At 71.9% G+C, this 48,047-nt stretch carries 34 protein-coding genes and 1 pseudogene; 20 read left to right on the forward strand and 15 right to left on the reverse strand.

From position 1 onward, the window contains the following. The 6 genes from STRAU_RS25145 to STRAU_RS25170 form a co-directional block, all read left to right on the forward strand. Positions 1–1,439: PucR family transcriptional regulator (locus STRAU_RS25145; RefSeq protein WP_052029238.1), on the forward strand; the 1,439-nt coding region annotated here is incomplete at its 5' end. Between the two features lie 297 nt (positions 1,440–1,736). Next, positions 1,737–3,974, forward strand: a complete 2,238-nt coding sequence (locus tag STRAU_RS25150) for an MMPL family transporter (protein ID WP_016643205.1) — start codon at positions 1,737–1,739, stop codon at positions 3,972–3,974. A 223-nt stretch (positions 3,975–4,197) separates the two neighbouring features. Continuing rightward, entirely contained in the window at positions 4,198–5,322 is a 1,125-nt protein-coding gene (locus tag STRAU_RS25155) for a CBS domain-containing protein (protein WP_016643208.1), read from the forward strand. A 147-nt stretch (positions 5,323–5,469) separates the two neighbouring features. After that, the gene (locus STRAU_RS25160) at positions 5,470–6,144 is read left to right on the forward strand and encodes a DNA polymerase ligase N-terminal domain-containing protein (protein ID WP_016643209.1); all 675 of its coding nucleotides are present in this window, start codon (positions 5,470–5,472) and stop codon (positions 6,142–6,144) included. After that, positions 6,141–7,151, forward strand: coding sequence for a non-homologous end-joining DNA ligase (ligD, locus tag STRAU_RS25165; RefSeq protein WP_016643210.1), 1,011 nt, complete (start codon positions 6,141–6,143; stop codon positions 7,149–7,151). The genes STRAU_RS25160 and ligD overlap by 4 nt, the downstream gene beginning before the upstream one ends. Before the next feature lie 313 nt (positions 7,152–7,464). Beyond that, on the forward strand, positions 7,465–8,586 hold the full coding sequence (locus tag STRAU_RS25170; protein WP_037661777.1) for an amidinotransferase: 1,122 nt from the start codon (positions 7,465–7,467) through the stop codon (positions 8,584–8,586). 97 nt (positions 8,587–8,683) lie between these two features. Here the strand turns inward: STRAU_RS25170 and STRAU_RS25175 are convergent, their stop codons facing one another. Together STRAU_RS25175 and STRAU_RS25180 are read right to left on the reverse strand one after the other, a co-directional pair. Continuing rightward, the gene (locus STRAU_RS25175; protein WP_016643212.1) at positions 8,684–9,244 is read right to left on the reverse strand and encodes a hemerythrin domain-containing protein; all 561 of its coding nucleotides are present in this window, start codon (positions 9,242–9,244) and stop codon (positions 8,684–8,686) included. Between the two features lie 121 nt (positions 9,245–9,365). Continuing rightward, positions 9,366–9,692, reverse strand: coding sequence for a hypothetical protein (locus STRAU_RS25180; protein ID WP_016643213.1), 327 nt, complete (start codon positions 9,690–9,692; stop codon positions 9,366–9,368). A 314-nt stretch (positions 9,693–10,006) separates the two neighbouring features. Here STRAU_RS25180 and STRAU_RS25185 point away from each other — a divergent pair, with 314 nt between their 5' ends. The 4 genes from STRAU_RS25185 to STRAU_RS25200 all read left to right on the forward strand — a co-directional run bounded on the left by STRAU_RS25185 (position 10,007) and on the right by STRAU_RS25200 (position 17,114). Next, positions 10,007–10,897, forward strand: coding sequence for an SDR family oxidoreductase (locus STRAU_RS25185; RefSeq protein WP_037661779.1), 891 nt, complete (start codon positions 10,007–10,009; stop codon positions 10,895–10,897). A gap of 129 nt (positions 10,898–11,026) precedes the next feature. Then, complete coding sequence (locus STRAU_RS25190) at positions 11,027–14,083, forward strand: FAD-binding and (Fe-S)-binding domain-containing protein (protein WP_037661782.1); 3,057 nt, start codon at positions 11,027–11,029, stop codon at positions 14,081–14,083. 81 nt (positions 14,084–14,164) lie between these two features. Further along, a complete protein-coding gene (locus STRAU_RS25195; protein ID WP_016643218.1) occupies positions 14,165–16,015 on the forward strand; it encodes a thiamine pyrophosphate-requiring protein in 1,851 nt (616 codons plus the stop codon). A gap of 67 nt (positions 16,016–16,082) precedes the next feature. Further along, a complete protein-coding gene (locus STRAU_RS25200; RefSeq protein ID WP_016643219.1) occupies positions 16,083–17,114 on the forward strand; it encodes an SDR family oxidoreductase in 1,032 nt (343 codons plus the stop codon). Between the two features lie 79 nt (positions 17,115–17,193). On the opposite strand, the gene STRAU_RS25205 is transcribed toward STRAU_RS25200, so the two are convergent. Next, a complete protein-coding gene (locus STRAU_RS25205) occupies positions 17,194–18,057 on the reverse strand; it encodes an alpha/beta hydrolase (protein WP_016643220.1) in 864 nt (287 codons plus the stop codon). 219 nt (positions 18,058–18,276) lie between these two features. Then, positions 18,277–18,672, reverse strand: a complete 396-nt coding sequence (locus STRAU_RS25210) for a winged helix-turn-helix transcriptional regulator (protein ID WP_016643221.1) — start codon at positions 18,670–18,672, stop codon at positions 18,277–18,279. 148 nt (positions 18,673–18,820) lie between these two features. Here STRAU_RS25210 and STRAU_RS25215 point away from each other — a divergent pair, with 148 nt between their 5' ends. Next, positions 18,821–19,666, forward strand: a complete 846-nt coding sequence (locus STRAU_RS25215; RefSeq protein WP_037661785.1) for an NAD(P)H-binding protein — start codon at positions 18,821–18,823, stop codon at positions 19,664–19,666. A gap of 72 nt (positions 19,667–19,738) precedes the next feature. Here STRAU_RS25215 and STRAU_RS25220 read toward each other — a convergent pair whose 3' ends face one another. Beyond that, positions 19,739–20,776: a threonine/serine dehydratase gene (locus STRAU_RS25220; RefSeq protein ID WP_016643223.1), complete on the reverse strand. Its 1,038-nt coding sequence runs from the start codon at positions 20,774–20,776 to the stop codon at positions 19,739–19,741. Positions 20,777–20,842: 66 nt separating this feature from the next. On the opposite strand from STRAU_RS25220, the gene STRAU_RS25225 reads away from it, so the two are divergent. Then, on the forward strand, positions 20,843–21,502 hold the full coding sequence (locus tag STRAU_RS25225) for a TetR/AcrR family transcriptional regulator (protein WP_016643224.1): 660 nt from the start codon (positions 20,843–20,845) through the stop codon (positions 21,500–21,502). Between the two features lie 52 nt (positions 21,503–21,554). Here the strand turns inward: STRAU_RS25225 and STRAU_RS25230 are convergent, their stop codons facing one another. From STRAU_RS25230 to STRAU_RS25245, 4 genes are all read right to left on the reverse strand, one after another. Further along, the gene (locus STRAU_RS25230) at positions 21,555–22,235 is read right to left on the reverse strand and encodes a DUF5825 family protein (RefSeq protein ID WP_016643225.1); all 681 of its coding nucleotides are present in this window, start codon (positions 22,233–22,235) and stop codon (positions 21,555–21,557) included. Between the two features lie 8 nt (positions 22,236–22,243). After that, positions 22,244–24,166 (reverse strand): RiPP maturation radical SAM C-methyltransferase, encoded by a 1,923-nt coding sequence (locus STRAU_RS25235; RefSeq protein WP_016643226.1) that lies wholly within the window; start codon positions 24,164–24,166, stop codon positions 22,244–22,246. 356 nt (positions 24,167–24,522) lie between these two features. Continuing rightward, on the reverse strand, positions 24,523–25,134 hold the full coding sequence (locus tag STRAU_RS25240) for an HAD-IA family hydrolase (RefSeq protein WP_016643228.1): 612 nt from the start codon (positions 25,132–25,134) through the stop codon (positions 24,523–24,525). Positions 25,135–25,210: 76 nt separating this feature from the next. Next, positions 25,211–25,663, reverse strand: a complete 453-nt coding sequence (locus tag STRAU_RS25245; protein ID WP_016643229.1) for a winged helix-turn-helix transcriptional regulator — start codon at positions 25,661–25,663, stop codon at positions 25,211–25,213. A 101-nt stretch (positions 25,664–25,764) separates the two neighbouring features. Between STRAU_RS25245 and STRAU_RS25250 the strand changes: the two genes are divergently transcribed. From STRAU_RS25250 to STRAU_RS25280, 7 genes and pseudogenes are all read left to right on the forward strand, one after another. Continuing rightward, positions 25,765–27,018, forward strand: coding sequence for an MFS transporter (locus STRAU_RS25250; protein ID WP_203227463.1), 1,254 nt, complete (start codon positions 25,765–25,767; stop codon positions 27,016–27,018). Positions 27,019–27,110: 92 nt separating this feature from the next. Beyond that, on the forward strand, positions 27,111–27,653 hold the full coding sequence (locus STRAU_RS25255; RefSeq protein ID WP_016643231.1) for a DM13 domain-containing protein: 543 nt from the start codon (positions 27,111–27,113) through the stop codon (positions 27,651–27,653). A gap of 114 nt (positions 27,654–27,767) precedes the next feature. Further along, complete coding sequence (locus STRAU_RS25260) at positions 27,768–28,433, forward strand: TetR/AcrR family transcriptional regulator (protein WP_052029241.1); 666 nt, start codon at positions 27,768–27,770, stop codon at positions 28,431–28,433. A gap of 68 nt (positions 28,434–28,501) precedes the next feature. Beyond that, positions 28,502–29,104, forward strand: a complete 603-nt coding sequence (locus STRAU_RS25265; protein ID WP_016643233.1) for a DUF2867 domain-containing protein — start codon at positions 28,502–28,504, stop codon at positions 29,102–29,104. Positions 29,105–29,195: 91 nt separating this feature from the next. Continuing rightward, on the forward strand, positions 29,196–29,849 hold the full coding sequence (locus tag STRAU_RS25270) for a DUF5701 family protein (RefSeq protein WP_016643234.1): 654 nt from the start codon (positions 29,196–29,198) through the stop codon (positions 29,847–29,849). A gap of 185 nt (positions 29,850–30,034) precedes the next feature. Then, positions 30,035–30,524: pseudogene (locus STRAU_RS40540) on the forward strand (sigma-70 family RNA polymerase sigma factor family protein); the annotation flags it as partial. A 184-nt stretch (positions 30,525–30,708) separates the two neighbouring features. After that, a complete protein-coding gene (locus STRAU_RS25280; RefSeq protein ID WP_203227464.1) occupies positions 30,709–31,887 on the forward strand; it encodes a trypsin-like serine peptidase in 1,179 nt (392 codons plus the stop codon). On the opposite strand, the gene STRAU_RS25285 is transcribed toward STRAU_RS25280, so the two are convergent. After that, entirely contained in the window at positions 31,884–32,909 is a 1,026-nt protein-coding gene (locus STRAU_RS25285) for a proline racemase family protein (RefSeq protein ID WP_016643239.1), read from the reverse strand. The genes STRAU_RS25280 and STRAU_RS25285 overlap by 4 nt on opposite strands. 165 nt (positions 32,910–33,074) lie before the next feature. Here STRAU_RS25285 and STRAU_RS25290 point away from each other — a divergent pair, with 165 nt between their 5' ends. After that, positions 33,075–33,506: a hypothetical protein gene (locus tag STRAU_RS25290; RefSeq protein ID WP_016643238.1), complete on the forward strand. Its 432-nt coding sequence runs from the start codon at positions 33,075–33,077 to the stop codon at positions 33,504–33,506. Positions 33,507–33,588: 82 nt separating this feature from the next. Here STRAU_RS25290 and STRAU_RS25295 read toward each other — a convergent pair whose 3' ends face one another. The 5 genes from STRAU_RS25295 to STRAU_RS25310 all read right to left on the reverse strand — a co-directional run. Next, complete coding sequence (locus STRAU_RS25295; RefSeq protein WP_158692120.1) at positions 33,589–44,940, reverse strand: non-ribosomal peptide synthetase; 11,352 nt, start codon at positions 44,938–44,940, stop codon at positions 33,589–33,591. Beyond that, positions 44,927–45,916 carry a 3-hydroxyacyl-CoA dehydrogenase family protein gene (locus STRAU_RS25300; RefSeq protein ID WP_052029247.1) on the reverse strand — a complete coding sequence of 330 codons (990 nt, stop codon included), beginning with the start codon at positions 45,914–45,916 and terminating at the stop codon, positions 44,927–44,929. Before STRAU_RS25300 ends, STRAU_RS25295 begins: the two co-directional genes overlap by 14 nt. Positions 45,917–45,972: 56 nt before the next feature. Then, positions 45,973–46,902 carry a hypothetical protein gene (locus tag STRAU_RS25305; RefSeq protein WP_016643244.1) on the reverse strand — a complete coding sequence of 310 codons (930 nt, stop codon included), beginning with the start codon at positions 46,900–46,902 and terminating at the stop codon, positions 45,973–45,975. Next, positions 46,899–47,075 (reverse strand): hypothetical protein, encoded by a 177-nt coding sequence (locus STRAU_RS43855; protein WP_016643242.1) that lies wholly within the window; start codon positions 47,073–47,075, stop codon positions 46,899–46,901. The genes STRAU_RS25305 and STRAU_RS43855 overlap by 4 nt, the downstream gene beginning before the upstream one ends. After that, positions 47,072–48,047 (reverse strand): acyl-CoA dehydrogenase family protein (locus tag STRAU_RS25310; RefSeq protein WP_078621468.1); only part of this gene is annotated, 976 nt, incomplete at its 5' end. The genes STRAU_RS43855 and STRAU_RS25310, both read right to left, overlap by 4 nt.

Raw genomic sequence — 48,047 nt, forward strand, 5'->3', positions numbered from 1 at the left:
CCGCCTCCGCCGCGCCGGATCTGTCCGGCGCGGCGCTGCGACGGCTCACGCGGGCGGCCGCGCACTCCGGCGCCGCGCTGATCGCCGAAGCGGCCGAACTCACCGACGGCTGGGCCGTCCTGGTCGACCCGGTGACCGGCGCCGTCCACAGCACCCCGCACGCGGCCGGACCCGAGGGCGAGCGGGCCGCCGCGCACCCGGGGGCCCACCCGCACCTGACCATCCATCAGGTGAACGACGCCGCCGGCAGCGTCCTCGTCCTCGGCCCGCGCCGAACGCCCGCCGCCCAGGCGGGCCTCGTCGCGCGGGCCACCGCCGACCTGCTGCGGGTGCGGTCCCGGCGGGCGGACGAGGTGCGCGACGCCGAGCAACGGCTGCACTCCGCCGTGCTGCGCCTGCTGCTGCACGGCCACCACCACTTGGCCGCCGATGTGCTGGGCGGCGGCGCGGCCACGCACGCCACGGTGCACCGGCTCCCCGGGCGCGCCGCGCACACCGCCTACCAGGCATTGTGGCGGGCGGCGCAGCCCGGCGTGTCCCTCGGCGGCACGCGGGTGCTGCTCTGCCTGGACGGGGCGGAGTTGGTGGTCGTGGCCCTCCACGGCGCCCATGACGACCAGCACTCGGTGCTCTCCCTCGTCGCGCGCGTCGCCGACCGGCATCAACTGGCGGGCGGGGCCGCGGATCCCGCGCCGCTGGACATGTTCGCCACCGCCTGGGCCGAGGCCGGCACGGCACGCAACGGCGCCGCCGTCGGCTGCCTGACCTCCGCGACCGGCCTGGGCGCGCACGGGCTGCCGCGCGTCGTACCGGCGGACCGGCTCGCCGCGTGGGCGGCGGCCGTCCTCCAGCCCCTGGACCGCGAGCAGCGCCGCACCCTGGAGGCATGGCTCCGCTCGGGCTCGGCGCTGGCCGCCGCGCACGCACTGGACGTGGCGGAGGGCACCGTACGCACACGGCTGCGCGCCATCAGAACGCTGCTCGACGCCGATCTCGACGACCCCACGGCGCAGGCCCAACTGCTCCTCGCCCTGCGGGCCCCGGCCGCCGCCGTGACGACGGGCCCTCCCCCGTCGGCCGCCCGGCCCGCTCGAGTAAGCCCCCACCAGCCGCTGCCCACCGCCCTGCTCACCCCCGAGCAGGCCCACCGCTGGGCGTCCGCGCTGCTCGGACCGCTCGACACCCGCTTGCGCATCACCCTGCGGTGCTGGCTCGCGCACCGGGGCCGCACCGCTCCCGCCGCCGCCGCGCTGGGCCTGCACCGGACGACCCTCACGACCTGGCTCGCCGAGTGCGGCCGCCTCCTGGCCCTGGACCTGTCGTCGGCGACGACCAGGACGGAGCTGCGCCTGGCCGTGGAAACCGTCGCGACCCCCGACGACGTACCGACGGCGCTGCCACGCCGCGGCGGCAGGACCTATCGAGGGCCACGCCCTTAGAGCCTGTCTTTGAACCCCCGCCTGCGCCCCTAGAGCCTGTCTTTGAACCCCCGCCTGCGCCCCGGCCGGTTCCGCATGGACGGCGGCCGGAGCGAGCCGGGCGTCAAGAAAATCTCACACTGCCAAATCACGCTGCGTCTCGCTAGCTTCGGCAACGGCGACGAGGAGCGCGACACCGCGTTCCGGGCCCGGCCCGCGTCGTCGTTCCGGCGTCGGTACCAGAGCGCACCTTTCCCGCCCTCCTGTCACTCCGGCCGCTGCATGTCCTTTCACCGCAAGACCCGAAGGAGAGAGTGCGTGTTCGAACGCATAGCCGAGCTGGCGATTCGCCGGTCCCGGCTGGTCCTCATCGTCGCCGCCGTGGTGGTGGTTCTCATGGGCGCCCTGGGCGCCGGGGCCTTCGGGAAGCTGCTGGGAGGCGGATTCGACGACCCGGCCTCCCAGTCCTCCCGGGCCAGGGACGTCATCGACGAGAAGTTCGGCGGAGAGACGAACCTGGTCCTGCTGGTCCGTGCTCCCGAGGGCCGCGTCGACGCCCCGGACGCCAAGCGGAACGGCAAGGCGCTGGTGTCCGACCTCAAGACGGAGTCCGACCTCGACAACGTGGTCTCGTACTGGGACACGAACAGCCCCGACCTCCGCTCCGAGGACGGCCGCGAGGCCATCGTGCTCGCCCGGGTGAAGGGCCGCGACGCGGAGCTGCAGGAGAACGCCAAGGCCGTCATCGACGACTTCGCCGGAACGTACAAGGACACGCTCACGGTCAAGGCCGGTGGCAGCACCGGCGTGAGCTACGAGATGGGGCCGCAGACCACGGAAGACCTCATCCTGGCCGAGACCATCGCCGTGCCGCTGATCCTCCTCCTGCTCCTGGTCGTCTTCGGCACGGTGGTATCCGCGCTGCTGCCGCTGGCCATCGCGCTCATCGCCATCGTGGGTGTGTTCGCGCAGCTCTTCGTCGTCGGCAGTGTCACCGACGTCTCCATCTTCGCGATCAACCTCACCACGGCGCTGGGCCTCGGACTCGGCGTCGACTACGCCCTGCTGATGATCAGCCGGTTCCGGGAGCAGCTCGCGTCGGGGGCGAGCGTGGAGGACGCCGTCCGCAAGACGATGAGCACCGCGGGCCGTACGGTCGCGTTCTCCGCCGCGACCGTGGCCGCCGCGCTCGCGGCGCTCATGGTGTTCCCGCAGTACTTCCTCCGCTCGTTCGGGTATTCCGGGGTCGGCGTCGTCCTCATCGCGGCCCTCGCCACCCTGTTCGTGATGCCGGCCCTGCTCAAGGTCCTGGGGCACCGGGTCAACAGCGGGCGGATGCCGTGGTCGAAGCCGGAGCGCTCCGGATCCCGGTCGTCCGGGTGGGGACGGCTCGCCCGTACCGTCATGCGGCGGCCCGCGCTGACCGCGCTGCCCGTGCTCGCGGTCCTGCTGCTCGCGGCGAGCCCGCTGCTCGGCATCACCTTCGGCACGGCGGACGAACGCGTGCTGCCCGAGGGCGCCGAGAGCCGCCAGGTCTCGGCGGCGCTGCGGGACAACTTCAACGGCAACGACGCCGCGGCCCTCCACGTCGTCATCGACAAGCCCGTGGCCAAGGCCCCGTTGGCGTCGTACGCGACCGAGCTCTCCGAGCTGGAGGGCGTCGCCCGCGTCGAGACCAGCGCGGGGGTCTTCGCCGACGGGCAGTCCAAGGCGACAGGACCCGGCAACACGGTGCTCGGCCGCCCCGACGGCCAGCAGCTCAACGTGGTGAGCAAGCTGACACCGAAGTCCGAGGAGGCCAAGGACCTGGTCGAGCAGGTCAGGTCGGCCGCGCCGCCCTCCGGGGCGGACCCGCTGGTGGGCGGGGCCGACGCCGAACTGGTCGACTCCAACGACTCCATCGGCGGCAGGCTCCCGCTCGCCATCGGCCTGATCGCCGTCACCACCTTCGTGCTGCTCTTCCTGTTCACGGGCAGCGTCGTGCAGCCGCTGCGTGCGCTGGTCCTCAACCTGATCAGCCTGGGAGCGACGCTCGGCGTCATGACCTGGATCTTCCAGGACGGCAACCTCTCCGGCCTGCTGGGCTTCACCGCGCAGCCGATGGAGACGTCGATGACCGTGCTGATGTTCTGCGTGGCCTTCGGACTCTCCATGGACTACGAGGTCTTCGTCACCAGCCGGATCAAGGAACTCCACGAGCTGGGCGAGGACAACGAGTCCGCGGTGGCCAACGGCCTCGGGCACACCGGACGCATCGTCAGCGCGGCGGCCGTCCTGCTCGCGGTCAGCTTCTTCGCCTTCGGCACGGCCAAGATCAGCTTCCTGCAGCTGTTCGGCCTGGGCAGCGGTCTCGCCATCCTCATCGACGCCATCGCCGTACGCGGTGTCCTCGTCCCGGCCGCGATGCGTCTGCTCGGCCGCTCGGCCTGGTACGCGCCCGGGCCGCTGCGCAAGTTCCACAACCGGTTCGGCCTGAGCGAGAGCGGCCCGGCGCCCGCGTCCGCGCCGGAGCTCGTGACGGTGAACCCGCCCGAGAAGGACTCGGCGGGCGTCTGACCCCCGTGACCGCCCCCGGGCCCGTGCCCGCTTCCGCCGTGGCGGAGGCGGGCACGGGTGTGTGCCGGGCGGGCAGCCGGCCGCTCCCGACGGCGGGGCGGCCCGCGTTTGACGGGAACCACGTGGGTCACCCGTGTCGGGTCGTCGCACGCGAGCCGTCCCGAGGCGCAGAGGACACCGGCGGCGACACGGTCCTGAGGCCGACCGCGAGGAGGCACCACCCATGACGAAGACCTTCGCTCTCGGGCGTCCGGCCGGAATCCGGGTCGCCGTCCACTGGACCGTGCCGGTCGCCTTCGTGCTGGTCGCCTCGGCGCTGGCCGAGGCCCGCCTTCCCGCCGCGCAGCCCGGCCGGCCGACGTGGCACTACTGGGCGGCGGGCCTCGCGGCAGCGGTGGTGTGCTGCGCCTCGCTGGCGGCGCGGGACGGCGCCCGTGCGGTGGTGGCCCGACGCCATGGTGTGGCTGCCGACTCGATCGTGCTGTGGCCGTTCGGCGGGGCCGCCCGTCCCCCGGACACGGCCGCGAGTCCGGGCGCCGAACTGCGGATCGCGGGTGCGGGCCCCTTGGTCAGCCTGGGTCTCGCACTGGGGTCGGTGGTCCTCGCGAGTCTGCTCAGCGCGGTGGGCGCTTCGGGCCTTGCCGTGGAGACCGTGACGTGGTGGGCGGCGGTCAACGCGCTGCTGGCCGTGGGCCACGCCTTGCCGGGCGTGCCGCTCGACGGCGCTCGGCTGCTGCACGCCGTGGCGTGGTGGCGTACGAAGGACCGGTCCCGCGCCACGGCGGTGACCGCCGCGGTCGGGCGTCACGTGGGGTGGCCGCTGGTGCTGCTCGGCCTGGCCCGAGTGGTGTTCGCCGCCGACCTGGGTGGGCTGTGGCTGACGCTGCTGGGAACGTTTCTGGTGACGGCGGCGACGGTCGGCGGCACACCGGCGTGGTCCTCGGAGGCGCCGCACGACATTCCCGTACGGCAGGCGATGAGCGCGGATCCGGTGACCGCTCCCGCGGCCCTCAGTGTGTCCGAGTTCCTGAACGGTCCGCACTCCGCCTTCCGGCACTCGGCCCTGCCGGTCGTCGACGACGACGGGACGCCGCTCGGCCTGATCTCGATGCCCTCGCTCCAACGGGTGGCGGTCCCGGCGCGTACGTCGACGACCCTGGCCGAGGTGTCCCTGCCCCTGGACCGCGTTCCCACCGCGGCCCCGGACGACCCGCTCGGCGGCCTGCTGCCGCGGCTCGACACGTGCCCGGCCCACCGGGCGCTCGTCGTCGAAGGCGGCCGCGTCGTCGGCGTCGTCACGCCGTGGGACGTGGGCCGTGCGGTGGCCGGGCGTCTCGCCCGTCACTGACCGCGCCACCCCGGTCGGTCACGCACTCGGCCTCACCCTCACCCAGAGTGTTACCGCGGGTAATCCGTTGGACTGAGGTCGTGTGCCGGTGACGATCACGGGTACCCGGCTCGAACCGGCCAGTGAGCCCGACGGAAGGGAGCTGCCGTGAGTGACAAGGACGGGCTGCGGACCTATCGCGGGAAACGGCGTTTCGACCGGACGAGCGAGCCCAGCGGCGAGCGCCCGGTGCCGGACGAGGCCGGGTCGGCCGGGGACGACGAGCCCACGTTCGTGGTGCAGATCCACGACGCCAGCACGATGCACTTCGACTTCCGCCTCGAGGTCGACGGCGTGCTGAAGTCGTGGTCGGTCCCGAAGGGGCCCTCCACCGATCCCCACGACAAGCGACTCGCCCTTCCCACCGAGGACCATCCCCTGGAGTACAGGGACTTCGAGGGAGTGATCCCTCAGGGCGAGTACGGCGGCGGCACCGTCATCGTCTGGGACCGCGGCACCTACCGGCCCACCAGCCATGACAAGCGGAACCGGCCGGTGCCGTTCGGGCAGGCGCTGGAGAACGGTCACGCCACGTTCGTCCTGCGCGGCGAGAAGCTGCGCGGCCAGTACGCGCTCACCCGGTTCCACGGCCGTGAGGAGAAGAGCGGCGGATCCGCCGGTAAGCCGACGTGGCTGCTCGTACGGACCGGGCACGGCTCGGCGGGCGGCGGTACGCCCGATCCGCGGCGGGCCCGCTCCGCCCGCAGCGGCCGCACACTGCGCCAGGTCGCCCAGGCGCCGGACGCGCCGGTGTGGGAGCCGGACGACGGGGAACGGAGATGACCGGCCTGCTGGACACGCTGCCGCCCGCACTGGACGGCCGCACCCGCGAGGCGGCGCCGGGCGTCGAACTGGCGGCCTCCCCGATGCTGGCGACGCTCAGTGAGCGGCGCGACTTTCCCCAGGGCTGGCTCTTCGAGCGGAAGCTGGACGGCATCCGGGTGCTCGCGGTGCGCGAGAACGGCACGGTGACGCTCCGGTCCCGTTCCGGACGGCGGCTCGACGCCACGTACCCGGAGATCGTCGACGCGCTCGCCGCGCAGGACTGCGCGGACTTCACCGTCGACGGCGAGATCGTCGCCTACTCGCACGGCCGGACGGACTTCGCGCGACTCCAGCAGCGCATGGGGCTCACCCGGCGTGCCGATGTCGCGGCGAGCAACGTCGCGGTGACCTATTACGTCTTCGACCTGCTGCGCCTGGACGGCGTGGACGTGCGGCGGCTGCCGCTGCGCACCCGCAAGTCCCTGCTGCGACGCGCGATCACCTTCACCGCGCCCTTGAGATTCAGCTCCCACCGCAACGAGGGCGGGCCCGAACTGCTGGCCGACGCGTGCCGGCGCGGCTGGGAAGGGCTCATCGCCAAACGGGCCGACAGCACCTACCAGGCGCGCCGCTCGGGCGACTGGCTCAAGCTGAAGTGCGCCCAGGGCCAGGAGTTCGTGGTGGGCGGCTTCACGGAGCCCACGGGCTCCCGGGTGGGTGTCGGCGCGCTGCTCCTCGGCTACTACGAGGAGGGGCGGCTGCGCTACGCGGGCAAGGTCGGCACCGGCTTCGACCGGCGTGCCCTGCTCGTCCTGCGAGAGGAACTCGACGGACTCCAAGTCGCCGGCTCGCCGTTCGAGGGCCGGGTCGCGGAGCGGACCGCCCACTGGGTGCGGCCACGGCTCGTGGCACAGATCGCCTTCACGGAGTGGACTCGCGACGGCATGCTGCGCCATCCCCGCTATCAGGGGCTTCGGGAGGACAAGAAGCCGACCGACGTCGTCCGGGAGCGGGGAAAGCCATGACGGAGAGAACACCCGGCCCGGCCGTCCCGTCGCGCAGACGCGTTGTCGCGGAGAGGGCAGGATTCGAACCTGCGTGGGCTCGCGCCCGACTGAAGCGAACTCCGGTCCCCGATAAGCCACTCCGGGCACCTCTCCCTCGTCACGGGGGCGGCCTGTGCGCTCCGGGCCGTCCCTCCTTGACGCTCATCAGCTTGTCCCTGCTCCCTGATACGGCGCTGACGCGCGGGACGAGCGGCCCGGCCGTGGGCCGTGTCCCGGCGCGCACCGCCGAGCGCTCGGCCACGGTGAACCCAGACCTCTGCGAAGGAACGTGATGTCGCTGCCCTCGCCCACGACCGCGGCTGCCGCGGAACCCCTCGTGTCCCCGGTCAATTCCCACAACGAGTGGGACCCGCTGGAGGAGATCGTCGTCGGACGCCTCGAGGGCGCCACGATCCCCTCCAACCACCCCGTCGTGACCTGCAACATTCCGCGATGGGCGGCGCGGTTGCAGGGGCTTGCCGCCGGCATGGCGTATCCGCAGCGGATGATTGAACCGGCGCAGCACGAGCTCGAGCAGTTCATCGCCCTGCTGCAATCCCTGGGCGTCACGGTCAGACGCCCGGAGGCGGTCGACCACAGCCGGCGTTTCAAGACTCCCGACTGGTCGTCACGCGGATTCTGCAATACCTGCCCGCGCGACAGCATGCTCGTGATCGGCGACGAGATCATCGAGACGCCGATGGCGTGGCCCTGCCGGTATTTCGAGACCCACTCCTACCGCCCGCTCCTCAAGGACTACTTCCGGCGCGGAGCGCGCTGGACGGCGGCGCCGAAACCCCAGCTCACCGACGCGCTGTTCGAGAAGAATTTCAGCGTCCCCGACGCGGGCGAGCCCATGCGCTACATCCTCACCGAGTTCGAACCGGTCTTCGACGCCGCGGATTTCGTGCGCGCGGGGCGGGATCTGTTCGCCCTGCGCAGCAATGTCACCAATCTGATGGGCATCGACTGGCTGCGGCGCCATCTCGGGCCCGGTTATCGCATCCACGAGATCGAGAGCCGTTGCCGCACGCCCATGCACATCGACACGACGTTCCTCGTGCTCGCGCCCGGCAAGGTGATGGTCAATCCGGAGTACATCGACGTCGACCGCCTGCCGGACTGCCTGCGCTCGTGGGACGTCCTGATCGCTCCCCAGCCCAACCCGATCGACGAGCGCCTGCTCAAGCTCACGTCGCTGTGCGGCAAGTGGCTCAGCATGAATGTGCTCATGGTCGACGAAAAGCGGGTGATCGCGGAGCGGCACCACACCGACATGCTGCGTGCGCTGGAGGCATGGGGGTTCGAGCCCATTCCGTGCGACCTGCTGCACTACGCGCCGTTCGGCGGCTCGTTCCACTGCGCGACGCTCGACATCCGGCGTCGCGGCACGCTCGAATCGTATGTCGACTGAAGCGAGTCGTATGGCGAGTGGGTTCGCGTGAGCGTGAGGGGGACGGGGCGAGTCCCCGGCCTCGGGGACTCGCACGCCGGACCGCGCCGGGCCGGGCTCAGCTCCTGCCGCGGCCGCTCAGCAGGTCGCGGGCCCGGTCGACCAGACCCAGCCCCGGTCCCAGCAGCTTGTTGCCGGGCGGCGAGGAGGGCGCGGAAGGGTGCGGACGCGTGGGTGCCGTCTTCTTCGCGGTGCGGACCTTGTCGCCCAGTTCGTCCAGTGCCTCCGGCGTACACGCCACGGCGATCAGGGGGAACAGCCGGTTCTCCTCGTCCCGCACGTGCTCGTTCACGTCGAGCTTCAGCTTGGCCACCAGATGGTCGAAGTCCGGCTCCTTCGCGCCGAGCCCTTCCAGGTTCTTGAGGAGCTGCTCCACCCTCGCGTGGTCGGCGATCTCCTTGTCCGCGATCGCGTTCCCGTCCGGGACGTTCTCGCGCACCGCCGGGTACAGATGTACCTCTTCGGCGACGGAGTGGCGTACCAGCTCTATGGTCAGCTCGTCCGCCAGCTTCCGGCGCTGCTCGTCACCGACCGGCTGGGACTCTATCTTCGCGAACAGCTCTTCGACTTCGCGGTGGTCGGTGGTGAGCTCTGTGATCACGTTTCCGCCGTGTCCCATCAGAGGGCCCCTTTCCCTGTCGGGGCGTGGGCCGGGGCCGGCCCACGGTTCCGGACGGGTGCCCTCGTAGCTCTGCGACACGCACGCAGGTGCGGGCGGCCGGGGTCCGGGGCGGGGGCGTTCAGCGGCCCAGTGCCCGGGCGAGCTGCTGTTTGTTCATCTGGGAGCGGCCGTCGATGTTGCGCTTCTTGGCCTCCGCGTACAGCTGGTCCTTCGTCGGGCCATCGGATCCGCTGTGGGAGCGCTGACCGCCCCGCTGGGACGCGGACTTCGAGTCCTGGGTCGACGTCCTGCTGCCCGTCTTCGACTCGCCGGAACGCGCCCGCTCCTTGTTCACCGTGCGGGCCGCGATCTCCTTCGCGCGTCCTGTGGACTCGCCCCGCTTCTGGGCGCTCTCCTTGATGTGCTCGTACTGACGCTCCCGCTTGGAGCTCGAACCTCGCGGCATGGTCTTTCCCTTTCACCAGCTCCCGGGCCGCCCCGGGGATGCCTCTCGGCGGCGGGTACCCCGGGCCCGCGGACCCCATCCACGCTGCCTGCCGGAGCACCCGGTCCCATTCGACCTCCGCGGCCCGCGGGCCGCGACGCGGGAGGGCCGGATGGCGGCAAGGCTTCGGCGGGTGACCCGCTGCGTGGTGCTTTGGACACGTTTGCCTGTCGGGGGTGGCGGGGAACCTGCTCTGCCGAGGTCCGCGGTCAGCCGGACACACCACCGCGTCACCCGCCCCGGGACGGCGCCGACACCATGGAGGGCAGGCACAGATGCCGCAAGACGACACGGCACCCCCCAACCCCGCCGACAAGCACCCCCGGCCCGAGTTTCCCCAGCAGGACCAGGAACCCCCGGGGTGGACCGGGCCGATGGACCCGCCCCCGGATCACGGCGAGGACTCCTACCGGGGCTCGGGGGCACTGACCGACCGCAAGGCCCTGATCACCGGCGGGGACTCCGGGATCGGCCGGGCCGTCGCCCTCGCCTACGCCCGCGAGGGCGCGGACGTGCTCTTCACCCACCTGCCCGAAGAACGCGACGAGGCCCGCCGCACGGCCGACCTGGTCGAGGGCGCGGGCCGGAAGGCCGTCCCCGTCGAGTGCGACATCCGTACGGAGGACGCGTGCCGGAGTCTCGTCGACCGCGCCGTGGCGGAGTTCGGCCGGATCGACGTCCTCATCAACAACGCCGCCTACCAGATGTCCCAGCCCGAGGGCATCGCCGCCATCACCACCGAACAGTTCGACCGGGTGGTGCGGACGAACCTGTACGGCATGTTCTGGCTCTGCAAGATGGCCCTCCCCCACATCCCCGCGGGCGGCAGCATCATCAACACGACATCCGTCCAGGGCTACCAGCCCAGCCCGCACCTGCTGGACTACGCCACGACCAAGGGCGCGATCGTCACGTTCACCCACGGGCTCGCGCAGATGCTCGCCAAGGACGGCATCCGCGTCAACGCGGTCGCTCCCGGCCCCGTCTGGACACCGCTGATCCCCGCCACGCTGCCGGACACCAAGGAGTTCGGGAAGCAGTCCCCGCTCGGCCGCCCGGCCCAGCCCGCCGAGATGGCGCCCGCCTACGTCTTCCTCGCCTCCTCCCGTGCGAGCTACATCACCGGCGAGATCGTCAACGCCACCGGCGGCACCCCGCTGCCCTGACCGAACACTCCGGAGGAGGCGCCCTTGCGTACGGCGAGAGGGGGTACCCGCCCGGCCCGAGGCCCGTACCCGTACGACCCGTGCGACCCGTACGACCGGCCTGCGTTCGATCTGGAGGGAGTGACCCGGATGGCCGAGGTGGACACGGCCGGCCTGACGACAGCGCTGCGTGCCGCGGTGGACGGGGAGGTCCGCTTCGACGCGGGCAGCAGGGGCACGTACGCCACCGACGGTTCCAACTACCGCCAGGTCCCCCTCGGCGTCGTCGTCCCCCGCACCGTGGCGGCGGGCGCCCGAGCGGTGGAGGTGTGCGCGCGATTCGGCGCCCCGGTGCTGTCCCGCGGCGGGGGTACGAGCCTGGCCGGGCAGGCGACCAACGCCGCCGTGGTCATCGACTGGACCAAGTACTGCCACGCCCTGGTGTCGGTCGATCCGGACGCGCGTACGTGTGTGGTGGAGCCCGGGATCGTCCTGGACGAGCTGAACCGGCAACTGTCCGGGCACCGGCTGCAGTTCGGTCCCAAACCCTCCACGCACAGCCACTGCGCGCTCGGCGGCATGATCGGCAACAACTCGTGCGGGGCGTCCGCGCAGGCGTACGGCAAGACCGTGGACAACGTACGCCGCCTGGAGATCCTCACCGCCGACGGGGCCCGCATGTGGGTGGGGCCGGCGTCCAAGGAGGAGCGCGCGCGGATCGTCGCGCAAGGCGGTCGCCGGGCGGAGATCCATGAGGGCCTGGAGCGCATCGTCGGCGAGTATCTGGCGGACATCCGCACGGGCTACCCGAAGATCCCGCGCCGGGTCTCCGGCTACAACCTGGACTCGCTCCTTCCGGAGAACGGCTTCGATGTGGCCAAGGCCCTGGTGGGCAGCGAGGGCACGCTGGTGACCGTGCTGCACGCGGAGCTGGAGCTGGTGCCCGTGCCGCCCTGCCAGTCGCTGCTGGTCCTCGGATACGACGACATCTGCGCCGCCGCCGACGACGTGCCCCGCCTGCTGGAGCACTGTGCGCCCACCTTGCTGGAGGCCCTGGACGACCGGATGGCGCAGCTCATGCGTGAGGAAGGCGCCTATCTCACGTCTTTGGACGCTCTTCCTGATGGCGACTGCTGGCTGATGCTGCAGTTCAGCGGCGACAGTCAGGACGCCGTCGACGAGCAGGCGCTGGCGCTGCTGCGCGCGGTGGGCCGCGACGAGAAGGACGCCACCGTCGCCTTCTCCGACGACCCCGAGCGCGAGCACAGGATGCTCAAGGCCCGCGAGGCCGGTCTCGGCGTGACCGCGCGGCCCCCGGACGGCCGGGAGACCTGGGAGGGCTGGGAGGACTCGGCCGTGCCGCCCGAGCGCCTCGGAGACTATCTGCGTGACCTGAAGAAGCTGTTCGACGACTTCGGTTACGACCATCCCTCGCTGTACGGGCACTTCGGTCAGGGCTGTGTGCACACCCGGATCCCGTTCGAGCTGACGAGCGCCGACGGCGTGGCCGACTTCCGGCGCTTCCTGGAGCGCGCCGCCGACCTCGTCACCGCCTACGGCGGGTCGCTGTCCGGGGAGCACGGGGACGGCCAGGCCCGGGGCGAGCTGCTGACCCGCATGTACGGCGAGCGGCTCGTGACCGCCTTCGCCGAGCTCAAGGCCCTCTTCGACCCGGACCACCGGATGAACCCCGGCAAGGTGGTCCACCCGCGCCCGGTCGACGGGCAGTTGCGCCTGGGGCCCGCCTGGCGGCCGGCCACCGTCACGACGCACTTCGGCTATCCGGACGACGAGCACTCCTTCACCCGGGCCGTGATGCGCTGCGTCGGCATCGGCAACTGCCGCAGCCACGCGGGCGGCGTGATGTGCCCGTCCTACCGGGCCACGAAGGAAGAGGAGCATTCCACGCGGGGGCGGGCCCGGCTGCTTTTCGAGATGCTGGGCGGCCACGCGGACTCCGCCGTCACCGACGGCTGGCGTTCGACCGAGGTCCGCGACGCGCTCGATCTGTGCCTGGCGTGCAAGGGCTGCAAGTCGGACTGCCCCACGGGCGTCGACATGGCGACGTACAAGGCCGAGTTCCTCGCCCACCACTACGCGCGCCGCGTCCGGCCCGCGGCCCACTACTCGCTGGGGTGGCTGCCGGTGTGGGCGCGGCTGTCGCGGGTCGCCCCCGGGCTGGTCAACAGTGTGCTCCAGGCGCCGGGGGCGGCCCGCGTCGGCAAGCGCCTCGCCGGTGTCGACAGCGCCCGCCGGGCCCCGGTGTTCGCGCCGGAGTCGTTCCTGCGGTGGTGGCGGGCCCGTGCGGCGGACGCGCCCGACCCGAGCGATCCACGCACCGTCGTGCTGTGGCCCGACACCTTCACGACCTACTTCCACCCGGCGATCGCGATCTCGGCCGTTCGCGTCCTGGAAGACGCAGGCTTCCGCGTCGCCGTCCCCGGCGACACCGTCTGCTGCGGCCTGACGTGGATCTCCACGGGCCAGTTGGCCCTCGCCAAGAAGGTCCTGCGCCGCACTCTGCGCGTCCTGCGGCCGTACCTCGAAGCGGGCACCCCCGTCATCGGTCTCGAACCGTCCTGCACCGCGGTGTTCCGCGCCGACGCCCCCGAACTGCTGCCGACGGACCACGACGTGCGACGCCTGGCCGGACAGTTCCGCACCTTCGCGGAGCAACTCGTGCACCACGCTCCCGACGACTGGCGGCCGTCCGCGCCGGCCGGGCGGGCAACCGTACAGACGCACTGCCATCAGCACGCGGTCATGAAGGACGACGCCGACCGCGAACTGATGCGCCGCGCCGGTCTCGACGCCGTGTTCCTGGACGAGGGCTGCTGCGGTCTGGCCGGCAACTTCGGCTTCGAGCGGGGGCATCACGAGGTGTCCATGGCCGTCGCGGAACAGGGCGTGCTGCCCGCCGTCCGCGCGGCCGCCGCCGACAGCCTGCTGCTCGCCGACGGCTTCAGCTGCCGCCTCCAGATCGAACAGGGCGACACCGGCCGCCGGGGACTGCACCTGGCCGAGGCACTGGCCCTCGGCCTCGACGGGCACCCACCCGGTGACCACCCCGAACACCACGCCCAGCGACCGCCCGAGCCCTCACTCGCGGGCCGTTGGGCGACCACCGCGGGAGCCGCCGTCCTGACGGGCGCGGTCACCGCCGCGGCCGGCCGCGGCGCCCTGCGGCGCCTTCACCGTCGTACGTAACCCCCGACGACCCCCGACAACCAGCCGTACGCAACCCCCGACAACAACACGCTCTGCGCACCCACCGGAAAGGTCAGCACCATGTCGATGAAGGTCTCCGACCACATCCTGGAGCGTCTGCGCGCCTGGGAGGTCGAGCATGTCTTCGCCTACCCCGGCGACGGCATCAACGGACTGCTCGCCGCCTGGGGCCGGGCCGACAACAAGCCGCAGTTCATCCAGTCCCGCCATGAGGAGATGTCCGCCTTCGAGGCGGTCGGCTACGCCAAGTTCTCCGGCAAGGTCGGCGTCTGCGCGGCCACTTCGGGGCCGGGCGCCATCCATCTGCTCAACGGCCTGTACGACGCCAAGCTCGACCACGTGCCCGTCGTCGCGATCGTGGGACAGACCAACCGCAGCGCGATGGGCGGCTCCTATCAGCAGGAGGTCGACCTGCTGAGTCTCTACAAGGACGTCGCCTCGGACTTCTGCGAGATGGTCACGGTCCCCGAGCAACTGCCGAACGTGCTCGACCGCGCCATGCGCACCGCCATCGCCCGGCGTTCGGTGACGGCCGTCATCATCCCCGCGGACGTACAGGAACTCGACTACTCCGCACCCGAGCACGCGTTCAAGATGGTGCCGTCCAGCCTGGGGATGGCCCAGTACGCGCCGGTGCCGTCCGACCCGGACGTCGAGCGGGCCGCCGAGGTGCTGAACGAGGGCGAGAAGGTCGCGATCCTCATCGGACAGGGCGCCCGCGGGGCCCGCCAGGAAGTCATGGACGTGGCCGAGCGGTTGGGCGCCGGCGTGGCCAAGGCGCTGCTCGGCAAGGACGCCCTGGACGACGACCTGCCGTACGTCACCGGTTCGATCGGCCTCCTAGGCACCCGGCCGTCGTACGAGATGATGCGGGACTGCGACACCCTGCTGGTGATCGGGTCGAGCTTCCCCTACACCCAGTTCCTGCCCGAGTTCGGACAGGCGCGCGCCGTGCAGATCGACATCGATCCGCACATGGTCGGGCTGCGCTACCCGTTCGAGGTCAACCTGGTCGGCGACGCCCGCGAGACGCTGCGCCGCCTGCTGCCGCACCTGCGGCCGGTCAAGGAGGCCGACGACTCCAAGGACGCCAAGGACCGCTCCTGGCGCAAACAGATCGAGAAGAACACCGCCCGCTGGTGGGAGGTCATGCAGCGGCGCGCGACGGTGGACGCCGATCCGATCAATCCCGAGTACGTCGCCCACGCGCTGAACGATCTGCTTCCCGAGAACGTGATCCTGGCCGCGGACTCCGGGTCGGCCGCCAACTGGTACGCCCGCCATCTGCGGCTGCGCGGCGCGATGCGCGGCTCGCTGTCCGGGACGCTCGCCACCATGGGGCCGGGCGTGCCCTATGTGATCGGCGCCAAGTTCGCGCACGGTGACCGTCCGGCGATCGCGCTCGTGGGCGACGGGGCCATGCAGATGAACGGCCTCGCCGAACTGATCACGATCGCCAAGTACTGGAAGCAGTGGGCCGATCCGCGCCTGGTGGTGGCCGTGTTCAACAACCAGGACCTGAACCAGGTCACGTGGGAGATGCGCGCCATGTCCGGCGCCCCGCAGTTCCTGCCCTCGCAGGAGCTTCCCGACGTCGCCTATGCCGAGTTCGCCCGCTCGCTGGGTCTGGACGGCATGCGGGTGGAGAAACCGGAGGCCGTGCAAGGCGCCTGGCAGGCGGCGCTGACCGCCGACCGGCCGTTCGTCCTGGACTTCCGCACCGACCCGGCCGTGCCGCCCATCCCGCCGCACGCGTCCCTCGACCAGATCGAGGCGGCCGCGGCCTCCGTCCTCAAGGGCGACAGCGACCGCGCCGCCATGGTCCGCCAGGGCTTCAAGGCCAAGGTCCAGGACCTGCTGCCGGGGCGCCGCCACCGCGAAGACCGGCCGGGCGCCGGAGAGGAGAGGTGACAGCGCGCCCGCTCGTGGCCGGCGTCCCAGAAGTGCCCGGAAGCGACCGGAAGGGAACCGACTGACCATGCCCCAGACCGTCGTCATCACCGGCGCCAGTGCCGGCGTCGGCCGTGCCACGGCCCGTCTGTACGCGCGGCGCGGAGCCGATGTCGTGCTCATCGCCCGCGGCCGGGCGGGCCTCCGGGCCGCTGCCGACGAGGTCGGCTCCCTCGGCGGCCGGGCCCTGGTCCAGGTCGCCGACACCGCCGACGCGGGGCAGGTCGAGGCGGCCGCGGACGCGGCGGAGAACGCCTTCGGCCCCATCGACGTGTGGGTCAACTGCGCGTTCGTCGGCGTGTTCGCGCCCTTCGACGACGTCACGGCCGAGGAGTATCAGCGGGTCACGGACGTGTCGTACCTGGGCTTCGTCAACGGGACCCGGTCGGCGCTCAAGCGGATGGCGCCCCGGGATCGCGGCACCATCGTCCAGGTGGGTTCGGCTCTGGGCGAGCGGTCCATTCCCCTGCAGTCGGCCTACTGCGGCGCGAAGCACGCCATCAACGGCTTCACCTCCGCGCTGCGCACCGAACTCCTGCACCGGGGCAGCAACGTGCACGTCACCGTGGTCCAACTGCCCGCCCTCAACACGCCGCAGTTCTCCTGGGTCCGCACCCGCCTGCCCCGGCACCCCCGCCCGGTCCCGCCGATCTACCAGCCCGAGGTCGCCGCCCGCGGCATCGTGTACGCGGCCGACCACCCCCGCCGCAAGCAGTACTACGTGGGGGCGTCCACCGTGGCGACCCTCTGGGCCAACCGCCTGGCGCCCGCTCTCCTCGACCGCTATCTCGCCCGCACGGGCTTCGACTCCCAGCAGGTGGACCGGCGCCCTCCGTCCGGACGCGGCAATCTCTTCGAGCCGGTCGGCCGTCCGCAGATCGAGCCGGCCGACCGCCCGCAGGACGGCGGTCGAGGCGCGCACGGCGTCTTCGACGACGCGGCGCACCCGCGTTCCGTCGAGGCCGCCCTGGCCCGCCATCCCCTCGCCACCGCATCCGCGATCGCGATCACGGCCGCGGCAGCCGCCGGAGCCGCGCTGCGCCGCCGCGGGCGGGCCTGACCGGACAGGGAGCGGTGGCCGGAGACCTGTCCGGGCGTCGTCACCACGGCTGTGCGCTGCCTCCGGCCCCGCGTCGCGATCAGGCGGAAGGGGCCGGGGGCGCGGCGAGTTCACCCAGGACTCGGGCCGCGGGTGCCGGGTGGGTCAGCCACTTGAGGTGGCTGCCCTCAAGGGTGCGGACGTCGTACGGGTTGTCCGGTGTGAGCGCGTTGCCCTCGCGGATCAGCCGGTCCTGTATGGCGAGCGGCAGGCTCGTGTCGTCGGCCAGGCGTACATAGGTCTTCGGGATACGGCCCCAGGTCGCGGCCTGTGCCCGGTCGGCGGCGCCGCCGGCGTCCAGGTTCTCGTCGGGCTGGAAGGTGTTCAGGAAGGTCAGGAACTCCTCGTCGGTGCCGTCGGCGAGGAAGGCCGCCTTGAACGCCGCGAGGGCGTCCGGGTCCGCGGTGCGGAAGTTGACGCGCAGCAGGCCCAGTTCGGCCGGGTTCCCGGCCATCGCCAGGGCCAGGGAGGCGGCGTCGACCGTGGCCATCTCCGGCTCCGCGTAGTAGTCGTTGACGTCGAGCTCGACCGGGCACCAGGCCGAGACGTAGACGATGCGGTCGATCAGGTCCGGTCGCGCGTTGGCCGCCGCGGTCGCCGTGATGCCGCCGCGGCTGTGCGACACGAGGATCACGGGGCCGTTCCGCTTGGCCCGCTCCAGGATCCCGATCAGGTGGGCGACGTTGTCGGCGAGCGTGACGCCCTTGATCGAGCCAGGCGTCACGGCGAGCGCTTCGAGGTCCTGCGGCGCCTGATAGGCACGCGCGTAGGTGGCCCCGAACCCGTGGCCGGGCAGGTCGACGGCGACCGAGCGGTGCCCGAGGAGGCCGAGTTCGGCCTGGAGCGGCGCGAAGGAGAAGGAGTTCGCGAAGGCTCCGTGAACCAGTACGAAGGTCGGCTGCATCTGTCTGCTCGCTTTCTGGCCCCCGCGGCGTCGACGTCACGCGCGCCGCCGGAACCGGCACCACGAGCCACCTCATCACCACGGACAGGGCCCTCATCCGGATTCCGGTGGTGCACCTTACTCAAAGCAAGATCATTCGCACCACCCGTACGTTCGCGCCTTACCGGCACTCTCCAGCGCGCCTCGGCCGCGCCCACGCGACTGATCGCGTCTCTCGGATCACGCGGTCGGCTCCGAGTCGTAGTCGTGCCGGGCCTGTTCGACCTTGGGCAGGTTGGTCGCGCTCCATTCGGCGAGATGCGCGAAGAGCGGGGCGAGGCTCCGGCCGAGTTCGCTGATCTCGTACTCCACTCGCGGCGGGACCTCCGGGTGGTACGTACGCACGACCATGCCGTCGCGCTCCAGTTGCCGCAGGCGCTGCGTCAGCACCTTCGGGGTGATCTTGGTGATGCGGCGTTCCAGCTCGACGAAGCGTTGCCGGCCGTGCGTGTGGAGGGTCCACAGGATCGGTGTGGTCCAGCGGCTGAACACGATGTCCACGACCGGCCCGATCGGGCAGGCGAGGTCGGGGGCGGTCGCGGCGGATGCCGTCCAGGTCATGTCGCCGCCGGTCATGTGCGTCCCTTCAGGGTAGCCACTTTCCTCTAGGTACCTACTATACCGGCGGTGTTAGCGTCCCCTCGTCGCTCCGGAGATCGGCTCTCCGCAGCGCTCTCGCCCGTTCGGGCAGCTTCAACCAACGTGCATCTCAGGGGAGTTACTCATGATCGTAGTGACGGGGGCGACCGGCAATGTCGGCCGGGAGCTCGTGCGCACACTCGTGGCGGCCGGTGAGCAGGTGATCGCGACATCCCGGCGGATCACGGACACGGACGTGCCGGAGGGCGTCCGGCCGATGCCGGCGGACCTGACCGACGCGGAGAGCCTTCGGCGGGTGTTCGACGGCGCCGACGGGCTGTTCCTGCAGAACGGCGGGCCCAGCGCCCATCTGCTGAGCCCGCAGGACATCCTCGACGTGGCCAAGGCCGCGGGCATCGGGCGGGTCGTGCTGCTGTCCTCCCAAGGAGTCGCGACCCGGCCTCAGTCGCCCTCGCACGGGGAGACGGTGCGCGTCATCGAGGACGCCGTACGGCAGTCGGGCCTGCACTGGACGATCCTGCGCCCCGGCGGCTTCCACTCCAACGCCTTCGCCTGGGCCGAGTCGGTCCGCGGCCGACGGGCCGTGGCCGCGCCGTTCGGGGAGGTCGGCCTGCCCACCATCGACCCGGCCGACATCGCCGAGGTCGCCGCGACGACGCTGCGCGGCGCCGAACACACCGGCCGCGTCTACGAGTTGACCGGCCCCTCCCTCAGCACGCCCCGGCAACGGGCCGACGCGATCGGCGACGCGCTCGGCGAACCGGTGCGCTTCGTCGAGCAGACCCGCGACGAAGCCCGCGCGCAGATGCTGCAGTTCATGCCCGAGCCCGTGGTCGACACCACGCTCGACATCCTCGGGGAGCCCACGCCCGCGGAGCAGCGCCTCAGCCCCGACGTCGAGCGGCTCCTGGGCCGGGCGCCGCGATCCTTTGCCGACTGGGCGCGACGCCACGTCTCCGCCTTCCGGTAGAGCGTCGGAACCACCCCGCGCGGCCCGCGCCTTCAAGCCCGCCCCGGCCGTCCCGGCCCGTCGGCCCCCGGGTCAGCGCACGAGGTCGCTCGGGTCGGTGTTGGCTCCGCACAGCACCACGCAGACCTTCTCGCCGTCGGCGGGCCGATAGCCGCGGCCCGTGGCGGGCCGGTCACGCGCGCTCGGCTCGGGGGTGCGCCGGTCCCGAGAGGTGAGCGCGGCGAGGGCGGTGGCGGCACCGTGCTCGACGGCGATCCGGCGGTGGTCCCACAGCAGTTGGCGGGCGCGGACGATCTCGGCGTCCGGTACGAGGACGGAATGCGTCCGGTCCTGCTGGGCCGCGTGCAGGGCCATGGCGGACGTCCGGCGTGCTCCGAGGGAGTCGGCGGCGATCGACTCCACCGTGACGTCCACCTGGCTGCCGGCCTCCAGCGCGGCGTTGAGCGCGCGGCAGTGTTCCGGCTCCACGGCGACGGTGCGGATGCCGTGGTGTTGAGCGGCCGCGGCGACGCCGCTGAAGAGGCCACCGCCGCCGACCGCGACGACCACGGTGTCGAGCTCGGGAATCCACGCCCGGATCTCCTCCAGCAGCGTGCCCGCCCCTGCCGCGATCAGCGGATGGTCGTAGGCGTGCGAGGTGAGCGCGCCGGTGGTGGCGGCGAACTCCTCGCAGACCGCGAGCGCCTCCGCGTACTCGGAGCCGACCAGCCGCACGTCGGCGCCGTACGAACGGAGCTTGGCCACTTTCACCCGCGGCGCGTTGGCCGGCAGGAAGACGGTGGCACGGACCCCGTGCCGCTGGGCCGCCCAGGCGCACGCCATCCCCGCGTTGCCGCCGGAGGCGATGGTCACCCCGGCCTCGGGGAGGGTTCCGGCGTCGCGGTGGGCCTGGATGAAGTTCGCGGCGCCGCGGGCCTTGAAGGAGCCGGTGTGCTGCATGAACTCCAGGGCCAGCCAGACCTCAGGGGGCTGTCCGGGACTGCCGTCGAGAGCGGCGCGGCGGTCGCCGCCGATCGCGCCGGGGTCGACGCGCGTGAGGGTGACGGGCCGCACGTCTCCGGTGATCCGGTCGGCGGCTGTCTTGATGTCCTCGTACGCGAGGGCGTTCATGCGGTGCTCCTGTCAGCGGGTCAGGACCGGGTGAGGGGCGATACGATGTACCGTACGCTGTATCCCATGCCCAGACAATCCACTTCTCTGGACCTCGCGACCCCCCAGCGCATCGCCGAATCCGCCCTGCGGATCGTGGACCGGGACGGGCACACCGCCCTCAGCTTCCGGACCCTGGCCGCCGCCCTCGGCATCTCCGTCGCCGCCCTCCAGCGCCGCTGCACCGACCTGGCCGGCCTGCTCGACCTGGTGACCGACCAGCTGGCCGCCCGCCTGCCGGAGGTCCCTTCCGGCACCGACTGGGCCACCGCCACCGGGCGCCGGTTCACCGCGCTGTACGAACTGCTGACGGCCCACCCGGGCCTGGTCGCCCTGCGTGGCGCCCGGCCCTGGCTCGGCCCGCAGCTCCTCAAGCGGCTGGTGGAGCCGCAGCTCGCCGACTCCCTCCGGGCCGGCCTGACCCCGGACGCCGCGATCGTCACCTACCGGCGGCTGTACCTGCTCACGCTCGGATGCGCGAGCTTCGTCGACCACCGGGATCCGAAGTCCGCCCAGGCCGCCACCCGCCAAGCGCTGGCCGCGCTCGATCCGGAGGAGTTCCCGGTCCTGACGGGACACCTGTCGGCGGTTCTGCCCGCGGTGGTCGACCACGAGGTCTTCCACGGCGCGCTCCGCCAGCTGATCGAGGCCGCTGCCCCGGCGGGGCCCGACCCCGACGGGAGTTGACCGTCGCGGCGAGGCTGTCCCGTCCGACGGCGACCCGGCGGCGCGGGAGGACTCAGATCACCATCGCGGCCAGCGGCCAGCGCCGTACCGCGTACGGCGCCCACCAGACGTGGTCCCCGATCCGTACCGCCAGCTCCTCCTCGAGCAGGTCGGCCAGTACCGCGCCGGGGACCGCCTGGGCCGGTGCGCCGTCGGCCAGGGCGCGGATCGCCGCCAGGTGGTCGGGGGCGTCGATGGTGAAGCGGCGCAGCCGCCGATGCCGCCGGTCGCGGACCTGGACGAAGCCGGGCCCCTGACGGTGGATGCATTTGCAGAGGTAGTGGTTGTGGCGCCACTGCCGCAGCGCCTCCTCGGCGTCCGGGGGGCCGTGCAGGGCCGTCGGCGGGTGGAGGTGGCTCAGCGCGATCCAGGCGTCGGGCCGGTCCGGTGGCGTGCGGACCTTCCAGTCGACCGCCACGGCCCGCCCGGTCAGGGCCCCGATCAGGCTCAGTGTGTGGACGGAGCGGGCCGCGTCGGCCGCGTCCGTCAGGTCCACCGTCCCGCGCAGGGCCACGCGCCATGCGCCGGCGTCGAAGAGGGCGCGGGCGGCAGCCGTCACGGGCCCGCCGGGAACCGTCAAGTCCCCCAGGGGCATGCCCGGCAACCGGCCCACTGCCGGATCGTGGTCCCGCCATGCGGCCACCGTGAGCACGCTGTCGTCCGCGGTGTGCTGGGTGTGTACGGTCATCGTCATCCCTCCGGTTACGCGGGGGCCGACTGCAGGGAGGCGGCGGCACGGTCGCCCGGCCCGTCGGGAACGGTCTCGACGCCCAGTTGCCGGAGGTATCCCGGGCGCAGCAGCTCCTGGTTGACGGCCGCCGGCGCCACATGTACGTACTGCCCGCCGTCGGTGAAGACCAGGCCGAGCCCGATCCAGCGGCTGAGGATCTCCCCGACCCTGGCTTCGCCGGCCCCGCCCAGCTTGCGCGCCGCGGCGGCGGGGGTGTGCGGCTGGTCCAGGAGGTGGAACAGCGCGATCTCGCAGGGGTCCGTCACTTCCAGCACGCTCCAGTCGAAGGCCCGTCGCTTGCTGACCAGGACGATCCGGTCCTCGAAGCTGCTGTGGGTGAGGCGGCTGCTGTCGTGGGCCTGCTGCCAGGTGGTGATGGCCGCGTTCAGCCGGTCCACGACCGCGTCATCGATGCCCTGCGGCGGCACGTCGAAGATGTATGCCAGGTCGAACAGTTCCTCTTCCGGCAGGTCGTAGATGTAGCGGTACTGCTGTGCCGACCGCAGCTCGCGGAAGCCGAGTTCGGGGTTGTTGAAGTAGGGGCTGAAGCGTTCCACGGCGATCCTGCCGGCCTGGCTCCCTGGCGGGTTGAGGTGTTCCAGGGCCGGGAGCTGCTCGATCACCTCGTCGTAGTCCGCGGCCTCTTCTCCCGGGAACCCGTACAGGTAGTTCCACGCCACCGACAGGCCGACCGCGGAGGCGTCGCGCAGCATGCGCACGTTCAGGCAACCGGTGACACCCTTGTCCATCAGGCCAAGGACCCTGCTGTTCAGGCTCTCGATGCCGGGCTGCACATGGATCACGCCGGCTTCGGCGAGGATCTCCAGCTGGTGCCGCCGCATGTTCGACTTGATCTCGTACTGCAGCCTGAGGTCGTAGCCGCTCTCGGTGATCCGCGGCAGCAGCGACTTCAGATAGTTCATGTCGAGGATGTTGTCGACCACGTACATGTCCAACACCCGGTGCCGGCGGGCGAGTTCGGTGAGCTCGTCGAAGAACACCGACGGGTTCTTGCTGCGGAACTGCATGGACGAACCGTTGAGTCCGCAGAACGTGCAGTGGTGCTTCTCGCCCCACCAGCACCCGCGGGCGCTTTCGACGACGAGCTTCGGCTCGACCCATGACCGCGCCCGCGAGGACGCGAGGCGCTCGAAGTACCCGGTGTAGTCCGGCGCCAGGATCGCCGAGGGCGGCAAGGGTCGGGACCGCATCGGGTTGACCACACACCGCCCCTCCTCGTCACGCCGGCAAAGCCCGGGGATGTCGGCGAGCCCCCGCCCCTCCTGGAGCGCGGTCAGCAGCGCCGGGAACGACTCCTCCCCCTCGCCGCGCACCACGAGATCGACGAACGGGAAGTTGCGGTGCATGGCCTCCCCTTGTTTGCCGTCGCAGTTCGCACCTCCCAGGACGGTACGGATGCGCGGATCGAGCTCCTTGACGTACCGCGCCGCCGCGAGAGCGGCGGTGTTCTGCTGGAACGTCGAGGTGAAGCCGACGACGTCGGGCTGCCGTTCCACGATGCGTCGCGCGGTCTCCCGCACGAATTCACCGGCCAGTTCGTGCAGGACGAAAGCCTGCTCGCGCCGTGCGGCGTCGACGTTCTTGCGCGTTCCTTCGACGAACTCCGCGACGTGCCATGAACGGTCGTCATAGAGAGCGGAGGAGAAGACCCAGTCACCGCAGCCGATGAAATAGGAGGCAAGGGAGTAGTAGTTGTAGTCACGCAGGGCGAATTCGGTGCGCCGCGTCACCCAGTCGACGAACTCGATGTTGGCGTGCATCACCTCCGCCCGGCTGTCCGGAACCCGCTCGTCGACGCTGCGCTTGAGGATTCCAAGGGCCAGCGAGGGCAGATCGATGGAAGCCCAGGGCATGTTCACCAGCAGTACGCGCACGATCGGCCCTTCTCACGAGGTGGTGATCGGAAACGACGCGAAGGCGGGCCGACCGCGGTCAGGCGCGGCCGGCCCGCCAGGGCGGCCCTACTCGCCCGCGTTGCCGATGGGAATGTTGATCCAGATCATTCCGGCCTGGAGCTCGCCGTCCTCACCCGCCAGCGGGTCGTTGTCGATGACGTCCTTCTCCATAACCCTTTTCCCTTCATCAATTCCACATGCTTCGGGACGCTACGGCCGTGGATGGTGGTGCCGACCGATAGAGCGATGGTCGCCGCGAGCGATCGTGGAGCGGTATCCCAAGATTTGAGGGGTTGCGGTGGGAGGCGCGGACGTCATACGAGCGGGGCACGCCCCTAGGGGCTGGCGTCCAGGTGAGCCGCGATGCGCGCGATGCTCCGGGCGTTGTCCTCGAACAGGTGCGCCTGCATGCCCGCGGCTTGGGCGGCCTCGACGTTGACCGCGACATCGTCGATGAAGAGACAGTTCTCCGGACGTACGTCCAAGGCGGCGCGGGCGGCCTCGAAGGCTCGCGCGTCAGGTTTGCCGATGCCGATCTCGTGCGAGTAGACGATCTGGTCCACCAGCTCGTCGAAGTGGTACAGCGCCGTTTCCCGCTCCCGGGCACCGACGAAGCTGTTGCTCAGGATGCCCAGCCTGCAACTCCCCCGCAGCCCTCGCACATACGCGATGAGTTCTTCGTTCGGCGTCCCCACGTACTCCGTCCAGAGGTCCGCCATGAAGGCTTCGAGCTGGGGCGCGTCAAGCCCCAAGCGCGCCGCCACCTGCTCGTGCACCTCTTGCTCGCTGATGCTCCCGACACTGCCGGCCTGCCACACGTCACGCATCCGCTCCCCCACGGTGCCCGGCGCCAACTCCAGCCGCTCTTCCCACCGTTGGACCCAACCCGTTTCCGGCGTGTACTCCAGCACGCCACCGATGTCGAGAATGACGCTGGTCTCGGTCACACGAACTCCCCCTCTTCGCCTGTTCTCCCTGCATGGCCTGCGAGCGGTCGCCGGGCCCGCCCGGACGCCGCTCGGATCACTGGGCGGAGACCTTGTGGACGGTGGTGTCGTCCGGGTTCAGCCGTCGCCCGTCCTCGGACAGCACTTCCAGCGCGCGGAGGCGGTGCCCCTGTCGGCGGTCGACCAACTGTGAGTGCGGTTCGCCTGGGGCGAAGAAGTTCTGCTCGCCCCACTGCCGCAGTGCCACGATGACGGGGAAGAGCGCCTTGCCCTTCTCCGTGAGTACGTACTCCCGGTAGGCGCTGCCGTCCGAGGCGGGGACGGAGTCGAGGACGCCGCCGGCGACCAGGGTGCGCAGGCGCGCGGTGAGGATGTTCTTCGCCACGCCGAGGCTGCGCTGGAACTCCCCGAAGCGCCGGCTGCCGTCGAAGGCGTCCCGCACGATCAGCAGGGACCACCAGTCGCCGATCGCGTCGACCGACCGGGCGACGGGGCAATCACTGTCGTCGAAGCGCGTCCTGGTCACCATGGCGTCCCTCACTCTCACGATGGTTGGTTGCAACATGCTACCAACGATGGTTACCGTCGCCACTGGTAGCAAGTTGAAACCAGATGTGCGGAGGAGTGCGGATGACCGACAACAGTGAGGCCCTGACACGGCGGACCGAGGCCCGCGGCGGGGAGGGTTCCGCGTTCGTCCTGTCGCGTGGCGTCGTCGTGCTGTTCGCCGTCGCCTGCGGGGCCGCGGTGGCCAACGTCTACTTCTCCCAGCCGCTCCTGGTGACCATGGGCCACGACCTCGCCATGAGCCCGGCGCTCGTCGGCAGCGTGGTCACCCTCACGCAAGTCGGATACGGCCTCGGCCTCTTCTTCCTCGTGCCGCTGGGCGACCTGGCCGACCGCAGGCGGCTCGTCGTGGCCCAATTGCTGCTCCTGGTGGGGGCGTTGGCCGTGGTGGCCGCCGCCCACACGGCGGCGGTCCTGCTGGCGGGCATGGCCGCGGTGGGACTTCTCGCGGTCGTCACGCAGACGCTGGTGGCCTTCGCGGCATCACTGGCACCGGCCGCCGGGCGCGGCCGGGTCGTCGGTCTGGTCACCAGCGGCGTGGTCGTCGGAATCCTGCTCGCCCGCACCGCGTCCGGCGTCATGGCCGACCTCGCGGGCTGGCGCTCCGTCTACGTGGCCTCGGCGTCGCTCACCGCCCTGCTCGCCCTCGTCCTGTACCGAGTGCTGCCGCGCCACAGTGCCGCTCCGCCGACCACCCTGCGCTACGGACAGCTCCTGCGCTCCACGATCACCCTGTTCGCACGGGAACGACTGCTGCGGCTCCGGGCCCTGTTCGGCCTGCTGATCTTCGCCGCCTTCAGCACTCTCTGGAGCAGCGTCGCGCTGCCGCTCAGCGAGGCCCCGTACTTCCTGTCCCACAGCGCGATCGGGGCGCTGGGACTGATCGGCGCCGTCGGCGCCCTGGCCGCGACCGTGGCGGGCCGCCTGAACGACCGCGGACTCTCCCGGCACACCACCGGCATCGCCCTGGCACTGCTCGCCGTCTCGTGGCTGCCCCTGGCCTTCACCCGCAGCTCGCTCTGGGCCCTGGTCGTCGGGGTGATCCTGCTCGACCTCGCCGTGCAGGCGGTCCATGTCACCAACCAGACCCTGATCTACGCGCTGCACCCGGACGCGGGCAGCCGGCTGATCGGCGGATACATGGTCTTCTACTCGATCGGCAGCGCCACCGGCGCCATCGCCGCCACCTCCCTCTACACGGTGGCCGGTTGGGGCGCCGTGTGCGCGCTGGGCGCCACGTTCAGCTCCCTCGGGCTCGCGCTGTGGGCGTTCACCCGGCACAGCGCCCCGGACTCCGTCGCCTCGCAGGACGCGTAAGACTTTCGTCATCGGAATCCGGGAGTGCCGAGCGCCCGCCCGCCGTCATACAGGGAGCAGGAACACACTCGATCTCTCTCGGAGGCATCACCATGGGACGTGTACGGCGGGTACTCGGCAGGCCGTGGTTCATCACAGCGCTGTTCGCCGGTGTGGTGATCGCGGGTGTGGGGCTGTACTGGTTCCAGCCGTGGAAGCTGTGGGTGGACGAGACCGTCCGGGATCCGTTTCCCGTGGCGGCACCGGCTCCGGCGCGGGGCGGGGATTCGGCGGCGGCCGGGCCGGAGGAGCTGGCCGAGGGGGAGCTGATCAGCCACGAGCACGAGACCAGCGGATCGGTCCGCGTCCTGCGCCTCACGGACGGCACCCGCGTGCTCCGGCTCACGAACCTGGAAACGAGCAACGGCCCTGCCCTGCGGGTCTGGCTCAGCGACGCGGAGGTGAAGCCGGGCAAGGACGGCTGGCACGTGTTCGACGACGGACGGCACGTCAGCCTGGGCAAGCTCAAGGGGAACAAGGGCGACCAGAACTACACGCTGCCCGCCGACGTCGACCTGAACCGGTACCGCAGCGTCACCATCTGGTGCGACCGCTTCGACGTGTCCTTCGGCGCCACGGAACTGACCCGCACCTGAGGAGCGGTGCGACTCCTCGTAAACATACAGACATGCATGTATGCTTTCCGGGACGTCGCGTCGAGGCGATCGGCCTCCGAGCGGCAAGGTCTCGACGAAGTGAGCGGAGCTGTCATGCGGAGCCCGGACGCTCGACCCGAGGTGCAGCAGGAGCGTCCGGGCGCGCCGGACGGCCCCGGCCGTCGCCGCGCCACCCAGGCCGATCGCAGCGCGCGCACGCGCACCGCCCTCCTCGAGTCCGCCGCACGGGGCCTGTCCCGCTGTGGCTACGGCCATCTCAAGCTGGAGCAGGTGGCCCGCGACGCCGGGTACACCCGCGGCGCGCTCTACCACCAGTTCAAGGACAAGCAGGATCTGGCCCTCGCCGTGTGCGCGTGGTACCGCGAGACCTACGGGCAGGAGGTGGCGCGCTTCGTCGAGCAGGAACCGGACCCCGTCACTGCACTGCTCACCCTCGCGCGCGGCCACGCGGTCTTCTGCCGGCGCGACGTGGCGCGTGTGCCGATCGCGCTGCGGCTCGAGTTCAGCGGCCAGGACCACCCCGTCGGGCGCGAGGTCGAGCGGAACTACGAAATGTTCCTCACGCGCTGCGCCCGTCTCATCGACGCCGGCCGCGCAGCGGGATCGATCCCGCCCGGCCGGCCGACCAGGATCCTCGCGCTCGCCTACCTCGGCGCGCTCGAGGGGACCGTGATCGCCCTGGCCGGCGAGGTTCCGGACGACGAGCTGTTCGCGGCCCAGGCCGTCGCGGGCGTGCTCGGAATCGCCCCGCCGGCGTGACCCATCACTGACGTCATGACACGTCACTGACGTCGTGGCACATCACCGAGCAGACGGAGGTTCCACGAATGAAACTCCCGAACAGCGCGCACACCTCCCGCCCCTGGCGGGTCCACGAGATCACGTCCGACTTCCGCCTCTACGACGTATGGGCCCTGCCGACACCGGGAGGCCCCGACGACTTCCCGCACCTGGTGCGGCAGACCACCGCGGGCGACACCTCGGACAACCCCTCCTGGATCGCCCGCACGCTCTTCACGATCCGCTGGAAGCTCGGCAGGCTGCTCGGCTGGGACAAGCCCGACGCCGGCGTCGGATCCCGGGTGCCGACGCTGCGCGACCGGCTGCCGGACGATCTGCGGGACGGCCCGTTCGGGCCGGAGTTCGACCGTCTGCCCTTCCGCTCGATCTTCCTGACGGACGACGAGTGGGCCTCGGAGATGAGCAACCGGACCATGCACGGGGTGATGCACCTCAGCTGGGTTCCGGACGGAGCCGGCGGCCATCGTGGCCAAATGGCCGTGCTGGTCAAGCCGAACGGCCGGCTCGGGAAGGCTTACATGGCGGCCATCGCGCCGTTCCGGCACCTGCTCGTGTACCCGCCCCTGATGCGCGGCATCGCGGCCGAGTGGCGGGCCGATCCGCCCCAGGGGGCCAAGCCCGCGGCCTAGGGCGGGTCCGACGGGCCGGCGTGGCGTCGGGAACTTCCCGCCGAGCCGCCACGTTGGGCCTGGCGCCCGCTTGATCGAATCAAGGAGTACCGTGCCCGAGACCTCGTCCACCCCCACCTCGCTCCCGTCGCTCGCCGCCCAGGCTCAACGCCTGATCGAGCTCGGGGTGCACGAGCTTTCGGGTATACCCGCCGACGAACTGCGCGCCTTCGCCGAGGAGGCCGGGGGCGACGACAGCGACACCCTCCTCGCCGTCCACCCGGACCGCGCACCCGCCTCCGCCCTGGCACCGCTGCTCCGCCGCGACGACAAGCCCGGCTTCGTCGTCGTCGACATGCCGGACGTCGACCGCTTCGCCCCGGTCGACACCCTCGCGCTGCCCGACGCTCCCCTCTACGTCGTCACCGGCCTCGACCGCGGCGACCACATGTCCAACTGGAGCCCGGACGAAGCGCTGCCCGCCCTCACCAAGGAAGACCGCACACCGCTCCTGCTCAGCGAGGGCATCCACTGGGTGCTCCAGCAGCCCGCGATCCTGGAGCGCAACCGCTGCTTCATGACCATCGGCTCCCGGCTCCGCAAGGAGAACGGCGCCCTGGACACCCGTACGCCGGCGATCTGGATCAGCAACGGCACAGGGCGGGACGGCCGCGAGCGGCGCAACGCCCCCAAGGTCGGCTGGTGTTGGTGGGGCAACCGCCACACCTGGCTGGGCTTCGCCTCCGCCACCGGCCGCAGGCCCTGAGGCCGGGACCGGCCCTGTCAGGGTTGGGTGTTGAGCCATTCCTGGAAGGCGGGGCCCGCGAGCTCGCACGACCTGGTGCCCTCCTTGTGTCGCGTGCCGCGCCGGATCGTTCGTTCGCGCGGCGCCGACGAACACGAGACGTCGGCGCCCCGGCGCCGGTAACAGCCGCGGTCAGCCGACCGGGTGAGGAACGCGCCTACCTGGTGCGGATCGTCACCCGGCAGGCACTGGACCGGATGCGCGCGCTCGGCCGGCGCAAGGATGCCTACGTCGGGCCGTGGCCGCCCGAGCCGCTGCTGACCGCGCCGGACGTGGCCGAGGACGTCGAACTGGCCCACAGCATCTCGATGGCGATGCTGCTGGTCCTTGAGACGCGCGCCGGACGTCGTCGCGCTGAGCGACGGCGGCGGAGTCAAACACGCCCTGCCGCGGCCCCTCGTGGGCGCGGACAAGGTGGCCCGGCTGCTGGCGGGCGGCTGGTGGAAGCGCGACGCCGAAAGGTCGGTCGAGCCGGTTCAGATCAACGGCGGCCCGGGGCTGCTCGTCCGGGTCAACGGGGAGGTCGACGGTGTGGTGGCCGTACGGGTCGAGAACGGCTGCGTCAACAGGGCCTACCACGTCCGCAACCCCGAGAAGCTGTCGCGGGTGGCGCGGGAGACCGCCGTCAGCCACTGAGCCCGATCCTCCCGCAGTTCTGACCGGTACTCCTCTCATGAATTGTCATGAGCACATCTACCCTGTTCGTTCAATGCTGCATCACGGCACCGGTGTTCGCCTCCTGGACCACCGAGGACCGGCCGGACGCCGAGGCGGTCGTGAGCAGCAGTCCGCTCTGCGTCAACCCGCCGAGGAGGTACCCGTGTTAAGACGCGTCATCGCCGCCGCTGCCCTAGTGGCGACGACCATCCTCGTTCCCGTCGCGCCGACGACGGCGGACGAAGCCGTGCCGGCACCGGCACGCGTCCAGCCCGCTCCGATCCCGACGGTCGGCGAGGAGAAGGCCGTCGACCTCGAGCTCGGCTCCTCCGGGGGCCCGGCCCGGCACGTGATCCGGCACCGCGCGGCGTCGTACGTCAAGGTGCACTTCGCCAGGCTCGCGCTCGCCCCCGGCGCGTACGTGACGGTGGCCGACCCGACCGGACGCGAGGTGCACACGTACCGCGGCGACCCGACGCGCGGGGACGCCGCACGCGGCGACGCCGGCTTCACCCGGCACGGCTCCGCCGGCTTCGCCGCGATGTCGGTGGACGGTGACACGGCCGTGGTCACCCTGCACACCCGCGGCGGGCGAGGGTCGCACGTCGCGATCGACCGCTACTGGCGCGGGTTCACCGAGGCGGAGATCGCCACCAAGAACCCGCGCAGCGTGTGCGGCGCCGACGGCCGCCGGGACGCGGTCTGCTACCGGACCAGTCATCCCGCGCAGTACGCCGCCTCCCGCGGCGTGGCCCGCATGCTGAAGAACGGCGGCGGATGGTGCACGGCCTGGCGCGTGGGCCGGGGCAACCACATGCTGACCAACAACCACTGCGTCAAGTCGCAGGCCGAACTCGACGCGATGGAGGTGCAGTTCGACTACGACTGCGCCACCTGCGGCGGCAACGACCCGCGTCCCGGAACCAAGGTCGGCGCGAAGGCCCTGCTCCGCACCTCGCCAGGTCTCGACTTCACGCTCTTCAGCGTGGACAACTTCGACCAGATCGCGCAGTTCGGCACCTTGTTCCTGGAGACCCGCGCCCCGATCGCGGGCGAGCAGGCGTACATCGCCGGCCACGGCGACACCCGGCCGAAGCGCATATCGCTGTACGAGGAGCGCGACGGCGGAGCCTACTGCGGGGTGAGGAACGCCCAGCTCGGCACCGAGGACGTGGGGTACTCCTGCGACACCTCGGGCGGCAACTCCGGCTCCCCGGTGCTGGCCGGCTCCTCGCACAAGGTGATCGCCCTGCACTGGGGCGGCTCCTGCCCGCACAACGTGGGCACACGCATGGACCGGATCTATCCGCAGATCCAGGACCTGATCGACAACCGCCCCTAGGGCGTGTCCGCGGACGGCAGCAGGAATCCGGTGGGCAGTTCGTCCCGGGGATCCATGACCAGGGTGTGGTGACCGGTGAGGTAGGCGGTGCCCTCGATCTCCGGGATGACGGCGGGCCTGCCGTGCGCCATGGTGGTGCCGGTGATCCGGCCGAGGAACGTGGTGTCGAGGATGCCGTGGTTGACCAGCACGGCGTCCTGGGTCAGCTCTCCCCTCGCGGCGAGGGCGGCGATGCGTGCGCTGGTGCCGCTGCCGCAGGGGGAACGGTCGACCTGGCCGTCGGCGAAGACGGTGACGTTGCGTTCCTCGACCCGGCCTGCCGCCGTGCCGAGCCGGTCGTAGAAGATCACGCCGTACAGGCCGTTGATCCGGGGGTCCTCGGGGTCGGTCAGCGGGTGGTACTTGGTGAGGTGAGTCTTGATCTCGGCGGCCAGGCCGATGAGCCTGGGCAGCCGGTCGCGATGGACCCGCAGGCCCAGGCTGCCCGCGTCGACCATGGCGTAGAAGGCGCCGCCATAGGCGATGTCCGCCGTGGTGGTGCCCCGCCGGGTGGGCACCGGCACGTCCCGGGCGTGCAGAGAGGAGGCGATGTTGCGGAAGGCGACCCTCGGGTGTCCGTCCTCGGTGTCGCGCACCGCACAGGTGACGCGGCCGGAGGGGACGTCGATGACGACGGTGCCGTCCTCGCGCAGAGGGGTGTATCCGGTGGTGTACGCCCAGACGGCGGCGGCGATGGAGCCGTGGCCGCAGGCCGTGCTGAAGCCCTCGCGGTGGAAGAAGACCAGGCCGAAGTCGGCGCCGTCGTCGTCGGGTTCGGTGAGGAAACAGCCATACATGTCGGCGTGGCCGCGTGGTTCATGGGTCAGCAGCACGCGGATGTCGTCGAGGTGGGCGATGGCGTCGTCGCGCTTGTCGAGGACGGTCGCACCGCGCGGGGGCCGGACGCCTCCGAGGACGATGCGGAAGGGTTCGCCGGCGGTGTGGTAGTCGACGGTGCTGATGAGGCGGGACGGCGCGGTCATGAGCGTGCCTCTCTGCCGGGCGGGCGTCGCACGACGGGCATGATGCCCTGAAGCGGAGCAGGCCGGTACCCCGAGCACTTGGGGGTTGAGGGCACGGGTGGTTCCGGAGGTTACTTGCGTCAACTGAACGGGGGCGCAAGTGCCCCCACCACGAAGGGATTTCGCATGAAGGTACGACTCGCCGTCCCTGCCGTCGCCACGGCCCTCGCTGTCGGTCTGGGCGGTCTCGCGCTCGCTCCCGCCGCCCTCGCCTCGGGTACCCACGCGCAGGCGCCGTCCTCGTCCGCCGAAGCTCCGGCCTTCGACGCCTCGGGTACGTGGGGCATCACCCAGAGCAATGGGCTGCACCCCACGGTCGTGGTGAGCCAGGACGCCCAGGGGCAGCTCACCGGCACCGCTTCGGTGGGCAGCACGACGGGCACCTTCGAGCAAGGCTTTGTCGACGGCACGTACATCGAGTTCGTCATCGACTGGAGCAACGGCAGCAAGGGCCGCTACATCGGCGACCTCGGCAGCGACCGCCGCCTCAGCGGGGTGGGCACCGACCTGGCTCACCCCGGCAGCCAGGCCACGTGGGTCTCGAACCGGACGTTCTGACCAGGGACGGCATCACCCCCGGGGAGCGAGCGGTCGTCCGATGGGCCCCGCGCGGCACAACCTCGCGGGGCCCGGCAACAGGTCACCTCCCTGCGAGCCCCGCGAACGTTCCGGCGAGCCGTTCGGCCAGGCCGGCCGCGGTGTCAGGGTCGAACAGGTGGCGCTGGTAGGACAGGGACACGCTCAGGTGCGGATCGACCGTCACGCCGACGACCAGCGGGTAGCGGGTGCCGTTGACCGTGCTGACCCCGGTGATCGCGATCCCGGCGGCGGTGTTCGCCTCACGGATTCCCGATCGGTCCTTCGGGAACGACTGGAACACGACCTGGGTGTCGGCCTGCCGGCAGTCGGTCCGCCCGAACTGATGGTGCTCCATCAACCGCCCTTGCCGGTCGTGGAGTTCGGTCAGCAGCTCGGCCCAGGTGCTCTCCGGGGAGCGGCGCACGCGGACCGGCACGGTGTTGACGAACAGCCCCACCATCGCGTCCACCCCGATGACCTCAGGTGGCCGACCGGACACCGTGGCGCCGAACACCACATCGTCACGCCCGGTCAGGTCCGCCAGGACCGAGGCCCACGCGCCCTGCACGACGGTGTTCAGTGTCACGCTCAGCTCCGCGGCACGCCGGGACAGCGCGTCCGCGGTCTCGGCGCTCACGGGCACCTCGACCGTGTCGACGCCGCCGGGGTCGCTTTCGGACGGCTCGGCCAGCAACGTCGGCTTGTGGCCGTCGAGTTCGTCGGCCCACGCGCGTTCCGACGCCCCCCGGTCCTGTTCCGCCAGCCAGCCCAGGAAGTCCCTGTAGGGACGCACCTCCGGCAGTACGGACGGGTCGGCGCCCGAGCCGTACAGCCGCAGCAGTTCCTGGAGCAGCAGCGGAACGGACCAGCCGTCGAACACCAGGTGACTGGCCGTCAGCAGCAGTTCCGCACGGTCCTCCCCCAGCCGCACGAGCGTCATCCGCACCAGGGGCGGCGTCGCCGGGTCGAAGTGGGCCGCCTGGTCCTCGAGGCGGAGCTCCTGGAGTGCGCGGTCGCACTCCTCCTCCCCGAGGCCGCTCAAGTCGTGCTCGTGCCACGGCAGTTCGACGCCATCGATCACGACCTGTACGGGTTCGCCGTCGGCGCGCCTGGCCACGGCCACGCGCAAGTTGGCGTGGCGGTCCAGCACCGCCTGGCCCGCGGCCCGCATCCTGGCCGCGTCCACCTGCCCGGTGACCTGGAAGGCCATCTGCACGTGGTAGGGGTCGTACGCCTGGTCCGGCCGCATGGTGTGCGGGAGCATCGAGGACTGCTCACGCGTGAGGGGCCAGGCGTCGGCCAAGCGGCCGTAGCGGCGCTCCCACTTCTCGATGTCCTGCTGGGCCACCGTCACCAGCGGCAGGTCCGACGGCGTGAGGCCGCCCGCATCCGGCCGCGTCACATGCCGGGCCAGTCCCGTCAGGGCGTCACACCAGTGCCGGGCCAGCTCCTCCACGTCGGTACGCGTCAGCACACCCGTGGCGAAATAGAGCGTGGCCTGCGGTCGCGGACCGTCCTCGCTGTCGACGACCATCACGCTGATCTGTATCTCCGCCAACGCGGGCATGTCGGCGTCGGGGGCGATGTCCATGCTGTCCTTGTCGGCGACCGGCGTCCAGCCCAGCCCCCTCAGGTCCCCGGGCATGTCGGCCGTGGAGAACCGGCCCAGGTAGTTGAACGCGATCTGCGGTTCGGAGTACGAGCCGAGGTCCGCGCCGGTTTCGGGGTTCAGGTACCGCAGCATCCCGTAGCCGAGGCCCTTGTCCGGAACGGACAGGAGCTGCTCCTTGACCGTCTTCAGCGCGCCACCGGCGGCGGGCCCGCCCGCGAACGCCTCGTCCAGCTCGGAGCCGGCGACGTCGAGGCGGGCCGGGAACGCGCTGGTGAACCAGCCGACGGTGCGCGACAGGTCCGATCCGGGCACGAGTGCCTCTTCGCGGCCGTGTCCTTCCAGGGCGATCAGGGAGGACGACTCGGTCACGCCCCGCTCGCGTCGCCACTGGGCCAGCGCGAGCGCAAGACCGGCGAGCAGGCCGTCCTGTGTCCCGCACCGGAACTTCGCCGGAAGCATGGACAACAGGGCCTCCGTCGCCTGGTCGGGCAGGTCCACCCGGACGCTGTCCAGGGTGGCGACGGTGTCGAGGCCCGGGTCCAGCCTGCGGGACCCGAGCAGCGGATCGGGGCCGTCCAGCACGTCCTTCCAGTACGACAGCTCCGCCGCCCGCTCCGGACGGGACGCCTCGGCGGCCAGGGCGTGCGCCCATCGCCGGGCCGACGTCCCCACCGGCGGCAGCACCGGAGCCCTGCCCTCGCGCAACTGCGCCCAGGCCGCCGCCAGGTCCGGCAGCAGCGTCCGCCACGACACCCCGTCGGCCACGAGGTGGTGCAACACCATCAACAGGCGGCCCGCTGTCCCGGCGCCGGGGTCGAACCACACGAACTGGGCCATCACCCCGGCCTCCGGGTCCAGTCGGCCCGTGGCCGCGTCCAGCTCGGCGGCCCTGTCCCGCTCTCCCTCGGCCCGCCGCAGCAGTCCGGCGACATCGACCGTTCCCGGCGCGCCCACCACGAGCCCGCCGTCGTCGGGCAGGAGCCGTGAGCGCAGCATGTCGTGGTGGTCGACCACTGCGGTCAGTGTCGCGACCAGAAGCGTTTCGTCGATGTCCGGCGGCAGGTCCACCATGACCGCCATGGAGAACCGGGGGAACCGGCCGCCCGCGTGCCGCGCTATCGGCGGCAGCGGCATCCAGCCGGCCCCGCCGCCGTCGAGTTCGGCGAGTTCGACACCCTCTTCGCCCGCGCTCGCCACGGCCGCCAGTGCGGCCACGGTGCGGCTTTCGAAGATCTGCCGGGGGGTGATCCCGACGCCCAGTGCCCGGGCCCGCGACACCACCTGGATCGACCGGATGCTGTCCCCGCCGACGGCGAAGAAGTCGTCGTCGGCGCCGACCCATTCCAGCCCGAGGACGTCCGCGTACACCCCGGCGAGCACCTCTTCGACGGGCGAGCCCGGGGCCCGGTACGCCGCGGCGGCGAAGCCCGGGTCCGGCAGCGCGGCCCTGTCCACCTTCCCGCTGGGTGTCAACGGCAGCCTGTCCAGCGTCACGACCTGCGACGGCACCATGAACTCGGGCAAGCGCCCGGCCAGGGACCGCCGTATCTCCGCCACGTCGACGCCGAGGTCGACGTCGTAACCGGACACCTCGGCCGGGACGACGTACCCCACAAGGCGCGTGCCCCGGCCGCCGTCGACCGCCGCCACCGCCGCCTGTGCCACGCCCGCGCACGCCACCAGCGCTGCTTCCACCTCGCCCGGCTCGATCCGCACCCCGCGCACCTTCAGCTGCGCGTCGACACGCCCCACGCACTCCAGCTCGCCGTCCTGGTTCCAGCGGGCCAGGTCCCCGGTGCGGTACATCCGCGACCCGGCCGGACCGTACGGGTCCGCCACGAACCGCTCCGCCGTCAGGCCGGCCCGGGCGAGATAGCCGCGGCCCACCTCACCGGCCACGTACAGCTCCCCCACCACACCGGACGGCACCAACCCCAGCCCGGGGCCCAGCACATACGCGCGCATGGTGCCCAGCGGCGTGCCGATCGGCACCACGCCCGGATCGGTCTCGTCAGGGATCCGGAACGCCGTGGCGTAGAAGGACTCGCTCTGCCCGTAGGCGTTGATCATCCGCGTTCCGGGCATGGCGTCCCGCACCCGGTCGACCAGGCCGGCCGTCAGGGGTTCACCGGCGAACACCACGGTGTCGGCCTTGATCTGGTCACCGACCTGGGCCAGGACCGACGGCACCGCGCTGACCACCTGGCCCGACCAGGCGCCGCACTCGACCACGTCCTGGACCACCTCGATGGTGGCCCCGGCGCTCAAGGAGGCCATGACCTCGAACACCGACACGTCGAAGCCCACCGAAGTCGACGCCAGCACCCGCTGTCCCGGCCGCAGGCCGATCAGCTCGACAAGGCGCGCCACGTCGTGCGCCACGCACCCGTGGGTGATCACGGCGCCCTTGGGCGTGCCCGTCGAGCCGGAGGTGTACATCACGTACGCGGCGTTGCCGGGCCGCACTCCGCTGTCGAGGTTCGCGTCGTCACCCGTCGTGAGGTCCAGCTCGTCCAGGTCCGTCAGGACGAACTCCGGGCGCGCTTCGGACAGCACGACGGCCGCCCGTCCGCTGGGGTGCCGCGGATCGATCGGGACGTAGCCGGCACCGGACTTCCAGATGCCCAGCATGCCGACGACCAGGTCGACCGACCGCGGCAGGGCGAGGCCCACCAGCGCCTCCGGTCGCGCGCCCCGTTCCACCAGGGCACGGGCCAGCCGGTTGGCGCGCACGTTCAGCTCCCCGTAGGTCAGGGAGACGCCGTCGCACGACACCGCGATCGCGTCCGGAGCAGCCGCGGCCTGCCGCTCGAACAGCTCCGGCACCGTCACGTCGGGCGCCGCTGTCACGGGGGTGGCGGGCTCGCCGAGAAGGCGTTCCCGCTCGCCCGCCATCAGGACGTCCACGGCCCGGCGCCCTGGATCGGCCACCACCTGCCGCAGGACGGCCTCGTAACGGCTGACGAAGAGCTCCGCGGTGACGCGGTCGAACAGGTCGGTGGCGTACTCCAGGCGGCCGTGGACTCCCTGCCCCGGGATTTCGGTCAGGTTGAGGAACAGGTCGGACTTGGCCGTCGTGATCGGCACCGCTTCCATCGTGGCGTCGAGGCCCCCCAGGGCGAAGCCCGGCCCCTCGGCCTTGCGCCAGACGAACAGCACCTGGAACAACGGGTCGTAGGCGGTGGACCGTTCCGGGTTGAGGATCTCCACGAGCTTCTCGAACGGGACGTCCTGCTGGTCGTACGCCGCCAGGGCCTTGCCCCGCACCCGGTCCACGACCGTCTCGAACGACGGGCTCCCCGACAGGTCGGCGCGCAGGACCCAGGTGTTGAGGAAGAACCCGACCGAGTCGGCGAGCGCCTCGTCGACCCGGCCGGCGATGGGCGAGCCGATCGTGATGTCCTCACCGCCGCCGAGCTGGTGCAGCAGCACGGCCAGCGCCGCCTGCAACACCATGGGGGCGGTCGCGCCGCGCGCACGCGCCAGCTCGTCCACCGCGTCGAGCAGAGCGGGATCGAGGCGGAATTCCACCGCGTCGCCGCGGTGGCTGGCCACCGGCGGGCGCGGCCGGTCCACGGGCAGCCGCACGGGCCGTACGCCTGCCAACTCCGCCCGCCAGTAGGCCACCTGGCTCGCCACAGGACTGTTGGCGTCCTCCAGCAATTCCTGTTGCCACAAGGTGAAGTCCGCGTACTGCACGGGCAGTTCCGGCCACCGCGGGCGGGTGCCGCCGCGCCGGGCGTCGTAGGCGGCGCTCAGGTCGCGCGCCAGCGGGGCCGCCGACTCGCCGTCGGCCGCGATGTGGTGCACCAGCAACACGAGGACGTGTTCGTCCGGGCCGGACCGGAACAGTGACGTCCGTACCGGTATCTCCGCGGCCAGGTCGAAGGGACGGGCCACGGCGGCGGCCACGGCATCGGCCAGACCGTCCGGCTCCACGTCCACGACCGGGAGGTCCAGCAGGGCTTCGTCCGCGGGCAGCACCCGCTGGAAGGGCACGCCCTCCTCCTCGAAGACCACGGTGCGGAGGCTCTCGTGACGGTGGATCACGTCTCGCACCGCCAGCGACAGCGCTTCGGCGTCCAGCGTGCCGGTCAGGCGGAGCGTCAGCGGGATGTTCCAGGCGGCCGACGGGCCCTCGAACCGGTCGAGGAACCACAGTCGGCGCTGCGCGAACGACAGCGGCACCCGGTCCGGCCGTCGCGCGACGCGCCGCAGGGGCGGCCGGACCGGGGTTCCGGCCTGGAGACGCTCGGCAAGCGCCGCGACCGTGGGCGCCTCGAACACCGCCTGGATGGGGACCTCGGCGTTCAGCGCGGTCCGGATCCGGCTGACGAGGCGGGTCGCGAGCAGGGAGTGCCCGCCGAGCTCGAAGAAGCCGTCGTCGACACCGACCCGTTCGACGCCGAGCAGGTCCGCGAAGAGACCGCACAGGACCTTCTCGGACTCGGTGCGGGGCGCCCGGTACGCCGAGGCGGCGACCTCCGGCTCGGGCAGGGCCGCCTTGTCCAGCTTCCCGGCCGGCGTCCACGGCATCCTGTCGAGCACCACGATCGCCGACGGCACCATGAACTCCGGCAGCCGCCCCGCCAGATACGTGCGGAACTCCTCCGCGGTGACGCCGTCGCGCGCGACCACGTAACCCAGCAGGTACTTGCCCTTGTCCTGGTCCTCGCGGGCCACCACCGCCGCCTCGACCGCCGCCGGGTGGGCGGCGAGGACAGCCTGGATCTCCCCCAGCTCGATGCGGAACCCGCGGATCTTGACCTGGTCGTCCACGCGTCCCTGGAAGACCAGCTCGCCGTCCGGGGTCCAGCGGGCGACGTCGCCCGTCCGGTACATCCGCTCTCCCGGCGGCCCGAACGGCCCGGCCACGAACCGCTCCGCCGTCAGCCCCGGCCGGCCGAGGTACCCGCGCGCCAGGCCCTCGCCCGCGAGGTACAGCTCACCGGCGGTGCCGGGCGGCACCGGACGCAGCGCCTCGTCCAGTACATGGGCGCGCACGTTGTCCATCGGCCGCCCGATGGGGATGTCGGCGTCGAAGTCCTCGGCGGCGTCCATCGCGCGGGCGGTCGCGCAGATCGTCGTCTCGGTCGGCCCGTAACCATGCTTGAACGTGGTGCGCGGGCAGGCGTCCAGGGCCTTGCGGAGCGCGGAGGGCTGCGCGCGCTCGCCCCCGGTCCACACCTCGCGCAGGCCGGCCAGGCACGTCACGTCCTCCTCCACCAGGACGTTGAACAGGCCGGTCGTCAGGAAGACCGACGTGATGCCCTCGTCGGCGACCAGTTGGGCGAGCGTGCCCGAGCTCAGCCGTTCCGGAGGGGCCATCACCACCCGGCCGCCGCGCAGCAGGGGCACCCACAGCTCGTACACCGAGGGGTCGAAGGTCAGCGGTGTGTGACACAGGACCCGGTCCTGCGTGGCGGCGGACCAGCCGCGGTCGACGGCGAAGGCGACGACGTCCCGGTGCGTGATGCCGACCCCCTTCGGCGCCCCGGTCGATCCGGACGTGTACATCACGTACGCCAACTGGTCCGGGTAATACCGGTGCGGCCGGTGCTGCGCCGCTGGAGCGGCCCCCGGCACCGGACTCTCGTCGGTCTCCGGAGCGGATGCCTTCATGTCCATCACAGGGCAGGGCAGGTCCGGCAGGATCCCGCCGTCGGTGAGCACCAGGGCGGGCCGGGCGTCGTCGATCAGGAGTCGGATCCGCTCGGCGGGCTGGCCGGGGTCCACGGGCAGATAGGCGCCGCCCGCCCGGGTCACCGCCAGGATCGCGGCAACGTACCGCGGTGACCGCTCCACGGCGACCGCCACCACCGACTCCGGACCGATCCCCCGCGCGCTCAGGGCGCGCGCCAGATGATCCGCCCGGGTGTGCAGCTCGCGGTAGGTGATCGACTCGGCGCCGGAGACCACGGCGACGGCGTCCGGCGTGATCGCGACCTGCCGCTCGAAGAGTTCGGGCAGCGAGATGTCGGGGACCGGGACCGTGGCGCCGTTGACGGGGTCGTGGCCCGTCGGCCCGGTGACGGCCGGGGTGCCTGTGGTGTCAGCCGTGTCCGGGGTGTCAGCCGTGTCCGCGGTGAGGAGGTCGCGGAGCGGGCGGTCGGGATCGGCCATCGCGGCGGCGACGATCTCCTGGAACATGGCGACGAGGCGACGCATGGTGGTGACGTCGAAGAGGTCGACCGCGTACTCCAGGAAGGCGTCCATCGGGGCGCCTTCCTGGTCGAACACCCCGATGGTCAGGTCGCACTTGGCCGTGCCGGGGGCGATCCCGTCGACGTCCTCGGAGTCGTGGGACACCGTCGTCCCGGGGAGTTCCCCGGTGGGGGCGTGATTGTTCTGGTGCGTGTACCCCACGGTGAACACCGGGTGCCTCGACGGGTCACGGTGGCCGCCGAGCTCCGCGACGATCTTCCCGAACGGTATCTCCTCGTGGTCGAGGACGCCGGTGACGGTGCTCGTGCACCGGTGGACGAGGTCGCGGAAGCTCAGCTCCGGTCCGACCGGGGTCCTGAAGGGCAGGACGTTGTTGAAGTATCCGATCAGCCCGTGTGTGGCCGGGTTCGTCCGGCCGGAGGTCGCCACACCGACGACCACGTCCCGGTGCCCGGCCCACAGGTGCAGCAAGGCGTCGATCACGGCCAGCATGGTGACGAACGTCGTCACGTTCTCGCGCGTGCTGAACGCGCGCAGTTCCCGCGCGAGGTCCGGATGGAGCTCGAACTTCAGCAGGTTCCCGGCGTAGGACTGGGTCTTCGGACGCGGGCGGTCCAGCGGAAGTTCCGCGGGGGACAGATCGCTCAGCTCGGTGCGCCAGAACTCCAGGCCGCGCTCCATCCGGCCGTCGGCGAGCCAGGACCGCTGCCAGGCGGCGTAGTCCGCGTACTGGACCGGCAGGTCGGGCAGGCGTGGCGTCCGGCCCTCGCGCCGGGCCGCGTAGAGTTCCCCGATCTCGCGGTAGAAGACCTCCGGTACCCAGCCGTCGAAGACGATGTGGTGCCAGGAGTAGAGCACCATGTGGTCCTCGTCGGCGAGCCGGATGACCGTCGTCCTGAGCAGCGGCCCCGTGGCCAGGTCGAACGGCCTGGTCGTGATCTCCTCGACCACCCGGGCCAGTTCCGTCTCCGGCTGCCCCCTGAGGTCCAGCACCTCCAGGGCCGGTTCCTGCAGGTCCGCGAGGACGTACGGGACGCCGTCGTCGTCGAGGATCCGGGTGCGCAGGATCTCGTGGCGCCGCACCAGGTCACCGAGGGCGTCCCGGAACGCGTCGAGAGCGAACGGGCCGTGGTAGCGGGCCCGGGTCGGGAGGTTGTAGAGCGGGCTGTTCGGGTTGAGCCGGTCGAGGTACCACAGCTGTTCCTGGTTGAAGGACAGCGGCAGCCGGCCGCCACGCGGCAGCACCGGAATCGTCCAGCCGTCCGCGGTCGGCGCCTCGCGGGACGAGTCGACCAGCGCCGCCAGCTCCCGGACCGTCGGGCAGCGGAACAGGTCCGCGAACGTCAGCCGCACCCCGAACCGCCGCTCGATCTCCCGCAGCACGGAGATGCCCGCGATGGACGTCCCGCCCAGCTCGAAGTAGTTCGAGTCCGGCCCGACCTCGGCCTTCAGCACCTCCCGCCACACGTTCGCGATCTCCAACTGGGGCGCCCCGGCGGAACGTCGGGGAACCGATTCCGGGGTGACGGCGGGTACCGGCGCGGGTGTGGGTCCGCCCGGCGGCAGGCACCAGCACGAGACCTCCTCGAACGGATAGGTCGGCACCTCGACCCGAGGGAGCTGCCGCCCCGCGTAGAAGCGGTCCCACTCGATGTCCACGCCCAGCGCGTACAGCTCGGCCAGCGCCCCGAGCACACCGTCCCGGGACGGATCGGAGAACATCCGCACCACCGGCAGCTCCGGGGCCACGCGCCGGATCGCCCGTGACAAGGCGCCGTCGGCGCCCAGTTCCACCATGACCGCGCCCTGGTCGGCGAACTCCGCCACCGCCCGCCGCAGCCCGCTCTCGTTCACCTCGTCGGTGATCGGCGCGTCGCGCGTGTCCACGTCCTGGCCGCGCAGCCGCCGAATCGCGAGGTTGCCCACGCCCGACCCCACCAACTGGAGTTCGCTCACGCCCAGCGACCGCACCAGCTCGTACGTGGCGCACAACCGGTCGGCCAGCCGCTCCCCCGCCGAACCGCTCCCGCCCACGCCGGCGAGCCCGTCGTACGACTCGGACAGCCGGTCCCACGTGGCGTCGCCCAGCTCACCGTCACCGGAGAACAGCAGCACGACCTTGGCGGAACGGGGGGCCGTACCGAATGTGGTCTCCCGCAGGGACGCGGCCAGTTCACCGGCGTCGTGGGCGACTCCGGCCCAGCGGAACGGATGGTCGTCGCGGCCCCTGTTGAGCACGTGCGCGACGGCCGCCAAGTGGTGATCCGTCTCGTCGAGGAACGCGGCGACACGTGCGGCGGAGGTGGCCAGCGCGGACGCCGACTTCGCCGAGAGGGTGACCAGCTCACTGGTCGAACCGGGCAGCGCGGCGCGGTCGTTCGGGGGCTCCTCGATCACCGCGTGGACGTTGGTGCCGGTCAGCCCCAACGAGCTCAGTCCGGCCCGGCGGACACCCGACGACGGCACCCACGGCGCGGCCGCCGTCTCCACCTGGATCGGACCGGACACGTCGACCAGCGGGTTCGGCGAGCGGAAGTTCGGGTTCGGATACCGCGTCCCGTGCCGCAGACCGGCAAGGACCTTGAACAGACCCGCCATGCCCGCGGCCTGGTCGAGGTGGCCGACGTTGCCCTTGACCCCACCGATCCCGCACGGCCCGGCGAAACCGGCCTCGGCGAACGCGAGTTGCAGACCGTTGGCCTCCACCACGTCGCCGAGCGGAGTGGCCGACCCGTGGCACTCGACGAGGTCGATCGCGTCGGCGCCGGCCTGCCGCCATGCCTCCACGATCACCTCGGCCTGGCCGTAGGCGCTCGGCGCGCTCATGCTCGTGGCCCGGAAGCCGTTGTGGTTGACGGCGATACCGGACAGCACCCCGTGGATGTGGTCCCCGTCGGACAGCGCGTCGGACAGCCGCTTGAGCAGCACGAGCCCGCCGCCCTCACCGATCGCCGTGCCGTCCGCCTCGGCGTCGAACGGACGGCAGACGGCTCCCGGCGACTCCACGCCCCGGAGCGGCTCGTGGGTCTGCCGGGTCAGCGGCACCGACAGGACGTTCAGGCCGCCCGCGACGGCGAGGTCCGCCCGTCCGCCGCGCAGGTTCTCCACGGCCGTGGCGAGCGCGGTGAGGCTGCCGCTGCACGCGGTGTCCACCACGGACGCGGGCCCGGCGAAGTCGAAGACGTAGGAGATGCGCGCGGCCGTGGCGGACGGCAGGGAGCCGAGGATCTGCTGCGGGTCCTCGTCCGCGTACAGGCTCGCGTAGCCGGGTGTCGGCGCGCTGAGGACGACGGCGGTCTTCGAGCCGCGCAGCGCCGCCGGGGCGTAGCCGGCGTTCTCGATGGCGCGGTGGGCCAGCTGGAGGGCGATCCGCTGGTGCGGGTCCATCAGCTCCGCCTCGCGCAGCGAGAGCCCGAAGAACCGGTGGTCGAACAGATCGATGCGGTCCAGGTAGGCCATGGTCACGTAGTCGGCGTCGGCGGACGCCCCGACGTGGTGGATCCGGTCCCTGGCCGGTGGACGCACGCTGACGCGGCCGTCGGCCAGGTTCTCGTGCAGGGTGTCCAGGTCACCGGCGTCCGGCAACGCGAGCGCCACCCCGATGATCGCCACAGCCTCGTGCTCAGACCGTGTCACGGCTCGTCCCCCCATTCTCCGTCGCCTTCTCCGTCGCCTTCTCCGGTTGCGCCGATGGCCGCCGTTCGTCCAGCGGGGGCGCCTTCGCTTCCACCGTGTTCACGGGTGCCGGGTAGCGGTGGAAGCCCTGGCCGCTCTTGCGGCCCAGGTGGCCGTCGGCGACCAGTTGGCGCAGCTTCTCGCAGGGCTGGAAACGCTGGTCCCCGGTGCATTCGAGCAGGACGTACAGGGTGTCGACGATGGTGTCCAGGCCGATCAGGTCGCCGGTGGCGAGCGGGCCCATGGTGTGCCCGAAGCACTCCTGGAAGATGCGGTCGACGGCGACCGGGTCGGCGGTGCCCTGCTGCACCACGGTGGCGGCTTCGTTGACCGTGAGCATCAGGACCCGGTTGGAGACGAACCCGGGCGCGTCCGCGACGACGATGCCCTTCTTGCCGAGGTCGGCGAGCAGGCCGAGCGTGGTGTCCAGGGTGGCGTCGGTGGTCTGCGGGCCGCGGATGACCTCGACGGTGTCCTTCAGCGGCGCCGGGTTCATGAAGTGCGTGCCGATCACCTGCCCCGGCCGCCGCGTCTGCGCGGCGAGCCGGTTCACCGGGATCGCCGAGGTCACCGTCGCGAACACCGCCCGGGGCGGGCAGGCGTCGTCGAGTTCGCGGAACAGCTTCTCCTTGAGGGGGATGCGCTCCGGCGCGCAGTCCAGGACGAACCACGCGGAGGCCAGGTCGTCGAGCCGCGTGGTCCAGGTGACCGCCTCCAGGGCCTGGTCCATGGCCACGGTGCCGGGGGCCTTGCGGAACATCGTGGCCAGCCTGATGCCGGCGCGGAGCCGGGCCGGCGCCCCGGCGAGCGCCGTCTCCTCGGGGTCGACGGCCACCACGCGGTGCCCGGCCTCGGCGAGGCACTGGGCGATGCCGATGCCCATCGTTCCGGCGCCGACCACGCCGATGACGCCGGTCCCGGCGCTGTCCTGGTGCATGGGGGTCTCCGTTTTCACGTGGTCGTTGCGGTCGCTCGGGTCGCGGTGGGGGCCGGTCACGCGGTGACCACCCGCACCGGATGCCTGCGGGCGCGCGGCGGGTTCGCCGGATCGATGGCCAGGGTCATCCGGTCACCGTTGTCCTCGACCACCGCGAAGCCGCCGAAGCGCAGCGTGACCAGCATCTGCCGGTTGACGTCGGTGGCGACGAACTCCGCGACGGGGCGGCGGCCGGCGGCGAGGGTCTCGGCGACGATGTGGTCGATGAGCACCGCCCCGACGCCGCGCGACATCACCCGGCAGGACATCAGCAGCAGTTCGAGCACGGTCGCGTCGTCCCGCAGCGCGGTGACCGCGAGACCGATGGTGCCGTAGGAGCCGAAGCGGTCCTCGAGCCCGGCGACGATCACCTCGTGCCCGGGGTCCGCGCACAGCCGCCGCAGGTCCTCCAGGCCGAAGGTGCGGCCGGTGGTGTTGAGCTGGTGGGTGCGCACCGTCAGTTCGTGGGCCCGGGCGAGGTCGGCCTCGGTGGCCCGCCGGACGGTGAGGACCAGGTCGAGGGAGGCGAGGAACTCCGCGGGCGCGCCGGTGTGTTCGGTCTCCGCGGCCTTGCGCCGCCGCTCCGTGCGGTAGAGCCGGCGCCGCTGTGCGGACTCGTCCGTGACGAACGGCGGGGTGAACTCCTCGTACGCGGTGAGCTGTTCGGCCTCGGTCGCGGGGTAGCAGCGTACGGCCGGGTGCGCGGCGGCCACTTCGGCCCGCTCCACCGCGTCGTTGTCGATGAACGCGATCGTGTCGAGGCCGATGTTCAGGTCGGCGGCGATCCGCTCGACCGCCTGGGACTTGGCGCCCCAGCCCACCTCCAGGACGGTGAACAGGTCGTCGAGCCCGTGCGCTGCCAGGTGGGCGGCGGCGACGTCGTGCTCGCCCCGGCTGGCCACCGCGTGCAGGATGCCCCGCTGGTCCAGGGCGTGCAGGGTCTTCACCGCCGCGTCGAAGGGGACGGGCGCGTCGCCTTCGAGACGGGCGCGTCGCCTTCGAGGACGACGCCGTCCCACAGGGTGTCGTCGAGGTCCCAGACCAGGCACTTCACCGTCGGTGCCGGGGCGTTCCCGGGCGCGGCCGCCGCGCCCTGCTGCCCGCTCGCTCGTCCGCTCATCGCGGTCCTTCCTCTCGCTCCGGCCGCCGTCCGCCGGGACGGTGTCCGCGGGTGCGCAGCAGGTGGTCGGCGATGTGCAGTTCGGACACCTGCGCCGAGCCCTCGATGATTTCCATGACCTTGGCGTCCCGGTAGTACCGGCCCACCGGGCTGTCCGGGGCGCAGCCCGCGGCGCCCAGGATCTGGACGGCGCTCCCGGCCACGGCGGTGGCGGCGTGTGCCGCCGCGTACTTGGCCGCGACCGTCTCCGCGATGGCGTCCGGGTCGCCCGCCTCCCGCAGCCGGGCCGCTCGCAGGCACAGCTCGCGGGCGGCCCGGCTGTCCACCGCCGCGCGCCCCAGGAGCGAGCGCACCAGCTGGTGTTCGGCGAGGACGACGCCGCCCTGGGCGCGCCGTGCGGCGTGGTCCGCGGCGGCGTCCAGGCACGCCTCGGCCATGCCGACGCAGCCCCAGGCCACCGTGAACCGCCCGTGGTCCAGCGCGGTGGCCGCCACGTGCGACAGGCCGAAGCCGGGCGGTGCCACCGCGTTCTCGCGCGGCACCCGCACGCGGTCGAACCGTACGTGCGCCAACTGGGCGGCGCGCATGCCGAGTTGGCCGCGCACCGGCTCCCGCAGGACGCCGGTCCTGTCCGCCTCCACCAGCACCGCGGCCGGGCGTCCGCCCGCGCTGCCCAGGACCAGGAACACGTCCGCGACCTCGCCGAAGGTGATCCAGCGCTTCTCGCCGGTGACCGTGTACGCGTCGCCCTCTTCCTCGACGGCCGTGGTGACCGCGGCCAGGTCGCTGCCCGCCTCTGTCTCGGTGGCGGCGAAGGCGGCGAGCAGCTCGCCCCGGGCCAGGGCCGGCAGCCACCGCTCACGCTGCTCGGCGGTGCCCCAGCGCAGCAGCGCCGCGCCCACCATGCTCTGTACGGTGACCAGGCCGCGCAGCGCGCTGCACACGCCGCCGATCCGGGCACACGCCTCGCCG

The organism is Streptomyces aurantiacus JA 4570, assembly GCF_000414115.1.
Taxonomy (GTDB): Bacteria; Actinomycetota; Actinomycetes; order Streptomycetales; family Streptomycetaceae; genus Streptomyces; species Streptomyces aurantiacus_A.

Coding starts and splice junctions, on each gene's coding strand:
- STRAU_RS25155 (WP_016643208.1), top strand. CDS start 4,198: ATGACGAAGACCTTCGCTCTCGGGCGTCCGGCCGGAATCCGGGTCGCC.
- ligD (WP_016643210.1), top strand. CDS start 6,141: ATGACCGGCCTGCTGGACACGCTGCCGCCCGCACTGGACGGCCGCACC.
- STRAU_RS25170 (WP_037661777.1), top strand. CDS start 7,465: ATGTCGCTGCCCTCGCCCACGACCGCGGCTGCCGCGGAACCCCTCGTG.
- STRAU_RS25175 (WP_016643212.1), bottom strand. CDS start 9,244: ATGGGACACGGCGGAAACGTGATCACAGAGCTCACCACCGACCACCGC.
- STRAU_RS25180 (WP_016643213.1), bottom strand. CDS start 9,692: ATGCCGCGAGGTTCGAGCTCCAAGCGGGAGCGTCAGTACGAGCACATC.
- STRAU_RS25185 (WP_037661779.1), top strand. CDS start 10,007: ATGCCGCAAGACGACACGGCACCCCCCAACCCCGCCGACAAGCACCCC.
- STRAU_RS25190 (WP_037661782.1), top strand. CDS start 11,027: ATGGCCGAGGTGGACACGGCCGGCCTGACGACAGCGCTGCGTGCCGCG.
- STRAU_RS25195 (WP_016643218.1), top strand. CDS start 14,165: ATGTCGATGAAGGTCTCCGACCACATCCTGGAGCGTCTGCGCGCCTGG.
- STRAU_RS25200 (WP_016643219.1), top strand. CDS start 16,083: ATGCCCCAGACCGTCGTCATCACCGGCGCCAGTGCCGGCGTCGGCCGT.
- STRAU_RS25205 (WP_016643220.1), bottom strand. CDS start 18,057: ATGCAGCCGACCTTCGTACTGGTTCACGGAGCCTTCGCGAACTCCTTC.
- STRAU_RS25210 (WP_016643221.1), bottom strand. CDS start 18,672: ATGACCGGCGGCGACATGACCTGGACGGCATCCGCCGCGACCGCCCCC.
- STRAU_RS25215 (WP_037661785.1), top strand. CDS start 18,821: ATGATCGTAGTGACGGGGGCGACCGGCAATGTCGGCCGGGAGCTCGTG.
- STRAU_RS25220 (WP_016643223.1), bottom strand. CDS start 20,776: ATGAACGCCCTCGCGTACGAGGACATCAAGACAGCCGCCGACCGGATC.
- STRAU_RS25225 (WP_016643224.1), top strand. CDS start 20,843: ATGCCCAGACAATCCACTTCTCTGGACCTCGCGACCCCCCAGCGCATC.
- STRAU_RS25230 (WP_016643225.1), bottom strand. CDS start 22,235: ATGACGATGACCGTACACACCCAGCACACCGCGGACGACAGCGTGCTC.
- STRAU_RS25245 (WP_016643229.1), bottom strand. CDS start 25,663: ATGGTGACCAGGACGCGCTTCGACGACAGTGATTGCCCCGTCGCCCGG.
- STRAU_RS25250 (WP_203227463.1), top strand. CDS start 25,765: ATGACCGACAACAGTGAGGCCCTGACACGGCGGACCGAGGCCCGCGGC.
- STRAU_RS25255 (WP_016643231.1), top strand. CDS start 27,111: ATGGGACGTGTACGGCGGGTACTCGGCAGGCCGTGGTTCATCACAGCG.
- STRAU_RS25260 (WP_052029241.1), top strand. CDS start 27,768: ATGCGGAGCCCGGACGCTCGACCCGAGGTGCAGCAGGAGCGTCCGGGC.
- STRAU_RS25265 (WP_016643233.1), top strand. CDS start 28,502: ATGAAACTCCCGAACAGCGCGCACACCTCCCGCCCCTGGCGGGTCCAC.
- STRAU_RS25285 (WP_016643239.1), bottom strand. CDS start 32,909: ATGACCGCGCCGTCCCGCCTCATCAGCACCGTCGACTACCACACCGCC.
- STRAU_RS25290 (WP_016643238.1), top strand. CDS start 33,075: ATGAAGGTACGACTCGCCGTCCCTGCCGTCGCCACGGCCCTCGCTGTC.
- STRAU_RS25300 (WP_052029247.1), bottom strand. CDS start 45,916: ATGCACCAGGACAGCGCCGGGACCGGCGTCATCGGCGTGGTCGGCGCC.
- STRAU_RS43855 (WP_016643242.1), bottom strand. CDS start 47,075: ATGAGCGGACGAGCGAGCGGGCAGCAGGGCGCGGCGGCCGCGCCCGGG.